This window comes from Lactimicrobium sp. (assembly GCF_036453465.1).
Lineage (GTDB): Bacteria > Bacillota_I > Bacilli_A > Erysipelotrichales > Erysipelotrichaceae > Bulleidia.
This window is the reverse complement of record NZ_JAZHUW010000003.1, coordinates 1-57,671: the sequence shown is the minus strand read 5'-3', so window position 1 is coordinate 57,671 and position 57,671 is coordinate 1. Positions and strand designations below refer to the sequence as shown.

Annotated in this window: 55 protein-coding genes, 1 riboswitch and 1 other annotated feature (1 of these 57 running past the window's edge); of the genes, 8 read left to right on the top strand and 47 right to left on the bottom strand. The window is 48.8% G+C overall.

What is annotated here, in order from left to right:
• From rplT to truB, 8 genes are all read right to left on the bottom strand, one after another.
• Positions 1 to 134, bottom strand: the start of a protein-coding gene (rplT, locus tag SOI44_RS01530) for a 50S ribosomal protein L20 (RefSeq protein ID WP_108775732.1). It extends 223 nt beyond the left edge of the window; 134 of the gene's 357 nt are visible here — the first part of the coding sequence; it begins with the start codon at positions 132 to 134; the stop codon falls past the left edge of the window.
• Between the two features lie 17 nt (positions 135 to 151).
• Positions 152 to 373, bottom strand: coding sequence for a bL35 family ribosomal protein (locus SOI44_RS01525; RefSeq protein WP_331347491.1), 222 nt, complete (start codon positions 371 to 373; stop codon positions 152 to 154).
• Positions 374 to 391: 18 nt separating this feature from the next.
• The gene (infC, locus tag SOI44_RS01520) at positions 392 to 940 is read right to left on the bottom strand and encodes a translation initiation factor IF-3 (RefSeq protein ID WP_331347490.1); all 549 of its coding nucleotides are present in this window, start codon (positions 938 to 940) and stop codon (positions 392 to 394) included.
• Between the two features lie 181 nt (positions 941 to 1,121).
• Entirely contained in the window at positions 1,122 to 1,448 is a 327-nt protein-coding gene (locus tag SOI44_RS01515) for an Asp23/Gls24 family envelope stress response protein (protein WP_108775729.1), read from the bottom strand.
• A 50-nt stretch (positions 1,449 to 1,498) separates the two neighbouring features.
• Positions 1,499 to 2,869, bottom strand: coding sequence for a hypothetical protein (locus SOI44_RS01510; RefSeq protein WP_331347489.1), 1,371 nt, complete (start codon positions 2,867 to 2,869; stop codon positions 1,499 to 1,501).
• 8 nt (positions 2,870 to 2,877) lie between these two features.
• Positions 2,878 to 4,200: an NOL1/NOP2/sun family putative RNA methylase gene (locus tag SOI44_RS01505; protein WP_331347488.1), complete on the bottom strand. Its 1,323-nt coding sequence runs from the start codon at positions 4,198 to 4,200 to the stop codon at positions 2,878 to 2,880.
• Complete coding sequence (locus tag SOI44_RS01500; protein WP_331347487.1) at positions 4,193 to 5,116, bottom strand: bifunctional riboflavin kinase/FAD synthetase; 924 nt, start codon at positions 5,114 to 5,116, stop codon at positions 4,193 to 4,195. The genes SOI44_RS01505 and SOI44_RS01500 overlap by 8 nt, the downstream gene beginning before the upstream one ends.
• Entirely contained in the window at positions 5,116 to 5,955 is an 840-nt protein-coding gene (gene truB / locus SOI44_RS01495; RefSeq protein ID WP_331347486.1) for a tRNA pseudouridine(55) synthase TruB, read from the bottom strand. Before truB ends, SOI44_RS01500 begins: the two co-directional genes overlap by 1 nt.
• Before the next feature lie 141 nt (positions 5,956 to 6,096).
• A riboswitch (Lysine riboswitch) is annotated at positions 6,097 to 6,261 on the top strand.
• 62 nt (positions 6,262 to 6,323) lie between these two features.
• On the opposite strand from truB, the gene SOI44_RS01490 reads away from it, so the two are divergent.
• From SOI44_RS01490 to SOI44_RS01475, 4 genes are read left to right on the top strand one after another with little or no spacing between them, the layout of a single operon-like run.
• Positions 6,324 to 7,175 carry a transporter substrate-binding domain-containing protein gene (locus tag SOI44_RS01490; protein WP_331347485.1) on the top strand — a complete coding sequence of 284 codons (852 nt, stop codon included), beginning with the start codon at positions 6,324 to 6,326 and terminating at the stop codon, positions 7,173 to 7,175.
• 19 nt (positions 7,176 to 7,194) lie between these two features.
• Positions 7,195 to 7,971, top strand: a complete 777-nt coding sequence (locus SOI44_RS01485) for an amino acid ABC transporter permease (protein ID WP_331347484.1) — start codon at positions 7,195 to 7,197, stop codon at positions 7,969 to 7,971.
• Complete coding sequence (locus tag SOI44_RS01480; RefSeq protein ID WP_331347483.1) at positions 7,971 to 8,708, top strand: amino acid ABC transporter ATP-binding protein; 738 nt, start codon at positions 7,971 to 7,973, stop codon at positions 8,706 to 8,708. The genes SOI44_RS01485 and SOI44_RS01480 overlap by 1 nt, the downstream gene beginning before the upstream one ends.
• 57 nt (positions 8,709 to 8,765) lie before the next feature.
• The gene (locus SOI44_RS01475; RefSeq protein ID WP_331347482.1) at positions 8,766 to 9,596 is read left to right on the top strand and encodes a radical SAM/SPASM domain-containing protein; all 831 of its coding nucleotides are present in this window, start codon (positions 8,766 to 8,768) and stop codon (positions 9,594 to 9,596) included.
• Here the strand turns inward: SOI44_RS01475 and SOI44_RS01470 are convergent.
• The 13 genes from SOI44_RS01470 to SOI44_RS01410 all read right to left on the bottom strand — a co-directional run bounded on the left by SOI44_RS01470 (position 9,593) and on the right by SOI44_RS01410 (position 26,746).
• Positions 9,593 to 9,847 (bottom strand): hypothetical protein, encoded by a 255-nt coding sequence (locus SOI44_RS01470; protein WP_331347481.1) that lies wholly within the window; start codon positions 9,845 to 9,847, stop codon positions 9,593 to 9,595. The two genes, SOI44_RS01475 and SOI44_RS01470, sit on opposite strands and share 4 nt — an antisense overlap.
• A gap of 4 nt (positions 9,848 to 9,851) precedes the next feature.
• Positions 9,852 to 13,625 (bottom strand): FtsK/SpoIIIE domain-containing protein, encoded by a 3,774-nt coding sequence (locus SOI44_RS01465; protein WP_331347480.1) that lies wholly within the window; start codon positions 13,623 to 13,625, stop codon positions 9,852 to 9,854.
• Entirely contained in the window at positions 13,622 to 15,715 is a 2,094-nt protein-coding gene (locus tag SOI44_RS01460; RefSeq protein WP_331347479.1) for an Ig-like domain-containing protein, read from the bottom strand. Before SOI44_RS01460 ends, SOI44_RS01465 begins: the two co-directional genes overlap by 4 nt.
• Complete coding sequence (locus SOI44_RS01455; RefSeq protein WP_331347478.1) at positions 15,693 to 15,992, bottom strand: pore-forming ESAT-6 family protein; 300 nt, start codon at positions 15,990 to 15,992, stop codon at positions 15,693 to 15,695. Before SOI44_RS01455 ends, SOI44_RS01460 begins: the two co-directional genes overlap by 23 nt.
• A 16-nt stretch (positions 15,993 to 16,008) precedes the next feature.
• Positions 16,009 to 16,308: a WXG100 family type VII secretion target gene (locus tag SOI44_RS01450; protein WP_331347477.1), complete on the bottom strand. Its 300-nt coding sequence runs from the start codon at positions 16,306 to 16,308 to the stop codon at positions 16,009 to 16,011.
• 83 nt (positions 16,309 to 16,391) lie between these two features.
• Positions 16,392 to 16,757, bottom strand: a complete 366-nt coding sequence (gene rbfA, locus SOI44_RS01445) for a 30S ribosome-binding factor RbfA (protein ID WP_331347476.1) — start codon at positions 16,755 to 16,757, stop codon at positions 16,392 to 16,394.
• 3 nt (positions 16,758 to 16,760) lie between these two features.
• A complete protein-coding gene (gene infB / locus SOI44_RS01440; protein ID WP_331347475.1) occupies positions 16,761 to 18,632 on the bottom strand; it encodes a translation initiation factor IF-2 in 1,872 nt (623 codons plus the stop codon).
• A gap of 68 nt (positions 18,633 to 18,700) precedes the next feature.
• Entirely contained in the window at positions 18,701 to 18,955 is a 255-nt protein-coding gene (rnpM, locus tag SOI44_RS01435) for an RNase P modulator RnpM (protein ID WP_331347474.1), read from the bottom strand.
• Entirely contained in the window at positions 18,955 to 20,775 is a 1,821-nt protein-coding gene (gene nusA / locus SOI44_RS01430) for a transcription termination factor NusA (RefSeq protein WP_331347473.1), read from the bottom strand. Before nusA ends, rnpM begins: the two co-directional genes overlap by 1 nt.
• Before the next feature lie 14 nt (positions 20,776 to 20,789).
• A complete protein-coding gene (gene rimP, locus SOI44_RS01425; RefSeq protein ID WP_331347472.1) occupies positions 20,790 to 21,254 on the bottom strand; it encodes a ribosome maturation factor RimP in 465 nt (154 codons plus the stop codon).
• A gap of 107 nt (positions 21,255 to 21,361) precedes the next feature.
• Positions 21,362 to 22,852: a glycerol kinase GlpK gene (gene glpK, locus SOI44_RS01420; RefSeq protein ID WP_331347471.1), complete on the bottom strand. Its 1,491-nt coding sequence runs from the start codon at positions 22,850 to 22,852 to the stop codon at positions 21,362 to 21,364.
• A 133-nt stretch (positions 22,853 to 22,985) separates the two neighbouring features.
• Positions 22,986 to 25,697: a pyruvate, phosphate dikinase gene (gene ppdK, locus SOI44_RS01415; RefSeq protein WP_331347470.1), complete on the bottom strand. Its 2,712-nt coding sequence runs from the start codon at positions 25,695 to 25,697 to the stop codon at positions 22,986 to 22,988.
• 128 nt (positions 25,698 to 25,825) lie between these two features.
• Positions 25,826 to 26,746, bottom strand: coding sequence for an alpha/beta hydrolase (locus SOI44_RS01410; protein WP_331347469.1), 921 nt, complete (start codon positions 26,744 to 26,746; stop codon positions 25,826 to 25,828).
• Between the two features lie 124 nt (positions 26,747 to 26,870).
• Between SOI44_RS01410 and SOI44_RS01405 the strand changes: the two genes are divergently transcribed.
• Entirely contained in the window at positions 26,871 to 27,914 is a 1,044-nt protein-coding gene (locus tag SOI44_RS01405; protein WP_331347468.1) for a YdcF family protein, read from the top strand.
• 48 nt (positions 27,915 to 27,962) lie between these two features.
• Here SOI44_RS01405 and SOI44_RS01400 read toward each other — a convergent pair whose 3' ends face one another.
• Positions 27,963 to 30,575 carry a valine--tRNA ligase gene (locus SOI44_RS01400; protein WP_331347467.1) on the bottom strand — a complete coding sequence of 871 codons (2,613 nt, stop codon included), beginning with the start codon at positions 30,573 to 30,575 and terminating at the stop codon, positions 27,963 to 27,965.
• Positions 30,576 to 30,609: 34 nt separating this feature from the next.
• Positions 30,610 to 30,809, bottom strand: a binding site (T-box leader).
• A 28-nt stretch (positions 30,810 to 30,837) separates the two neighbouring features.
• A complete protein-coding gene (locus SOI44_RS01395) occupies positions 30,838 to 31,089 on the bottom strand; it encodes a hypothetical protein (protein ID WP_331347466.1) in 252 nt (83 codons plus the stop codon).
• 30 nt (positions 31,090 to 31,119) lie between these two features.
• On the opposite strand from SOI44_RS01395, the gene SOI44_RS01390 reads away from it, so the two are divergent.
• Positions 31,120 to 31,683: an SOS response-associated peptidase family protein gene (locus SOI44_RS01390; RefSeq protein ID WP_331347465.1), complete on the top strand. Its 564-nt coding sequence runs from the start codon at positions 31,120 to 31,122 to the stop codon at positions 31,681 to 31,683.
• Here the strand turns inward: SOI44_RS01390 and ruvB are convergent.
• From ruvB to SOI44_RS01340, 10 genes are all read right to left on the bottom strand, one after another.
• On the bottom strand, positions 31,680 to 32,687 hold the full coding sequence (gene ruvB, locus SOI44_RS01385; RefSeq protein WP_331347464.1) for a Holliday junction branch migration DNA helicase RuvB: 1,008 nt from the start codon (positions 32,685 to 32,687) through the stop codon (positions 31,680 to 31,682). The two genes, SOI44_RS01390 and ruvB, sit on opposite strands and share 4 nt — an antisense overlap.
• 3 nt (positions 32,688 to 32,690) lie before the next feature.
• Positions 32,691 to 33,287: a Holliday junction branch migration protein RuvA gene (ruvA, locus tag SOI44_RS01380; protein WP_331347463.1), complete on the bottom strand. Its 597-nt coding sequence runs from the start codon at positions 33,285 to 33,287 to the stop codon at positions 32,691 to 32,693.
• Positions 33,284 to 34,558, bottom strand: coding sequence for a GTPase ObgE (gene obgE / locus SOI44_RS01375; RefSeq protein ID WP_331347462.1), 1,275 nt, complete (start codon positions 34,556 to 34,558; stop codon positions 33,284 to 33,286). Before obgE ends, ruvA begins: the two co-directional genes overlap by 4 nt.
• A 75-nt stretch (positions 34,559 to 34,633) precedes the next feature.
• On the bottom strand, positions 34,634 to 34,921 hold the full coding sequence (rpmA, locus tag SOI44_RS01370) for a 50S ribosomal protein L27 (protein ID WP_277007067.1): 288 nt from the start codon (positions 34,919 to 34,921) through the stop codon (positions 34,634 to 34,636).
• Complete coding sequence (locus SOI44_RS01365; RefSeq protein ID WP_331347461.1) at positions 34,918 to 35,232, bottom strand: ribosomal-processing cysteine protease Prp; 315 nt, start codon at positions 35,230 to 35,232, stop codon at positions 34,918 to 34,920. The genes rpmA and SOI44_RS01365 overlap by 4 nt, the downstream gene beginning before the upstream one ends.
• A gap of 2 nt (positions 35,233 to 35,234) precedes the next feature.
• Positions 35,235 to 35,546: a 50S ribosomal protein L21 gene (gene rplU / locus SOI44_RS01360; RefSeq protein ID WP_331347460.1), complete on the bottom strand. Its 312-nt coding sequence runs from the start codon at positions 35,544 to 35,546 to the stop codon at positions 35,235 to 35,237.
• A gap of 142 nt (positions 35,547 to 35,688) precedes the next feature.
• Positions 35,689 to 35,922, bottom strand: coding sequence for a hypothetical protein (locus SOI44_RS01355; protein ID WP_331347459.1), 234 nt, complete (start codon positions 35,920 to 35,922; stop codon positions 35,689 to 35,691).
• A gap of 14 nt (positions 35,923 to 35,936) precedes the next feature.
• On the bottom strand, positions 35,937 to 37,121 hold the full coding sequence (gene thiI / locus SOI44_RS01350) for a tRNA uracil 4-sulfurtransferase ThiI (RefSeq protein WP_331347458.1): 1,185 nt from the start codon (positions 37,119 to 37,121) through the stop codon (positions 35,937 to 35,939).
• Complete coding sequence (locus SOI44_RS01345; RefSeq protein WP_331347457.1) at positions 37,108 to 38,250, bottom strand: cysteine desulfurase family protein; 1,143 nt, start codon at positions 38,248 to 38,250, stop codon at positions 37,108 to 37,110. Before SOI44_RS01345 ends, thiI begins: the two co-directional genes overlap by 14 nt.
• Complete coding sequence (locus SOI44_RS01340; protein WP_331347456.1) at positions 38,234 to 39,961, bottom strand: septation ring formation regulator EzrA; 1,728 nt, start codon at positions 39,959 to 39,961, stop codon at positions 38,234 to 38,236. The genes SOI44_RS01345 and SOI44_RS01340 overlap by 17 nt, the downstream gene beginning before the upstream one ends.
• A gap of 396 nt (positions 39,962 to 40,357) precedes the next feature.
• Between SOI44_RS01340 and rpsD the strand changes: the two genes are divergently transcribed.
• Positions 40,358 to 40,960 carry a 30S ribosomal protein S4 gene (gene rpsD / locus SOI44_RS01335; protein ID WP_331347455.1) on the top strand — a complete coding sequence of 201 codons (603 nt, stop codon included), beginning with the start codon at positions 40,358 to 40,360 and terminating at the stop codon, positions 40,958 to 40,960.
• A 174-nt stretch (positions 40,961 to 41,134) separates the two neighbouring features.
• Here the strand turns inward: rpsD and SOI44_RS01330 are convergent, their stop codons facing one another.
• The 14 genes from SOI44_RS01330 to SOI44_RS01265 form a co-directional block, all read right to left on the bottom strand.
• Positions 41,135 to 41,995: a PASTA domain-containing protein gene (locus tag SOI44_RS01330; RefSeq protein WP_331347454.1), complete on the bottom strand. Its 861-nt coding sequence runs from the start codon at positions 41,993 to 41,995 to the stop codon at positions 41,135 to 41,137.
• 227 nt (positions 41,996 to 42,222) lie between these two features.
• Positions 42,223 to 43,311, bottom strand: a complete 1,089-nt coding sequence (locus tag SOI44_RS01325) for a DUF871 domain-containing protein (RefSeq protein ID WP_331347453.1) — start codon at positions 43,309 to 43,311, stop codon at positions 42,223 to 42,225.
• Positions 43,311 to 44,801, bottom strand: a complete 1,491-nt coding sequence (locus SOI44_RS01320) for a glycoside hydrolase family 1 protein (protein ID WP_331347452.1) — start codon at positions 44,799 to 44,801, stop codon at positions 43,311 to 43,313. The genes SOI44_RS01325 and SOI44_RS01320 overlap by 1 nt, the downstream gene beginning before the upstream one ends.
• Positions 44,802 to 44,821: 20 nt before the next feature.
• Complete coding sequence (locus SOI44_RS01315; RefSeq protein WP_331347451.1) at positions 44,822 to 45,289, bottom strand: zinc ribbon domain-containing protein; 468 nt, start codon at positions 45,287 to 45,289, stop codon at positions 44,822 to 44,824.
• Entirely contained in the window at positions 45,286 to 45,825 is a 540-nt protein-coding gene (locus SOI44_RS01310; RefSeq protein ID WP_331347450.1) for a zinc ribbon domain-containing protein, read from the bottom strand. The genes SOI44_RS01315 and SOI44_RS01310 overlap by 4 nt, the downstream gene beginning before the upstream one ends.
• Positions 45,826 to 45,917: 92 nt before the next feature.
• The gene (locus SOI44_RS01305) at positions 45,918 to 47,528 is read right to left on the bottom strand and encodes a DAK2 domain-containing protein (RefSeq protein WP_331347449.1); all 1,611 of its coding nucleotides are present in this window, start codon (positions 47,526 to 47,528) and stop codon (positions 45,918 to 45,920) included.
• A 13-nt stretch (positions 47,529 to 47,541) separates the two neighbouring features.
• Positions 47,542 to 47,901 carry an Asp23/Gls24 family envelope stress response protein gene (locus SOI44_RS01300; RefSeq protein ID WP_331347448.1) on the bottom strand — a complete coding sequence of 120 codons (360 nt, stop codon included), beginning with the start codon at positions 47,899 to 47,901 and terminating at the stop codon, positions 47,542 to 47,544.
• A gap of 60 nt (positions 47,902 to 47,961) precedes the next feature.
• The gene (locus SOI44_RS01295) at positions 47,962 to 49,020 is read right to left on the bottom strand and encodes a cell division protein FtsQ/DivIB (protein ID WP_331347447.1); all 1,059 of its coding nucleotides are present in this window, start codon (positions 49,018 to 49,020) and stop codon (positions 47,962 to 47,964) included.
• Positions 49,017 to 49,916, bottom strand: a complete 900-nt coding sequence (gene murB, locus SOI44_RS01290) for a UDP-N-acetylmuramate dehydrogenase (RefSeq protein ID WP_331347446.1) — start codon at positions 49,914 to 49,916, stop codon at positions 49,017 to 49,019. Before murB ends, SOI44_RS01295 begins: the two co-directional genes overlap by 4 nt.
• A complete protein-coding gene (gene murG, locus SOI44_RS01285) occupies positions 49,916 to 50,992 on the bottom strand; it encodes an undecaprenyldiphospho-muramoylpentapeptide beta-N-acetylglucosaminyltransferase (RefSeq protein ID WP_331347445.1) in 1,077 nt (358 codons plus the stop codon). The genes murB and murG overlap by 1 nt, the downstream gene beginning before the upstream one ends.
• A gap of 130 nt (positions 50,993 to 51,122) precedes the next feature.
• Positions 51,123 to 51,716 carry a ribosome biogenesis GTP-binding protein YihA/YsxC gene (yihA, locus tag SOI44_RS01280; RefSeq protein WP_331347444.1) on the bottom strand — a complete coding sequence of 198 codons (594 nt, stop codon included), beginning with the start codon at positions 51,714 to 51,716 and terminating at the stop codon, positions 51,123 to 51,125.
• Positions 51,716 to 54,040, bottom strand: a complete 2,325-nt coding sequence (gene lon, locus SOI44_RS01275; protein ID WP_331347443.1) for an endopeptidase La — start codon at positions 54,038 to 54,040, stop codon at positions 51,716 to 51,718. Before lon ends, yihA begins: the two co-directional genes overlap by 1 nt.
• Positions 54,041 to 54,144: 104 nt before the next feature.
• Complete coding sequence (tig, locus tag SOI44_RS01270) at positions 54,145 to 55,449, bottom strand: trigger factor (protein WP_331347442.1); 1,305 nt, start codon at positions 55,447 to 55,449, stop codon at positions 54,145 to 54,147.
• A 158-nt stretch (positions 55,450 to 55,607) separates the two neighbouring features.
• A complete protein-coding gene (locus SOI44_RS01265) occupies positions 55,608 to 56,297 on the bottom strand; it encodes a DUF3196 domain-containing protein (protein WP_331347441.1) in 690 nt (229 codons plus the stop codon).
• Between the two features lie 1,133 nt (positions 56,298 to 57,430).
• On the opposite strand from SOI44_RS01265, the gene SOI44_RS01260 reads away from it, so the two are divergent.
• The coding region (locus SOI44_RS01260) for a hypothetical protein (protein ID WP_331347440.1) at positions 57,431 to 57,671 on the top strand (241 nt) is incomplete at its 3' end.

Below are 57,671 nucleotides of genomic sequence, written 5' to 3'. Positions count from 1 at the left end.
GCATAGCGCTGGGAACGCATGACCTGCTCATTGGCTGTCCTGTAGAGCAGATGTTTGCTGCCAAAATAACCCTTGGCAAGCTTTAAAACCTTCTTACGTCTATTACGTGTAGGTGTTGATCCTTTAACTCTCATCTTTGCCTATCCTCCAATTAACCCTGCAGCAGCTGCTTGTCACGCTTGAAATCTGTCTTGTCTGCAGTTGTGCGCTTTCTCAGATGCATCTTCTGCTTGTGAGTCTTGTTAGCTGCAAAATGCGAAATGTAGTTGTGGCTTGTAGCGAGCTTGCCGCTGCCGGTAATCTTAGAACGCTTAGCGAAGGTCTTCTTTGTCTTCATTCTGATCTTCTTGGGCTTTCTTGCTTTTGCTTTCATAGTGACTTCTCCTTTTCCTTATTTCTTCTTCGGAGCAAACACAACAGACATTGTGTTTCCCTCCATGCTGGGGGCTTTCTCAACATTCGCAATATCAGAAATACCGTCCATGAACTTATGCATAATTTCACGTCCGACTTCCTGACGGGTAATCATTCTTCCCCTGAACTTCATATCGATGCGGACTTTCTGTCCATCTTCGATCCACGCACGGGAACGTTCCAGTTTGGTATCAAAATCATGCTGGTCGATTACCGGTGAGACACGCAGTGCCTTCACTTCCGTAACATGCTGGTTCTTCTTCGCTTCTCTGGCTTTCTTCTGTGCTTCAAAGTGATACTTGCCATAGTCGAGGGTCTTGCAGACCGGGACTTTGGCATTCGGCGCAACACAAAGAAGATCCAGATTCATGTCATATGCTTTATCGAGTGCCTCGCGACGCGTCATTGTGCCAAGCTGTTCACCATCTGGTCCAATGACGAGAACTTCCCGGAAACGAATTGCTTCGTTAACCAGGTCTTCCGGTCCTTTTCTACCGTTACTGCTGCTTCTTCTGTACTTTGCCAAGCAAACCTCCTCATATAACTGAAAAACAGGTACGGATACACGCACCTGCCTTGGATTCCTAAATCGTTTCTTCGGCATTTCTACCCAGATCCCATGGGATACTCGGGTGAGAAGCGGTGCTTCTTCTTTCCGTCTTTCAGATTACCTGTCTATTAAACTCTGTTACTGTCTCTTTGTCAAGTTAAATCTCAAATCCTGTGACATTCACCGTAACATCTGATGCCTTGTATCCGGTCATGAACAGAATATTCTCATAGATCTTATTCTGCAGCAGTTCCGCCGTTGCATTGACATTGGCACCATACTTCACCTTGATGTCTGCTGTCACAAGCAGCTCACCCTTGTCAATTCTGACAGATACTGGTTTGGAAAAACGTGTTTCCTTCACTGCCACAGCGTTTTCAATATCACCAATGCTGATCTCAGCAATCGACTCAAAGACCGATTTATTGATGGCAATCATTCCATTCTCATTTTTCTTGTCAAGAATTACATAATCCTGCGCCATATTACTGCTCCTTTTTCTGTTGTTTATTATAGCATCTTCCTTCAAGGCACCTATTGGAAAATGATACCGATCTGATGCAAAAGTGTTGTCCGCACTGCTTTCTCACTGCTGGCAAAACTGTCATAGTCCGGATACCGCTCCTCACAGAAATTCACAAACTTCCGGAAGATTTCCATAACTTTATGCAGATTGTCTTCATGAACAATATCTACCCTGCCGCAGCTGATCAGTCCTTCCGCAAGGACAGAAAGCAAGGCATCATGGGCCTGTTTTTTCTCTCGTTCTGAATACTTCGGGAAGGTTCCGGCAAACCAGCCTGGCTGTACAAGCAGCCGTTCAATGACATGGACAAAGTCATCCAGGTCTTCAAAGTTATTGCCAGGCTGAATGGAAAACAGCATGGCAAAGAAGATATGCCACTGGAAGTCCGTATTCATGATGGACTGCCAGTATGTACCGAGCTTGCTGCAGAAGACATCGTCACTCATGTATGGCTTTTCCAGAAAGATTTCCTGTTTAAAGTCAATCTCACTCTGGGCAAGATAGTTGAGATGTTCCAGGTAGTCAACCATCATCTCGCGGTTATGGGTGCCGTTTACAAAGTCACGGATATAAATGTATTGGGCGAGAATGGCGCTGCACTTCTTGAAATCCGTGGTGAAGCCGACCGACTCAATCATCTTGCGGTTGACAAGTTCGTTGATACTCTGCGCGGTAAATACCTTGAATCCCTTTTCATCCATGCCGATCTGCTTACGGCTTGATTCATCAGAGATTTCGTTGTACATGATCTCCAGCTGACGGTCGACAACATCCAGATTGTCCCGGATGGCACCCAGCATGGATTTATTGAAACGGTCATACACAACAAAGTCAGGATTCTTGTAAACAACCTGATGTTCGATATCACTCCAGAAATTATGGACCATGGACTTGATCTGCAGTTCATAGTTTACTTTCGTGCCATTAAACAGATAATATCCGTCCAGCCGGTAAATGGTAAAGCCATTGCGCTGGTACTGGGGCTGGGGCATGCGCAGGTTCAGCCAGCAGTTTTCATTTTCCTTTGCATGGGCATAGCCGGTTTCCGGCTGATCAAAATGGCGGAACAGATGCTGGTAGATCTCGTTCTCATTGCGGATGAAACGGCACTGTATTGTAATGCCAATCAGATCAGACAGATGGGCAATGGCATCCTCACCATCTTTGCACTGCAGATAGAACTGGTTGCGGATCAGCTTTTCCTTGAGAGAATCCTCAGCCTTGATGCGGCTGGTCAGTGCGACAACGGCATCTTTATCATCCTGGCAGAGGATCTGACAGAACTGTTTCAGCTGTCCCATGACATACTCATAGCCTGCTTTATGCAGGTTATAGTAATTGATCGTATCATCAATGAATTCAAATAATTTCATTTCCATGTTTTGCATTACCTCAGGCGCAGCGCCTTTGGATACTTATTCTTCAGCATCTTCCCATCACTGTGGGCACCGCCCAGCACATAGCCTTTGAAGCAGACGGCATACCAGCCCCTGTCCATGGCTCTTGGAATGACCTCTCCGCGCAGGTAGTGGCATACTTCATCATCACTGAGATCCACTTTGTGCACAAAGCTGCCCCAGGCAGAAGTAAACAGGTTATGGGAAGGTTCAAAGCGGCCATAGCGCTCTTCCCCGAGGAAGACCTGATGGCGCATCAGCCGGCATCCGGCAGCCTGATAAAATGGCGAAGTACCGCCATAGATTCTGCCCCGTACAGAAAGCATATAGGGGTACGGCTTTGTGAGATTTTCTTTGAAAAATTTAGAGGCACAGGCAGGAATCTGCTCAGACTTGATCAGTCCTACGGATGGAACAATTTCTTTTCTGTCATCTTTTTCCATCAGGCAGATGAAGTGGCCTTCGCCGCCATCCATTGGATAGATGCGCCTTGCATATTCCGTATGGCCGGGATACGCAAGTGCTTCCCTGCCAAAGGGAACATCGATACGGACGGTATGCATGTCAGGATGGCGCTGCAGGAAGGATGAAATCTGCAGTTCATTCTCTTCCGGGGCAAAGGTACAGGTGGAATACACCATCTTCCCGCCGCTTTTCAGGCATGCATAGGCATTGTCCAGTATTTCTTTCTGCAGGGCTGCACACTCGGCCACAAGCTTTTCACTCCACTGGCGGCGTGCCTCTTCATTTTTGCGCATCATTCCTTCTCCGGAGCATGGCGCATCACAAAGCACGGCATCAAAAAAGGAAGGAAAAGCATCCGCCACATGTTTGGTATCACTGTTTAATACCATCGCATTGGCGGTGCCGCAGCGCTCAATATTCTCCAGCAGCACGCCTGCCCGTTTTGTATTGATCTCATTGGTGACAAGCATGCCGGTATGATCCAGCATCTCAGCAATCTGGGTGCTCTTGGAGCCCGGGGCTGCACAAAGATCCAGTACCTTCATGCCTTTTTCCGGGTGCAGGATGGTAACAGCAGCAGATGCACTTGGCTCCTGCATATAGAAAAGACCGGCAACACCAGCTGGGGTAGCACCAAGGCCGGTTTCCCCATGCAGATAGTAGCCGTTGACTGCAAACGGTGTCTTCTCCCTTTCAAGGTGTGTCAAAGCAAACAGGCTGTCATCGTCGATTTTCAGAGTATTGACACGGAAACCACGTCTGGGCTCGGTGTCAAGCAGATCAAAATACTGCTGGCACTGTTCAGCGCCAAGCAGTGTCTGCATACGTTTTCTATAAGTATCATTCATGATCAAAATAGTCTTTGATATCCCGTAAATCCTGTTCCATCTGCATGATCAGGTTGTCCTTGTTCTGAAAGCGGATCTCCGGACGGATATATTTCAGAAAAGCCAGGCTGATGTGGCGGTCATACAGATCGCCGGAGAAATCAATCAGGTATGCCTCCAGAGAAAGATGGTCAATGTCATTGAACGTAGGATTGCGGCCCAGGTTGATCATCGCCTGGTAGGATCTGCGGCCAACGGTTGCCATACCGGCATAGACACCGGTCTTGGGCAGCAGGTATTCATCATCAAATTCCACGTTGGCAGTCGGGAAGCCCATGCCCGTGCCGCGGTGGCGTCCATGGACAACCTTTCCTTCTATGGCAAACGGATAGCCAAGCATTTCCTGTGCTTCTTCCATTCTGCCTTCTACAATGCACTGGGAAATGCGGGTGGAAGAGATCTTGCCATGTTCGTCTTCAACCGGTGGAACAACTTCTACCTCATAAGGAACGTGTGTCTTAAGGAATTCTATATCGCCGCTTCCTTTGTAGGCAAAGTGGAAATCAAAGCCGCATACAAGTCCCTTCAGATTCAAAGAGCCGAGCACCTTGTCAATGAAATCCTGGGGTGAAAGTTCACTCATTTCACGGGTGAATTCCAGCAGGATGATGTTGTCCATGCCAAGCTTGACCGCCAGGTTCATGCGCTGGCGCATCGTGGAGATGTGGCGCACATGCTGCATGCCTTTGATGACAACCCAGGGATCCGGGTCAAAAGTGATCATGCCGGTTTCACAATTGTGGCGCTTTGCCATGGCAGTGGTTTCTGCCAGCAGTTTCTGATGGCCTCTGTGCAGGCCGTCAAAATAGCCGATACAGGCACACATTGGTGTCTTGCTTTTCTTCAGATTTGATAGACTCACGCGGATAATGCGCATCAGAACAACCCCCTTTGGCAGTGGTACAGGCCATCTTCTTTTTTCTCATAGGCAGCCAGGACATCATCGTGGCTGCACAGCATGATTCGGGATGAAGATACATCCAGCTGCAGCGGCTTGCCGCAGCGGATTTCTTTTTCATAAGGACTCCCATCCACCTGCAGCCAGGCTGGATCAATGACCTGTAATGGTGAAACAATGCCCTTTTCCAGGCAGTCAAAATCAGCTGCCTGGTCCAGGTTGATATTCTCAATGGATACCCGGCGCAGGGATGTCATTGTTCCGATCTGTCCCAGAGCATGGCAGTAATCCTGAATCAGGGTGCGGATATAAGTGCCGGAAGAGACAACCGCATCCATCTGATAGAGATTGTCTTTTACTTTTGTGACAGAAAGAGAGCTGATGTGCACAGGTCTTGGCGCCCGTTCTACTTCCCTGCCCCTGCGGGCAAGATCCACCAGTTTCTGGCCATTGATTTTAATGGCAGAATACATAGGCGGCACCTGCAGGATATCACCGGTAAATGGAATGCATGCTTCATCGAGCTGGGCCTGTGAGACCGGCCGGGGCGCGCTTTCCTGCAGAATGTTTCCCCAGATATCCTGGGTATCGGTTTGCTTGCCAAACACAAATTCAGCAATGTAATGCTTATGATTGCATATGCAGTACGGGGCAAGTTTTGTATAGCGGCCAAGCAGTACGATCATCAGTCCCTGGGCATTGGGATCAAGGGTTCCGGTATGTCCTGCCTTTTTTTCCTGCATCAGACTGCGGCACTTGCGGACTGCGGCAAAGCTGGTCATGCCAGCGGGTTTATTGAGCAATAATACAGCGTCCATAGCGGGCTCATTATAACATATCCATGCGTAATCATCCGGTCTCTGCTGCAATTGTATGAATGTCATGGTAGCCAATCTGGCTGAAATTTATTACAAATGGCAGTTGACAATATTTTTCATAGTGCTACATTTTACACAAGAAAACTGAATAGAGGTTGCGGTGCAGATGAGTACCTCCTGGAGCCGGCGGGCTGTGAACGGAGAGAAAGGCAATCACCGCCGAACGTGTATGCCGGCAGGCATGCAGCGTGGGGGTTGGGAAAACATCTCAGCCACTCCTTCGCAAGAAGAGGCGCTATTACTTACCGGATGTAAATAAACCGTGTGTGTAATAGCATACGGTTTTCTTATTTCGGGAGGAAAAGAAAATGAAAAACGCAATTCGCTCTGTTTCTGTTTCTGCATTATGTGCTGTTCTGCTGGCAGGCTGTGGTTCTGGCTCCGCTGCTGCCGCATCTGCTTCGGCAACTGCGGATGCCAATACCCTTCGGGTTGGCATGGAATGCAACTATGCACCGTATAACTGGACAACTACGGAGAAGACCGATACTTCCCAGCAGATTACCAGTGTTGATTATTGTGACGGCTATGATGTCATGATGGCAGAAAAGCTGGCTGAAAAGACAAACAAGCAGGTCAAGATCGTAAAGCTTGACTGGGACAACCTGATTCTGTCTCTGCAGAACAATCAGATTGATGCCATCATCGCTGGTATGACCGATACGGAAGAGCGTGAAAAGGAAGTTGCCTTCACAACACCGTATTATGTATCTACAGAAGTCATCATCGTTGAAAAGAATTCTGATCTTGCCAATGCGACATCACTTGAGGATTTCTCCGGCAAGAAGGTCGTTGGTCAGCTGAACACACTGTATGATACGATCATTGATCAGATTCCGAATGTACAGCACCAGCCTGGCGCCGAAACATTCCCGGCTGCCATTCAGGCACTGCAGTCCGGTGCGGTGGATGCAGTCACATCTGAGCTGCCGGTTGCCAAGGGTGTTGTCGAAGCAAATCCGGATCTGACTTACATTACATTTGAAGATGGCAAGGGCTTCACAGGTGCTGACAAGGACGCGTCTGTATCTGTGGCAGTACGCAAGGATGACAAGGATCTGCTGGATTCTCTGCAGAGTGCTCTTGATACCATTTCTGATGATGAGCGTGAACAGATGATGGAGACGGCTGTCAAGAACCAGCCGGCATCTCAGGATTAAGGGCTGACAGGAAGTATTCATGTTTATTCAGAACGTCATTGATATTCTCAGGACTTACTGGTCCAGCCTGCTTCTTGGCATCCGCACAACTCTGCTGGTTGCTATCGTTGGTACAGTATGCGGTTATCTGATTGGTCTGCTGGTTGGCGGACTGCGGGCAGTGAAACCGGATTACACAACACCAAAGCCTGCCCGTTTCGTCAAAAAATTCTTCGATATTCTGGCCAATATCTACATCACCATCTTCCGTGGAACACCAATGATGGTTCAGGCTCTGTTCTTCTATTATGCACTGCTGCATGTATTCAACTGGACAGCGCTGCAGGCTGCATTAACAGTTATTTCCATCAATACCGGTGCCTATATGGCAGAGATTATCCGCTCTGGCATTCAGGCAGTGGATCCCGGACAGACAGAAGCAGCCAGATCTCTTGGCATGTCCAATGCCCAGACGATGATCTCAGTTGTCCTGCCGCAGGCTGTGCGCAATGCCTTCCCTGCCATCGGCAATGAGCTGATTGTCAATATCAAGGATTCCTCGGTACTGATGATCATCTCCATCACCGAACTGATGTTCCAGGCAAAGTCCATTGCTGGTACAACCTTCCACTTCACAGAGACTTACTTCATTGAGGCAATGATTTATCTCATCCTCAACCTGATTGCGACCGTGATTCTCAATGCGATTGAAAAGCGTATGAACAAAGGCAGCAAAGTCACCCTGCCGATGAGCGATACTTCGCCTGAAAGCATCAAACTTGCCAGACGTAAGAACACAACAAAAGGAGCCCTGTAATGAGTGAACCGTTAGTACAAATTGAAGATATTCATAAGAGCTTCGGCAGTCTGGAAGTATTGAAAGGCATCGATTTCAATGTCAATGAAGGCGAAGTTGTCTGCCTGATCGGCCGTTCCGGTTCAGGTAAGTCTACCCTGCTGCGCTGCATCAACCTGCTGGAAAAGCCGGACAGCGGCACAATCAAGGTTTTTGGTCAGGACATCCTCAAAACAAAGAATGTCAATGCCTATCGTGCGAAGGTTGGCATGTGCTTCCAGCAGTTCAATCTGTTCAATAACATGAATGTGCTGGAAAACTGTGTCAAGCCGCAGATGAAGGTACTCCACAGATCCCGCAAAGAAGCGGAGGAAAAAGCAATGGCGCTGCTGGATAAGGTCGGTATGGCTGACTTTGCACAGGCAGATGTCAGACAGATCTCCGGCGGCCAGAAACAGCGTGTTGCTATTGCCAGAGCATTGTGCCAGGATCCCAAGCTGATGCTGTTTGATGAGCCGACAAGTGCCCTGGATCCGGAGATGGTTGGTGAAGTTCTTAATGTCATGAAAGATCTTGCCAAAGAAGGATTGACCATGATTGTTGTTACCCATGAGATGTCCTTTGCCAGAGATGTTTCTGACCGGGTTGTCTTCATGAACAATGGCATTATTGAGGAACAGGGAACGCCCCAGAAGCTGTTTCAGTCACCTGACAGTGAAATTACCAAAGCGTTCCTGCGCAGTTTCATTCAGCATTAATCTCAAAAGAGGCAGTGCCTCTTTTTTTATGCCTGATTCCGCTGTATTATCATCCTCATGATCAAACGCGTTTATCTGGAAATTACCAACAAGTGCAATCTGAAATGTGCCTTCTGTGCCCGCCATCACCGCGCACCGGAAAACATGTCTCCTGCTTTTTTTGAGTCTTTGCTGCCACAGGTGAAAAACTATACAGATTATATCTATCTGCATGTACAGGGAGAACCATTGCTGCATCCGGATTTTGAAACAATCATGAATCTCTGCGATCAGTACGGCATGAAGGTTCAGCTTGTCACCAATGGCTCTCTGCTCTATCTGCATCCATCTCTTCTGGATCATTCTTCCCTGCGCAAACTGTCTGTTTCTCTGCAGTCAGCACCATTTCAGAATGGTGATATGAATCAATTGAAAGATGTTCTGACACAGATGATGAAACAGGCAAGTGCAGCTGAACATCCTACAGTAGAAATCCGTTTCTGGCGGGATGATGTGCTTGCCCGTGATCATGCGCAGAAGATCCTGCAGTATCTGCAGGATCACTATACCTTTGTGCCATCAGTGCGCAAAGCCAATTATCAGATTATGCCGCATGTCTTTGTGGACTTTGACAATGCCTTTTCCTGGCCCGGACAGGAAGAAACTGTTCCCTGCTGCAAAGGCCGCTGCCATGGCGCCGTAGATCAGATTGCCATTCTTTCTGATGGCACACTGGTGCCCTGCTGTCTTGACTATGATGGCCATATTGCCTTTGGTAATCTGCATGAGGCATCGCTTGCCGCTCTGCTTTCTTCAAGGCGCTATCTCGATATGGTTAAGGGAATCCGGTCCCATATGCTTGTGGAGCCATATTGTCAGCAGTGTACCTTTCATCACCGCTTTGATTAGAACAACAGAAAGGACATGCCATCCACAACACCGCAGGCCGACAGAGAGATATCTGTATCACACTGTCTGCCGCTGGCATATTCAAAGACAGCTGGCTCTCTGCTTTCCTGAAGCTGCCAGCCATCCTGGACTGCATTCATTTCAATCAAAGCTGCATATACACTTTGAAAGTTCATGGCGCAATTCACTCTGCATTCATACCATTTCTGCATGACTGCCACAAAAAGAAACACGGTAATCTGCTGTGACATTTCATCACTCCTTCTCTGTTTCCTCTTCCCGGTCCGCCTCAATCAGGCGGATTTTTTCATAACCGCCATCTGCAAACAGCATGCCTTCCTCAGGGGAAAGATCTTCTTCCAGTTTTGCATGCAGTGTGTACTGATGCTTCAGGCCATTGCCAGCAAACAGGATGCTGTATTCTTCCATCAGACATTTTGCAATCTCATGCAATGGCACAAAGACAACACCTTTGACCATGCCGCCAAGCTGCTTGAAGCCAATCGCAGACGGTACGTTCTGCTGCTGCAGAGCAAGCAGAAAATTCTCTGCTTTCTGCAAGGACAGACCGGTAACGATCAACAGTTTGTCATGCGGTATGGTTTTCCATCTGAAATCCTGACAGGAAATGCCAATGACTATGCCGTCATCGGAGCATGCATTCGCTTTGATGGATGGCGGCATCACCGGCAGTATCCATGGTGCCTTTCTTTCACAAATCAGATGTTCATCCACCTTTGGCCAGCTGATCTGCAGCAGATGCTCATGATCCTTCACCCATGCCTTTCCTTCTTTTTCAGGCAGCTCACCAGATGGCATTTCAAAAATCATGCCGGCTTCCTGGCGGTTGGAACAGCCAAGTACAATCCGCTGCTGGAAGCAGAGCAGGTCCTGATACTGAACCAATGATGCATTGGCCGCAAAGATGCAGACAGACAGGTGCATTTCCTGATGGTGCTGAATCCACCTGTGCAGCATCTGCCCTTTTTTCTGGCTGTCACAGGCAAGCGTGCGGTAATCCTTGATGAAAAGAACGGCTTTTGTTCTGCTTTGTTCAAGATGGCGGTTCAGCAGGAGCAGTCTGTCTTCATCCTGATGGTCAATGACACCGGAAATACCGGTCATAGAAGCATAACGGTCAGTATCCTGCTTTGGGGCAATGACATAGATTTCTTCTTTGTCTGCATCGATCACGCATTTGTGCACAAGCAGATCAAAGAAGGCATCTTTACTTTTGGCATGTTCACCAAAGAGGGCTGTCATTTCTTTACGGAGATAAGGACGGTGGACATGGTGCCAGTAATCATCCAGAATGCCGATGACATTTCTGCCTCTGATATCACAGCCATTCAGCTTTCCAGGCTCATCCAGCCACAGCTTTTCAGCCTGCAGGCCGGTTTCTTTCTGCGCTTTTGACAGTGCATTGAGGACCAGCATGCGCTCGGTAACGATGGGATGATGCCTGCTTTCAGCGATGACTTCGCCAAAGACAGAGAGCTGCTGGATACCGTCTTTTGTATTGGCACATGGTCCGTTGACATAGCCGGCCTGTCCCATCAGCAGCTGCTGATCACGCTTGAGATAAAAGCTGCCTGGTGCCTGCAGGCTGATGGCACAGGGATCCTTGATAACTTCACGGGAATCCTGTTCATCCTGTACGCGCAGACAGATTTTAAAACGGGTATTTGCCCAGATCTGATCATTGATAACACCAGCTGGTTTCTGGGTTGCCAGGATCAGATGAATGCCAAGTGACCTGCCGATTCTTGCCATGGCAATCAGATCATCCATGAAAACGAGCATCTCCTGCTTCAACTGGGCAAATTCATCAATGACTACAACCAGGTGGCCAAGATATGGAAGGCCTGTTTCCGGTTTCCATGATGCCCGGTATGCATCCAGATCATTGATGTTTTCACCTGTTTTTTCATGCAGGCGGACAAACAGTTTCTGTCTGTTACGGCATTCATTCTGCAGTGAGACGATCGCACGGTCTGCATGGTGGGCTTCCAGGTTGGACAGCACACCTGCCACATGCGGGATCAATCTGCCATTCGGCATGGTCAAAGCCTGGGCAAGCGTATTGCCTTTGAAATCGATCACGGCTATCTGTACATCCTGAGGAGAATAGGTGACAGCCAGTGACAGCAGCATTGTCAGGATCAGCTCACTCTTGCCGGATCCGGTTGTGCCGGCAATCAGGCCATGGGGACCATCCTGGTGTTCATGCAGATCCAGACTGATCAGCCGCTGTCCTTTTGCGCCAATCAGTGCTTTCAGATTTCTTCTGGCATGGTTTTTCTGCCAGCGGGCACAGATGTCAGCTTCCCGTGGCTCTTCCATGCCATGCATCTGTAGGAAGGTCCGTTTTTTCTGGAAGTCATCCGCAAGGTTTCCCCAGGCCATAGCACTGCTTATTTTCAAAAGATCCAGCCCATTCCATGCAGGTGAGACAAACGGAATCACCTTCTGGCTATGGCGTTCAACCAGCTGGCCGCGGCAGTTGTCATACTGCAGCACACGGTCTGCATGCGGCTGAAAGACATTCGAAAAAACAAGCATGCGTTTCCCCTGCATCGAAACTTCACACCGGGCAAAGCAGACCGTCAAAGCATGCCTTCCTTCTTCCATCTGGATGCCTTTGCTTTCATAGGTTTCCAGAGACATGATCAGCCGTCTGCCTTTATAACGCGCATGTGGAATCATCATGGCTGATGGGAAATCATCAGGATGTTCCAGGACAAAAATGAGGGAAAGGTCCCTGGGACTGTGGCGGCACAGCAGCTGCAGCAGAATACTGTTCTGGATTGTTTTTTCCGGGCTGTCATCCTGAATCTGTGTCATGCCTTCTGCAATGGAAAAAACAAACGGAATCGTGGGAACCTTCTGAAGCAGAGTATCCTGAATGTTTGTTTCACTGCATTGGACAGGGTTGTCACGCATGCCGCAGTGTACCTGATAGAACCTTGAATCCAATGGGTCCAGGCAGGAAAGATGCCGCATCTGATCAATGTCTTTGCGCAGATAGCATGGTGAAGGCCACAGTTCCTCACACTGTTTCTGATAATTTCCGGCTGTCTTTTCCCATTGCGAAATGAGCTGCAGGCAGGCATCCTTGTATGCTTCTTCATTTGTTTTTTGTTGTTTATTTCTGCGGCTTTTCTCATACAGCCGGTTCAATGGTGTAAACAGAAGCGTACTGACTGCCATCAGTCCCGGCAGCAGAACCATTGGCAATACCTGCAGTATTGTTCTGCCATCAAGATAGCTGTTCCATGCACTCAAAGATCCCATTGTCAAAGCCCCAATGGCCATCATCAGCGGCGGTCCCATCATCAGAAACAATGGTCTGCCTTCTTCCGGGATCATTTCCTGCTTCTTGGGTGCTTCAATCCTTTCCGGCATCATGGTCACTTCTGGAAATACGCTGCGCGCAAAATGCAGCGGCTGCAGATCACGGATCATGTGCACCTGGCAGTCCGGATGGTATGCATCCAGAGAGCAGAAGATATTCGCTCCCTGATTGATCATCAGGAAGGAAGATGAAAGAATGATGCGCAGATTCAGAATCTGCAGCACCATTCCATCTGTAAAAGATTCTTCCCGTTCCAATGCTCTGCCATTGAGATAGCCTTTCTGGCTGCCTTCTGCCGAATAGATTTTGTGGGACATCATATGAATCTGAAACTGCGAAGGAAGAACATGTTCATCCTGCAGGTAGATATCATTTTCCAAAGCGGAGCCAATTGTCACAATGCTGTTATCCAGGACATATTTGATATAGCGGCCATAGCCTGTTTCCTCCAGCAGAGAAAGTGCAGATGTCTGCTCGTTGTGCTGAAAGACCAGATGTCTTCTGTGCAGCAGCTTTTCATGGGTGATTTCCTGGATATCTGCGGGCAGCCGCAGGGCCTCCTCATCCTGCAGCTGCCAGAGCAGAACCCATCTGCCAAACAGCTGCAGCGGGTGGCTGTGTCCTTCACTGTGCATCGTCTGCAGGCAGCCGTTTTCTTCCTGCAGAATAATCATAGCGCCCCGGAAGATGGCACCAGCACCGAAAGCTTTACGCTGTATTTGCCATCCTTTGTAGCAATTGTGATTTCTGTACTGCCGGGCTGGATGCCAGTAACCGTACCATCTGAAGAAACCGAGACAATTGCCGTATCTGCACATGTATACACAAGATCTTTGCGGGAATACCCCTGGGGAAGTCCTGTGATCTCAATGGAAACTGATTGGCCCGCCCCAACTGTCCTGGCATAGGAAGAAAGCTGAATGCGCTGGCGCACCGCAATCTTTTCTTCACTCTTGATCGCTTTGTGGCGGCTGGTACGTGTACATTCATCCACAAACTGCCAGTTTTCCATGTGCTTTGCACCATGGGGAAAAATGGAGGCATTGTCACCATCGAGAATGGACAGATCTTTGCCAAAACCAAGTCTGCCAAGCAGTGAAGAAGACGAATTCAGATGCAGTTTCAGCAGCCAGTATGCATTGATATCCGTGCATACAAGAACATCGGGATTACCCTGGGCCAGCTCATCCGTCACATCCGCATCAAAGACGGATGGTACACTGGTCATTTCTCCTTCTTCATCAAACAGATGCATCGTTGCACTGACCGCTGCTTTTGCACCGGCTTCCATGCCGATATCCATCAGCTGCTGTTTCAGAAAGTCCAAGGAAAAGCGCAGATTGCCGGTAAGACCCGCATCGGCTTTGATCAAAGCATTCTGGTCATGATCAAAATCGCGGATCACCCGGACACTGCCATTGCGTGCTTCCATTCCCATGACATGATCCTGGCTTAATGTCAGCTGTACTTTTCCGCTGGTAAAAAGACGCAGAAACAGCCTTGCTTTCACCGTTACCGTCGAGGAGCCATTGACCGGCACCCGGATCGTGCAGATGGGTATTTCTGTTTCTGCCATTTCCTTCTTTTCTTTCAGAAAGCCGGCAAGGGTATCCGGAAAATCCTTTGCTTTCAAAGCCGAAAAATCACCATACAGTGTTTTATAGCTGCCTGCTTTGACCTGCAGGGATTCTTCACTATGGGCAGACAGACGGAAGAAGGCATTGTTAACATCATCCTTCCTGCTGTACCACTTGTATTTGACTTTGATGCCATTCAGCCGCAGCCTGGCACTTGCCTCTGATCCCGCGCCTAGATTTTTAGAGACAGAGGCAGTGATACCGCTGGAAGTGGCAGACCATACTACGGTATAGCCGTTGATGGTTTTCTGCCGCTGCAGTTTATGAATCGAAGCAGGAGACAGAAAAGGATCCTGGATGGATGCAGTATCATCATCCGGATCCTCCAGTATTTCTGCCTTGGAAAAATCAATGGTATCTTCCCCTTCCAGCTGCAGCTCATCACTGTAACTGGATAGATCAGCTGGTACCACATGCAATACTGACTTTGATCCATCTTCGGAAAGATCATTGACTTCGTACACGTATTCCCTGCCATCCTCATCCATCCATGACACCAGACTGCCTGCAGAAATATCATCCTTTGGCTCAAGCAGAATGATGCCCTTGCTTTCATCAAAGGAAAGCGGCTGGATTCTGACAATGTCAGCATCCTGGGAAATCACCGCTTTTTCCTTTGTGGCAATTGAGGGATCATTAATCTGTTTCACCACATCATCCAGCAGATGAAGCGCTTCTTCTTTTGACATGACACGTTCCGGAAAGAAGCGCTGCTGCCCATCTGCCTGCATCAGGCCAAGCTGTACTGCTGTTTCACAATGGGACGCAAATGGCGATGTGGATACATCTTTTAACTGTGAGGCATCTGTAAGAGATGCGCCAAGCAGGTTCACCATGGTATAGGCAGCCCACTGCCGGGACAGCTCAGCTTCGGGATCAATGGCATATTGGGTTTCAAGAATGCCGAAATCTACGGCTGACTGAACCGGGACAAAATAAGGGGAGTCTGCGGTAACATTGGCAAAGTACGGGGTTTCTGTTACCTCTTTGGAAAGACCTGCGCGCTGGGCAGCTTCATTCATCCATTCTCCGATGGTCATGGTCTGCACTGGTGCACGCTGGCATCCTGCTGCCAGCAGTGTGACGCAAAGGACAGCTGTCAGTTTACTGCTGCATGTTCTGTGCATTTGCAGCAATGGCAGATTCCAGGGATTCATAGCTTGCGACCGTAAGATGCAGGAATCTTACGTATGAATCAATCACCTGTTTCTGCTGTTCAAAGCGGGCGGAAAAGCCGTTGAAGCGGCTGCGGATTGCCATGCCTGCATCAGAGATCCAGTTGCCATCCAGACTGTTCATATCCCGTTTCATAGCACCAAGATTGTCCTGCATCGCTGCATTGAGTGATGCAATCTGGGCAGCGGCTTCATTGACTTCATCCAGTGAAATACGAATTCCGTTCATGTTTTTTTCTCCTCCTTTATACAACAATGCGGTTTGCCTGTACTGTCAGCTCATCCTGGGTATCCTGATACGCTCTGCTGCTGGAGCGCAGAAAGTCTACATAGTACGAACAGAGCAGCGACATCTGCCTGAAATCTCCTTCAAATTTCTGAATATCAGCCGTAAAGGCAAGATTGTCTTTCCCTGACCATGCCCTCTGCATCATATCCACCGTGGCAAACAGCTTTGTCACACACTGCAGATACTCCTGATTGCTCGCTTCCATGCGTGCTGCACAGGCATCGATCTGTGCAGGATCAACCTGAATGGTTCTCATAACCAATCACCTCCTGCCTCTCTATGCCCCTGCAATTGCCGGATTCCCCTGAGAAAATAAAAAAAAGTGAAGTTTCTTACGCTTCACTCTTTATGATTCTGGGCATCCTGCTCATGGATGCGGGCAATGATCTCGTCGATATGCTTGCCGTTTTCCATGGCTTCATCAATGACGAAGGTCAGCTCCGGTGTGCGCCGGATATCCAGCTGCTGTGCAAGTTCAGAGCGGATATAGCCGCGGGCCCGGTTCAATGCTTTCAGACCGGCCTGTGCCCGTTCCTTTTTGCCAAGGAAGGAAACATATACCGTAGCATAGCTGTGATCATTAGATACTTTGACATCCGTGATCGTGACAAAGCCAACATTGGGATCTTTCAAAGAAAACTGAATGATATCACTGATATCCTTGCGGATGATTCCTTCCAGGCGTTTCTGCTTGACACTGGACATAGCTCAGGCCTCCGGGGCAACTGCCTGTTCTTCAAAGGCCTCGATCGTATCGCCAACCTTGATATCGTTATAATTTTCAATCGTCAGGCCGCATTCATAACCGGATGTGACTTCCTTGGCATCATCCTTGAAACGCTTCAGGGAAGCAATCTTACCGGTATAGACGACAATACCGTCACGGATCAGACGCAGTCCGCAGCTGTTGGTAATCTTGCCATCTGTCACCATGCAGCCGGCAATGGTGCCAACCTTGGATACCTTGTATGTCTGACGTACTTCTGCCTGGCCGATGACAACTTCCTGGTATACCGGTTCCAGCATACCCTTCATGGCATTCTCCATTTCTTCGGTCACCTTATAGATGATCGTATGCAGACGGATCTGTACGCCGGCTTCCTCAGCCTTCTTGCGGATGTTGGCATCCGGTCTGACATTAAAGCCGATAATCATGGCATGGGAGGCATCTGCCAGCATGATATCAGATTCACTGATGGCACCGGCAGTGCTGTGGATGACATTCACCTTGACACCCTTGACATCGAGCTTCTCCAGAGAGCTCTTGACAGCCTCGGCAGAACCCTGCACATCAGCCTTGATGATGATCGGGATTTCCTTGATCTCACCGGAATCAATCTGGCTGGCCAGATCTTCCAGACTCATCGCCGATGTCTTGCGGCGGGCAGCTTCAATCTTTCTTCTGTTTCTGCGGTCAGCAACAGCTCTGGCTTCCTTTTCTTCCTCATAAGAGCGGAACAGGTCGCCGGCCTCCGGTACATCATTGAGACCAATGACCTCAACCGGAGTGCTTGGTCCGGCCTGCTGCAGTTCATGACCGTTTTCATCCGCCATCTTACGGATACGGCCATAGCAGGTGCCGACAACAACCGGCTCGCCATGGTGCAGTGTACCATTCTGTACAAGCAGTGTGGCGACCGGGCCTCTGCCCTTATCCAATCTTGCTTCCAGAACGGTTCCGGATGCGAGCTGATGCGGGTTGGCTTTGAGCTCACGTACATCCGCCATGATCAGGATGGTTTCCAGCAGGTCATCAATGCCTTCACCAGTCTTGGCACTGGTCTTGACAAACGGTGTATCGCCGCCCCATTCTTCCGGCATGACGCCATGATCGCTCATTTCCTGCATGACACGGTCCGGGTTGACATGCGGCTTATCCATCTTGTTTACGGCCACGATAATCGGGCAGTTGGCAGCCTTGGCATGGTCAATGGCTTCCAGTGTCTGCGGCATGACGCCATCATCAGCGGCGACAACGATGACACAGATATCGGTCACACTGGCACCGCGGGCACGCATGGCTGTGAAAGCCTCATGGCCTGGTGTATCCAGGAAAGTGATCTTGCGGCCATTGATGGATACCTGATAGGCACCGATGGCCTGGGTGATGCCGCCGGCCTCACCGGCAGCGACCTTGCTGGAACGGATCTTATCAAGCAGTGTTGTCTTACCATGGTCAACGTGTCCCATGATTGTCACGATCGGAGGACGTGTTTCAAGCTGATCCGGATCGGTATCCATCTCAATCTCAAGTGAATCTTCCTCACGTTCCTTGACCTTGGTTGCTTCGATATCATAACCGATGCAGACAAGCTCAACCGTCTCATCATCCAGCGGAGAGTTGATGGTCACCATCTTGCCTTCCATGAACAGAGACTTGATGATATCCGACGCCTGCCGGCCGATCTTTTCAGCCAGCTCGCCTACCGTAATTCCCTCGGTATAGGTGATGGCATGAATCTCCTGCTTTGGCTTGCGCGGCTGCTGTGTAAAGCTGTTATTTCTGCCATGCTGGCCATTGCGGCGGTTATTGTTGTTTGTCGGTTTTCTCTTTGTATTACTGCGTTTCTTCTGTGGCATTCAGTATCCTCCTTTTTTCATTTAATACGGGTATCCTGGCATCCCCTCTTTCCAATCCTGTACATTCCTCAGAGCATCTTCAGAATCTCATCGTAGAAAGAATCAGGAATATCAACGCCAAGGGCATTTTTCAATGAACCCTTTTTACGGGCAGTCTGCACTGCCGCAGGATCCTTCTTCAAATAGGCGCCATGCCCATTTGCCTTGCCGTTGAGATCAATCTTCAGCTCACCTTCCGGTGTGCGCACAATCCGCAGAAGCTCCTTTTTCGGGAGTGACTCGCCGGTAGCGACACACCTTCTCATCGGGATCTTCTTAGGCATTACTTGTCCTCGTCATCGTAATAATCATCGTACTCGTCATCGTATTCATCATCGATGCCAAGCTCTCTGTCTTCATCAGCCTGCCGCTGTGCCTCAATCTCAGCAAGCTCTTCCTCTGTGTAGATCGGCTTGTTGTCAGCAGCAGAAGAAGCGAGTCTGCTCTTGATCTGCTTCTCGAGCTCCTTGTTATCAACCTTGTAGTTATCCTCGGCATCATTCTTCTTCTTTCTGTGCTTTGGACGCTGCTCATACTTCGGCTTGCTCGGCATATCTGTCAGCTTCTCAAAACGGGAAACATACGTATTCTTCTCTGCCATCTCTTCCAGATCGGCATGCTTTCTTCTGGCCGGTGCCTTGACGGCAGGCTCTGCTTCTTCCTTCACAGGTTCTTCTTCCTTTTCAGCTTCTTCTGCTGGTTCTTCCTTGGCTTCTTCAGCCTGATTCTCTTCCGGTGCTGCTGCCTGTTCAGCTTCCACAGGCTTTTCTTCGGCAGCCTTCTCTTCCGGCTTTTCCTCCGGCTCGAGGATCATATCTGTATTGATCTCTTCCTGCATCTCCTCCGGAATGAAGCCTTCTTCTTCCATCGGTGCAGATTCTTCAGAAGGATTGTTTGCCTTGCGTGCTTCCAGCTCCGCTACCTTGGCAAGACGCTTTTCTTCATCTGCCTTGGCCTGTTCCTTCATTCGTTCTGCCTCACGGCGGGCAGCCTCACGTCTGTATTCTTCCTTCTTTTCTTCGGCCTTGGCCAGCAGTGCTTCATAATCCACACCGGCTTCTTCCAGCTCCGCTCTTGTCTTGATATCGATCTTGCGATCGGTCAGGCGTACAGCCAGTCTGGCATTCTTGCCATGCTTGCCAATGGCCAGGGAAAGCTGATCCTCAGCCACAACTACAATCAGACTGCGGTTGTCATCCCCCGGCAGAACAGCTTCCACTTCAGCCGGTGCCAGCGCATTCTTGACCAGTTCGCTGATATCATCACTCCACTGGAAGATATCAATCTTTTCACCCTTGAGTTCTTCAATGATCTCCTGGACACGCTGACCGCGGGGGCCGATGCAGGCACCGATCGGATCCACTTCCGGATTATGGCTCATGACAGCCATCTTGGTACGCTCGCCGGCATCACGGGCAATGGCCTTGATCTCAACGATGCCATTGTAGATTTCCGGTACTTCCTTTTCAAACAGACGCTTGACCAGCATCGGATCCGCTCTGGAAACAAGCACCTGGGATCCCTTTGTATCTTTGTTGACTTCAGTGATGACAACACGGATCTGCTGTCCTTCCACCAGACGTTCCTGCGGGATTTCCTGGGAGCGCGGCATCATGGCAACCGTCTTGCCGAGGTTGACCAGTGTGAACTTGTCTTTAACAGATTCCACGACGCCAAGCACCATCTCATGGAGCTGATCAATGTATTCGTCATAGACGGCAACCTTTTCTGCCTCACGGATCTTCTGACGCATGACATTGCGGGTCAGGGTAGCCGATGCACGGGAGAAGCCTGTGATCTCAATCGGGCGGGATACCTTGTCACCGATCTGTGCCTGGGGATCAAGCTGTCTGGCATCTTCCAATGAAATTTCCAGCTCATCATCCTCGACATCGTCCGTGACGGTATAGCGCTGAAACAGATCAATGGTCTTTTTCTTCTCATTAATCTGGGCATAGACGTCAATGTCATCCAGGCCGGCTTCTTTCTTGTATGCCTTGGCCATTGCCTCACAGAGGGCATCCTTGATGACATCTTCGGAAATATGCTTTTCTTCCTCAATGACATCAAATGCCTTAATCATATCCTTGTATTTGATTTCCATTTTGTGTTTTCTCCTCAGATTTTTACTGCCAGCCGGATCTTCTCAATATTGTCCAGACTGAACTGTACCCTGCGCAATACAGCCTTGTCGCGATAGGCCAGGGTTACCACATCATTCTCATCGATGCTTTCAATCTCACCTGTCAGTTCCATCATCTTCTTTACCGGTTCCTTCAGATGGACACATACATATGCATGCGGCATATGTCTCAGCTCATCCAGATCTCTGATCTCTCTTTCGGCACCGGGTGAACATACTTCCAGTGTATATTCATACGCGATCGGATCTGCCTGATCCAGTACATTAGATACTTTGGATGAAACATCTGCACAGGTATCCAGATCCATTGTCCCATCTTCTTTCATGATGGAGACCTGCAGGGTGTGCTCATTGGCAAGCCATTTGATTTCATACAGCTTAACGCCGCACTGCTGCAGTACCGGTTCCAGAAGCGATTTCAGTTTTTCGGTATTTTCCATATTCCTCCGCTATCGTGCAACAATAATGAAGGAGTGCTTTCGCACTCCTTGTTTACAGTGAGATGATACACCTGAAAAGCAGGCCTATCAAGCCTTTTTTCATGCACTTAGTCGGAAAACATGCGGGCTGCCGCCACAGCCTGTTTCCACTTTGCATACAGGCCGTCCATACGCTGCCTGTCTGCCTTTGGTGCATATTCCACACAGTTTCTGCCAGCCTGCTCAAAGTCCTCCATACTCCAGTAGTTCAATGCCAGGCCGGCCAGTCTGGCAGCACCAAGAGCGGTTGTTTCCACATCATGCGGACGGATGATGCTGCACTGCAGCAGGTCACTCTGAAACTGCATCAGATAATCATTGGCACTGGCACCGCCATCCACTTTCAGATGTTTGATACAGATGCCGGCATCCTGTTCCATCGCTTCCAGTACATCACGTGTCTGATAGCAAAGAGAATCCAGGGTAGCTTTGGTGATATCCTCACGGGTTGTGCCTCTTGTGATGCCAAATAAAGCACCACGGCAGCGGTCATCCCAGTATGGTGCACCAAGACCGGTAAAGGCCGGTACCAGGAAGATACCATTATCAGGATCTGCCCGCTCAGCAAATTCCTGGCTCATAGAAGCTTTGGGGAAGAATTTCATCTGGTCGCGCAGCCACTGGATGGCAGAGCCTGCTACAAAGACGGATCCTTCCAATGCATAGTAGATTTCACCATGCAGACCCCAGGCAATGGTTGTCAGCAGGCCATTCTTAGATGCATGCGGCATTGTGCCGGTATTCATCAGTAGGAAGCAACCGGTGCCATAGGTATTCTTCGCACTGCCCTGTGTAAAGCATCCCTGGCCGAACATGGCTGCCTGCTGGTCGCCGGCAACACCGGCAATTGGTACGGAACAGCCAAAGAAATGATATGGTGCCGTATAAGCAAAGATCCCGCTGCTTTCTTTGACTTCCGGCAGCATGCTCATGGGGACATGCAGGATGTCACAGAGCTCAGGATCCCACTTTTTCTCATAGATATTATAGAGAAGTGTGCGGGATGCATTGGAATAGTCCGTCACATGGGCTTTCATGCCTGACAGACAGTAAATCAGCCAGGAATCAATGGTCCCGGCATACAGTTTTCCTTCCTCGGCCAGTTTCTGTGCCCCTGGCACAGCATCCAGCATCCAGCGGATCTTGGTGCCTGAAAAGTAAGGATCGATGCGCAGGCCGGTCTTCTTACGGAAGATATCCTCATAGCCGTCTGCCTTCAGTTTGTCGCAGATATCGGCTGTCTGACGGGACTGCCATACGATGGCGTTGCAGATGGGAAGGCCGGTGTCCTTATTCCAGATGACGGTTGTTTCACGCTGATTGGTGATACCGATGCCGGCTACCTGATCCGGCTGAACATGTGCCTGCTGCAGGCAGGTAGCCATGACCGAAAGAACCGAAAGCCAGATCTCATTGGCATCATGCTCTACCCATCCCGGTTTGCGGAAGATCTGGGTAAATTCCTTCTGCGCAGAACTGATGATCTGTCCGCTGTGGTCAAAAAGAATTGCCCGGGAACTTGTCGTTCCCTGATCAATTGCCATGATATATTTTTCCATGTAAATCCTCCAAACGTACTCTTCCGTAATTATGTAACCGGTTTCAATACTGTGCAAGTGACATCAAGACAGATTTGACAAAAAAAAGAAGCTCTGTTTCCAGAACTTCTCTTTCTTGTTTTTGGGATGTAAATCAACCCTGCTTGATCGCAGCCTGGGCAGCAGCCAGACGTGCAATCGGAACACGGTATGGTGAGCAGGAAACGTAATCCAGACCGATCTTGTTGAAGAACTCGATGGAAGCAGGATCGCCGCCATGCTCGCCGCAGACACCAAGATGGAGATCCGGACGTGTGGTTCTGCCCTTCTTGGCAGCCATTTCGATCAGCTGGCCGACACCAGCCTGGTCAACATGGGCAAACGGATCAAAGTCATAGATATGCTTCTCATAGTAGTCGCCAAGGAACTTGCCGGCATCATCACGGGAGAAGCCGAATGTCATCTGGGTCAGGTCGTTTGTACCAAAGCTGAAGAATTCAGCAGTCTTGGCAATCTGATCAGCCAGCAGAGCAGCACGCGGAATCTCGATCATGGTACCGATCTTGTAAGTCATGTCAGACTTGTTGTCAGCGATGAGCTTGTCTGCTGTTGTCTTGATGATATTGGCAACATACTCAAGCTCCTTCGGTTCACCAACCAGCGGGATCATGATTTCCGGAACGATCTTCCAGTCAGGATGCTTTGCATTGACGTGCAGTGCAGCATTGATGATGGCTCTTGTCTGCATGACGCCGATTTCAGGATATGTCACATCCAGACGGCATCCACGGTGGCCCATCATCGGGTTAAATTCCTTCAGGGAAGCAGCTGCTGCTTCAACATCGGCAACCGTAATGCCCAGGGATGCTGCGACATCCTTGGCTTCTTCATCTGTCTTCGGCAGGAATTCATGCAGAGGCGGATCCAGCAGACGTACGGTTACAGGACGGCCGCCCATTGCCTCATAAATGCCTTCGAAGTCTTCTGTCTGATATGGCTCCAGGGTATCCAGAGCAAGCTTTCTCTGCTCAGCGTTCTGGGCAACGCACAGCATTCTGATGGCCTTGATACGCTCAGCACTGTTGAAGAACATATGCTCTGTACGTACCAGTCCGACACCTTCGGCCCCAAACTCAACAGCTCTTCTGGCATCTGCCGGTGTATCCGCATTTGTTCTGACATGGAGTCTGCGGCGCTCATCAGCCCAGCCCATGAACGTTGCAAAGTTGCCGGAAATCTTAGCCGGAATCTGCTTTACTTCGCCTCTGTAGACAGCACCGGTTGTGCCATCAACAGAAATGGTATCCTTCTCTGTGAAGGTTTCACCCTTGACAGTGAATGTCTTATGTTCTTCATCAACTGACAGCTCACCGCATCCGGATACACAGCAGGCACCCATGCCGCGGGCAACAACAGCAGCGTGGGATGTCATGCCGCCGCGAACTGTAACGATGGCCTGAGCAGCAGCCATACCCTTGATATCCTCAGGGGATGTCTCCAGACGGACAAGGACAACCTTCTTACCTGTCTTGGCAGCAGCTTCTGCCTCAGCAGCAGTGAAGACGATGGTACCGGAACCAGCACCAGGAGCAGCAGCCAGACCATGAGTGATGATGTCGTCCTTCTTAGCCTTGAGATCTTCCGGATCAAACTGGTTGTGCAGCAGATTATCAAGCTGCTTTGGTTCAACCATCATCAGAGCCTGGTCCTTTGTAGCAAGACCTTCAGCTACCATATCCACGGCAATCTGCAGAGCAGCATTTGCGGTGCGCTTGCCATTGCGGCACTGCAGCATATACAGCTTGCCATTCTGGATGGTGAACTCCATATCCTGCATATCATGATAGTGCTTTTCAAGGGTATCACGGACGGTTACCAGATCATGGTAAGCTTCTGGCATTGTCTCTTCAAGAGACGGATACTTTTCAAGACGCTCTTGTTCTGTGATGCCTCTTTCCTTGGCCCATTCCTGAGAACCTGCCTTGGAAATCTGCTGTGGTGTACGGGCACCGGAAACGACATCTTCGCCCTGGGCGTTGATCAGATATTCACCATAGAAGTAGCGGTGGTCTCCGGTTGCCGGGTTTCTGGAGAAGCACACACCTGTGCCGCAGTCATTGCCCATGTTGCCAAATACCATCTGGACAACGGAAACTGCTGTGCCCCAGTCATCCGGGATATCATTCATCTTACGGTAATAGATGGCACGCTCATTGTTCCAGGAACGGAAGACAGCTGCCACCGCACGGTTGAGCTGTACATGCGGATCCTGCGGGAAGGCTTCCCCAAGCTTTTCCTGATAATATGCCTTGAACTGACGTGTCAGCTCTTCCATATCATCGGCATCCAGGTCAATATCATTCTTGACGCCCTTCTTTGCTTTCTGGGCATCAATCATCTTTTCAAATTCAGCCTTTTCCAGACCCATGACGACATCGCCGAACATCATGACGAAACGTCTGTAGGAATCATAGGCAAAACGCTTGTTGCCGGACTTCTTTTCAACAACCTTGACAATCTCATCATTCATGCCAAGGTTCAGGATGGTATCCATCATGCCAGGCATGGATGCACGTGCACCGGAGCGGACCGATACAAGCAGCGGATTGACAGGATCGCCCAGCTTCATGCCGGTTTCTTCTTCCAGCCACTTTGTATATTCATCAATCTGTGCCTGTACATCGTCTGAGATCTTCTCGCCGTCATCATAGTACTTGATGCAGGCCTCAGTCGTAATTGTGTAGCCTTCCGGCACCGGAAGGTGCAGCGACTTCATTTCAGCCAGGTTTGCACCTTTGCCGCCAAGAAGTTCACGCATGTTTGCATTTCCCTCAGCAAACTTATAGACATATTTCTTTTCTGTCATACTGCCTCCTTATTCGTTATTTTGATTATATGACAACGCTTTCATGAAAACAATCTTTTCTGGGACAGCCACTTTTGCCTCCCAAGTAAAAAAGATGCAGAGACACACAGCCTCCGCATCTTCGTAAATCATGCATTCAATTTTGATTTCAGATAATCCGTAATCAGTCCTGCCGGATCATCCTTGAGGTCATCTTTTGTCAGCAGCTCACGTTCACTGCCGCAGGCATAATAGTTATCAAACAGCATGCTTTCCGGGACAAACTCTGAGGTATTGCCCTGTACAAACAGCATCGGTACGGATGCCTGCTTGAGCTGACGGACAGTAGAAACATCCTTCAAAGAGAAGTGCAGCAGCTGGCGGGCCAGAACTTCAATGCCCGGCATGACAATTCTGCCATCTGCCTTCATGGCATGGCTGATGCCGCGTACAAGCACTTCATTGACATCGCTGAAACCACCCTGGGCAACACCGCACACAACATTCTTCGGGATGTAATCACCAACGGCATTCATGACGGCATTGGCACCGATCGAAACACCATACAGGGCAATGCGTGCATCTGGATCCAGATTGACAAGATAGTTGACCCAGCTGATCAGATCATAGTGTTCTGCCCAGCCAAGTGTTGTATATTTGCCTTCACTCTTGCCGCAGCCTCTGCTGTCTGCTGCCAGAACGTTAAAGCCGGCCTGATCCAAAGCATACAGGTAATCCAGCAGTGTGCCGGCATAGCTGCCCGGGCCAAAGGCAAGTACGACCCAGTTATGGCTGTCCGGATGATTCTGCAGGCGCAGAGCATGCAGCTTCAGGCCATCAAATGAATTCAGAGTGTCATCTTCACGCACGGAATGATGGAACCATTCTGCCTTTTCTCCGTTTTTAAAGGTCAGAAAGGCTGTACCGCCCTTGCCGGAATATAAATCAGACTGGACAAGGTTGAATACCTGGTGGAAGATATAGGCACTGATGCCTGCATAGGCACCGGCTGCTGCACCTGCTGTGACAGCAGCAGCTTTCAGAAAGGGATGATCGTTCTTTTTGCTCATATATTCGCTCCTTTGTTGCATTTCAATACTAAAGAAATTATAGCATGTCTGAAATAGAAGAAGAACCCTTCTCTTATCTACAGATCCGCTTGTTTGGCGGGAAAAATTATGGTACACAATACCTATGATTCAAAATAACCTGATCTATTCGCAAGCTTCACTCAATGTCATCAAGGATGCCGCTGTTCTGGCGGCCATTTTCTGGGGGATCCTTCTGGTCAGTATGCTGATTGACCGCCGAAGGATGCGCAACTGTTTCTTCCTGCTGGCTGCCCTGCTGATGACCCAGCCATTGATCGCCTCCATGTTTGGAAAGTACAGCGATGTTGCCGCCCTGGTGATTCTGATCCTGATCTGTGCGGTGCTGCTGGCTGTTCCAATCGTATTGATCGGCAATGGCATCATCATGCTGAAACGGGAAGGACGAAGCTTTGCCAATATGCTGTCACTGCTGTTTGGCCTGTTCATCGGGGCTGGTGAAACTGCCACCATCTGTGTCATCTTTCAGACCAGCATCACTTCGATTCCTGTCATGGTCATGATCTCAGTGAGTGTCATTTACTTCTGTCTGATCTTTCTTTCCTTCTTTCTATATTCGCTGTTTATCCAGCATATTCCCCATACCCGTGATTTTGACTTTGTCATTATCCATGGAGCCGGCCTGCTGCATGGCAATCAGGTTTCCAAACTGCTGGCTGACCGTCTGGATAAAGCAATTCTGGTCTATCAAAAGGACAAGACACATCCCATCATGATTCCCAGCGGCGGCCAGGGATCTGATGAAACTGTATCTGAGGCAAGAGCCATGGCAGATTATCTGCTTGTCCACGGGGTGGATCCCAAGGATATTGAACTGGAGGACAAATCACTGAACACGTGGCAGAATCTGCAGAATTCCTTTGCCATTATCAATGCACATGAAGGCAGAAAGCGGACTGCGCTTGTCACTTCCAATTATCATGTCTACCGCTGTCTGCAGTACTGCCGTCAGCTTGGATACAAATGCACCGGTATTGGTGCCCATACGGCTGCCTACTATTATCCCAGTGCCTTAATCCGTGAATTTGCGGCAGTGATGAAAAACAAGCGGCATCTCAAGCTGATTCTGGGCGGCTGGCTCATTCTGCTGTTACCGTTTATTCTGATGGCAATCAATGTAATCGCATAAGAAAATGCCCTGTTTCGGGATTTCCCGAAGCAGAGCATTTTTTATTGGTTACTTTTTCAGCTGGGCAAGACGGCTGGTAATGACTTCATACTGTTTCTGATAGGCTTCCTGTTTCTGCTTCTCAGAATCCACCTTGGCCTGCGGTGCCTTGGCAAGGAAGCCCGGATTGGACAGAATGTGGCTGCTTCTTGACAGTTCCTGTTCCAGACGCTTCTTTTCTGCTTCCAGCTTCTTGAGCTCTTCCACCGGATCCTGCAGCTGGCTGCTTGGCAGATAAAGTGAACCCTGATAGATGGTTTCAACCGTCAGATCGCCATCGAGATCTTCTTTCCATTCTGCCTTTGCCATCTTGGCAAGAATGGCAGACAGGTACGGCTTTGGTGCAATGACATTGCCATCGAGATCTTTTACCATGACGCTGAGCACCGTGCTTGGCTTGAGATCATTGGCTGCCTTGATTTCACGGATCTTCTGGATCATGGAAACAAGACGGTCCATGCCTTCCATGTCAGCTTCCGGAATATTGTCGATATGCTTCGGCCAGGTCTCTTTGCAGATAGATTCCTGGGTATGCGGCATCGTCAGATAGATTTCCTCGGTCACAAATGGCATGAATGGATGCAGCAGACGGACGATGTTGTTCAGCACAACCAGCAGTGTGCTCTGGGCGGCCTTCTTGATTGCAGGATCCTCATCATTGAGTGAGCTCTTGCACATTTCAAGATACCAGCTGCAGAAATCATTCCAGACAAAGGAGTACAGCTCATTGCCAACCAGGGCAAATTCATACTTCTCCATGTTTTCGCTGACATGGTCAATAGTCTGGTTCAGTTTATTGAGGATCCAGGCATCGGCGGCTGACAGGTTGGAAAGATCTACATCCTCCATCGTCATGCCTTCATCCAGGTTCATCAGCACAAATCTGGACGCATTCCAAAGCTTGTTGATGAAGTTCCAGGCTGCCTCTACCTTGGCAGGAATATAGCGCATATCCTGGCCAGGGGTGCTGTTGGTCGTCAGGAAGAAACGCAGGGCATCAACGCCATAGTCATCAATGACTTTCATCGGATCAATGCCGTTGCCAAGTGATTTGGACATCTTTCTGCCCTGCTCATCACGGATCAAGCCATGAATCAATACATCACGGAATGGTCTGTTCTTGGTGAAGTGGCGGGCCTGGAATGCCATTCTGGCAACCCAGAAGAAGATGATGTCATAGCCGGTTACCAGCACATCGGTTGGATAGTAACGCTTGTAGTCCTCGGTTTCCTCAGGCCAGCCAAGTGTTGCAAACGGCCACAATGCACTGGAGAACCAGGTATCCAGAACATCTTCATCCTGCACCCAGTTTTCCGGATCCTTTGGATCGGTTTCTCCAACATAGGTTTCACCGGTCTTCTTGTTGTACCAGGCCGGAATGCGGTGTCCCCACCACAGCTGACGGGAAATGCACCAGTCTTCAATGTTCTCCAGCCACTGGTTGAAGGTCTTTTCAAAGCGCTCCGGATAGAAGTTGATCTTCTGATCAGGATCTTTCTGATGGGCAAGTACATCATCGGCCAGCGGCTTCATGCGTACAAACCACTGCTGGGAAAGATATGGCTCCACGACGCAGTGGGTTCTTTCGGAATGGCCGACATTGTGGGTGATATTTTCAATCTTGACCAGATTTCCGTCTTCCTTGATCTGCTCGACAACGGCATCACGGGCTGCGTAGCGGTCCATGCCTTCATATTTTCCGCACAGCTTGTTCATGGTGCCATCCGGATTCATGCAGATCGGCTTGGGCAGATGGTGACGCTCGGCAATGGCAAAGTCGTTAGGATCATGGCCCGGCGTGCACTTCATGATGGCCGTACCGAAATCCATATCGATGTAGTCATCGCCGATGATCGGCAGTTCCTCGCCATTAGCAGGGTTGGTTGTATGCAGGCCGATCAGATGCTTCCAGCGCTCATCGTTCGGGTTAACGACGATGCACACATCACCAAACATTGTCTCCGGACGGGTTGTGGCAACATGGATCTCTTCGCCTGTCTCTTTGACGATGTAGCGGAAATAGTACATCTTGCCGGGATCATCCTGGTAATAGACTTCGATGTTGGAAAGAGCTGTACGGGCCTCCGGATCCCAGTTGATGATACGCCAGCCGCGGTAGATCAGACCTTCGTTATACAGCGTGACAAAGACATGGCGGACTGCTTTGTTGAAGCCTTCATCCATGGTGAAACGCTCACGGCTGTAGTCCAGGGAGTTGCCAAGCTTGGCCCACTGTTTGCGGATTGTGGAGGCATATTCTCCCTTCCACTCCCAGGCACGTTCCATGAACTTTTCACGGCCGATGTCATAGCGGGAAATACCTTCGCTCTTGAGTCTGGCATCGACTCTTGCCTGGGTGGCAATGCCGGCATGGTCCATGCCCGGCAGATACAGCATGTCATATCCCTGCATCCGTTTGTAGCGGGCAATAATATCCTGCAGGGTATTGTCCCAGGCATGGCCGATATGCAGAATACCGGTGACATTCGGGGGCGGGATCACAATGGTAAAGGGATCCTTGGCCTTATCGCCGGCTGTGAAGTATCCCTTCTTGACCCATTCATCATAGCGGCCGTCTTCGACAGCCTTATGATCATACTTTGCATCAAGATTTTTCTTCATTCTTCCTCCTGTAACAAACAAAAAGCGTCTGCATTGCAAGGACGCAGACGCTGGCGTGGTACCACCTTAGCTTACTTCTCAATATGCATAACGCGCATCCCACGGTATAGCTTACTGCCATTTCAGCCATACAGCTGCCGGAGGACTTCATGAAGCGCGGCTGTCTGCTTGCACCAGCCGCAGACTCTCTTTTAAACCGTTGATTTCATTACTCATTCCGGCAATTGCCTTGCCAAGATTGTAACACAGCATACTGGAAAAATCAGCGGTGAATTGCATCGACAAAGCGGCGCAGCAGGCCGGTATTGCCCACTTTGCGGGTGATGATATCAGCCAGGATGAAATTCAGAATATACAAAGCGAGGCGCAACCATGGGTTCAGCTCAAACAGGACATCAAAGGCCGTAATGATCAGGGCACCAATAGCAAAAATGATGATGCACGTGATCATCATTGACAGGAAATAGCGGTGTCTGGTCCTGGCGAGTTCTCTGCTTGGCTTAGGCTGTTTCATGCCCTCATTGTAACATGGTATAATGGTGGCATGTGTGGAAGATACCAGTTTTACGATAACAAATCCATTTCAATCCGCCATCTGATTGCGATGGCAAAGTCGAAAATGCCGCCGGCAGAATTTGGGCAGCTGTCCCTTTTTGAAGTGTTCCCAAATCAAAAAGTTCTGATCGGTGCCTATGATGAAAAAACACAGCGGTTTGGTTCTGCGATTATGAAATGGGGTTATACACGGGGAAAAGGCATTGTCATCAATGCCCGTTATGAGACTTTTCTTTCCTCACCTTTTTTTGCAGATTCTTTTCCCTGCGCCGTACAGTGCAGCGGCTATTATGAATGGTCAAAACAGCCTCGGCGCAAATACTATTTCACCAGTGAAACAGAGCCTGTGTATCTGGCTGGAATCTGCCATCAGGAAGCTGATGGGCTGCATTTTGTCATCCTGACCGAAGATGCCAGAGATGCTCAGAAGAAGATTCATGACCGTCAGCCGATCATGCTGGATAAAGAAAAGGCAAAGGCATGGTGCAAGGATATCACCATGCCTCTGTCACAGTTTTCTCTGCAGAACAGAATCATTCAGATTGCAGCTTAGAACAGCCTGTCATTGTGGCTGATTCTGAGATGTTCATATGCCTTTTCGGTTGCCACCCTGCCTCTGCTGGTGCGGTTGACAAAGCCGATCTGAATCAGATATGGCTCATAGACATCTTCCAGGGTTGTGGCTTCTTCGGAGATGGAATTGGCCAGCGACTCAAGGCCGACCGGCCCGCCGTCAAAGCGTTCAATGATACCGCGCAGATAGCGGATATCCACTTCATCCAGTCCAAGGGCATCCACATGCAGGCGGTTGAGTGATTCATCCGCAATTTCTTTTGTAATCACGCCATCATTCAATACCTGGGCGAAATCCCGGATACGCCGCAGCAGACGGTTGGCAATACGCGGCGTGCCGCGGGATCTTTTGGCAATCTCAATGGCAGCTTCTTCATCCATCTGTGTATTCAATACCCTTGCCGTTCTTTTCACAATGCTTTCCAGCTGATCCTGGGTATAGTAGTTCAGCTTGGAAACAATACCGAAGCGGTCCCGCAAAGGTGCGGACAGATCACCGGCTCTGGTGGTAGCACCAACCAGTGTAAACGGCGGCAGATCCAGACGGATGGACCTTGCTTCGGTATCCTTGCCGACCATGACATCGATGCAGAAGTCTTCCATGGCCGGATACAGCACTTCCTCAACGATCTTGGGCAGGCGGTGAATTTCATCAATGAAAAGAATATCGCCTGGTTCAAGAACAGACAGAACGGCAGCCAGATCACCCGGCTTATCAATGCTTGGTCCGGATACTGTACGCACATGGGTATGCATCTCATTGGCAAGGATATAAGCCAGAGTTGTTTTGCCAAGTCCCGGTGGACCATACAGCAGTACATGATCAAGGGATTCATGGCGCTGCAGGGCAGCCTGAATGAAGATGCGCAGATTGCTCTTCAGATCATCCTGGCCCACATATTCATCCAGGGTCTGAGGACGGATATTTTCCTCGTCATCCCCCTTTTCCGGCATTGCACTCAGCAGATCATTTTCATCCCTCATGACTTATCCTCCCAGACGGCTGTTCATCAGGGCGCGCAGACCGATCTTGAGATACTCTTCGGTGCGCAGGCCCGGACTCTTCTTCATGATGGTAACAGCTTTTTCGATTTCATTGGGGCGATAGCCGAAATTCTTTAATCCTTCCGCCGCTTCCGCCATTTCCTTCGGCAGCTCTTCCTTTGAGGAGGAAGTATTCTTTGACGCAACCGGCACAAGCTTGCCTTTCAGATCCAGCACAATCTGACTGGCTGCTTTAGGACCGATGCCTGGCATTGCCTTCAGGTACTTGACATCGCCTTCTTCAATGGCGGCGATGGTCTTTTCATACTTGTCGCGTGACAGAATATTCATGGCTGTCTTAGGGCCAAGGCCTTTGACAGAGATCAGCCGCAGAAACAGCTGTTTTTCCTCCTGTGCAGAAAAGCCAAACAGCCGCATGTCATTTTCACTGATATGCAGATACGTATATACCTTGACCCGCTGGCCGACATGTACGTCGGAAACATGGGGATAAAAGATTTCCCAGCCCATGCCGTCATGATCAATGGTGATGCTGTCAGTGGAGACAGCATCAATGGTTCCACTGATAAAAGCGATCATTCCTTATACCCCATGATATAGCGGCCGACAATGACCTGATCACCATCTCTGGCACCAGCCTGATACAATGCCTTGTCGACACCCATCTGGTTAAGCTTCAAAGCAAACTGATAGGATTCATTCTCATCATCAAAGTCGATGGTTTCAGCCATTCGGTCAATCTTTTCAGATTCCACCTTGAAGCGGTGCGGTCCCTGCTTGGTAATGTAGAAATCAGGACGTTTCGGCTGGTACTGATACACGACTGTTTCTTCCTGTGGTTCAGGATTTTCAGCTTCGGCTTTCTTTGCGGCATCAATGGCATCCATGGCCGCATACAGAACTTCATTGACACCTTTATGCTGCAGAGCACTCATTTCAAACACATGCAGATCCGGATATGCCTTCTTGAACTCTTCCAGATAAACCGGTGCATATTCATCATCCATCTTACCGGCTACCACGATCTGCTTCTTTTCTGCAAGGTCATGGCCATAGCTGGCCAGTTCATGATTGATGACTTTGTAGCATTCCACCGGATCTCCCTGCTGGCCTGACATATCAACGAGATGGATCAGGACACGGCAGCGGCGGATATGGCGCAGAAATTCATCGCCAAGTCCTTTGCCTTCAGCAGCACCTTCAATCAGACCAGGCATATCGGCCAGTACAAAGCTGCGGCCGTCCGGCAGATCCACAACACCGATATTGGGTTCCAGGGTTGTAAACTGATAGGGTGCAATGGCAGGTTTGGCATTGGTCACGATGGACAGGAATGTGGACTTGCCTACAGATGGATAGCCGACCAGGCCGCAGTCTGCCAGCAGCCGCAGTTCCAGCTGCAGATCCAGGCTCTGGCCGATTTCACCAGGCTGGGCATATTCCGGAGCATCGTTCCTGGCTGTGGCAAAGTGCCAGTTGCCAAGTCCGCCTTTGCCGCCATGGGCAATCAGAACCTTCTGGCCTGGCTGGGTCAGATCAGCCAGCAGATCATTGTTAGCCGCGTTGCGGATCATGGTTCCGGGTGGAACCGGGACAACAATATCATCCCCGCTCTTGCCGTGCATCTTCTTGATCAGGCCTGGTGCTCCATTGCCTGCTTTGATAGTTTTGGTATAGCGCAGCTTGGTCAGGGTTGTTTCGTTTGTATCGACACAGAAATAGATGTCGCCGCCCTTGCCGCCGTCACCGCCAAAAGGACCGCCATTGGGATAGAACTTTTCTCTGCGCCAGGCAACACAGCCTCTGCCGCCGTCACCTGCTTTGACATGCAGTTTAATATAATCGATCATGCGGCACCTCCTTTTCTTTCATAATTAATAAAATGCTCCTGACAGCAGTCAGGAGCGTTGGATTCATTCTTCAGTTTAAGCTTCCTGCGGATAAACAGAAACCTGTTTCTTATCCTTGCCAAGGCGCTCATACTTGACGATACCAGATGCTGTCGCAAACAGTGTATCATCACCGGCACGCTTTACATTCTTGCCCGGCATGATCCGTGTGCCTCTCTGACGGTAGATAATAGAACCGCAGTTGGCAAACTCACCGTCTGCCTTCTTGGCACCAAGACGTCTGCCAGCAGAGTCACGGCCGTTCTTTGTGGAAGATACACCTTTTTTACTGGCGAAGAACTGAATATCTAATGTGAACTTCATGGTTTTGCCTCCATTTTTACTTTAACAAATTGCTTTTCCGTTTCAGCAACGGTCTGCAGCTGAATGAGACCGGTACGCATCACCGGTTCACTCAGAGAATCCGGCCTGGAAATATGAATCGAAATACAGTTATCTGTTACCTGACATTCACCGTCCGGTACAAGCTGATCCACTGCATTCAGCAGGCCAAATCCAATCGCGCTCACAGCTGCACAGACAAGATCTTTTCCATAGACATCAGAACCAGCATGGCCCGTGATGCGCAGATCACAGATCTTTCCATCTTTTTCAGCTGCGGTGATACGAATCATAATCAGCCTTCAATTGATACAACTGTAAGCTTTGTATACGGCTGACGATGACCCTGACGGGCACGGGTGGAACCCTTCTTCGCCTTATACTTGAATACACGGACCTTCTTGTCCTTGCCCTGCTTCTCAACCTTGCAGGTTACCTTGGCACCCTCAACATAAGGAGTACCAATCTTGGTGCCTTCATTGCTGAGAAGGCAAACCTTGTCAAATACTACTTCATCACCAGCTTCAACGTTGAGCTTTTCAACGAAGATCGACTGGCCAGCTTCAACCTTAAGCTGCTTTCCGCCTGTTTCGATAACTGCGTACATTTCTACACCTCCTGACACTTATCATAAGACGCGCCATTAAGGGGACAAATTGTCTTAACCCTGTTCTGAGCGGTTACAGACCTCATCAAGAGGGCTGATAACGGAGATATTCTAGCATAAACAAAAGCAATGTCAATCCGTGTTATTTCAGCAGACGGGCAATCTTTTTGGCATACTTTACACGTTCTCTTGCATCGCAGTTGGAAATGCGTGTAAACAGATCAAAGATCTTCAGTTTGCGGTCTGTCTTATAGGACTCATCCAGCTCAACCTTGACGATCATCGGATTCAAGGCGTCCACAAACTCCTGATCACTCTTGTCTTTGCTGTTTCTGGCCAGATCAATCAGCTGCTGGCCCAATTCACTCTTTGCCATATTTACTCCTGTAATTAAAGGAAATCATCCTTTGTTTCGGGTTTTACGGTAACAGTCTCTTCTTCTGCCACGCATTTTTCCAGCATCGGCTGCCAGTCAAACTTTGATTCATAATATTCTGATTTATGAATCGTAGGATTGGTTACCGGATTCTTAGGATCAAAGATTGTGCAGCAGTCTTCATATGGAAGAATAGACGTTTCATAGGTGCCGATGCGGCGGGCAAGATCAATGATCTCAACCTTGTCGAAGCATACCAGCGGCCGCAGCACCGGAATGCGGATCACATCATTGATGACAGCCATAGAAGCCAGTGTCTGGGATGCGACCTGCCCTACGCTTTCACCTGTGCCAAGGGCAAGGCAGTTATTCTGCTTTGCGACCATCTCAGCCAGGCGGAACATCATTCTTCTCATCAGAGTGACAGCATATGGATCACCGGCTGCTTTATAAATTGCAAGCTGGATATCCGTGAAGTTAAGATAATGGATCTTCATGCGGCCCTGATAGATAGAAACAAGTCTGGCCAGTTCGGCTACTTTATCCCTTGCAGCCTGGCTAGTATAAGGCGGTGAAGCAAAGTGCACCGCCTCTACTTCAATGCCCCTCTTCATCAATTCATAGGCTGCCACCGGTGAATCAATGCCGCCGGATAATAACAGCAGCACTTTGCCATTGATACCGGCAGGATAGCCGCCGGCACCGGGAATCTTATCACTGGTGATATATGTATCATTTTCATGAATTTCAACCCGGATCAGCAGCTCAGGATTGTGTACATCCACTTTCAGATCCGTATTGTCCAGAATGACACCGGCAATGTGGCGGTTGACCGCATCAGAGACCATCGGGAATGTCTTGTCATGCCGCTTTGTCAGCATCTTGAATGTCTTCTTATCTGTTTCTTTTGCTATCTGAAGACAGCGGGCTGTAATGGCATCAATATCACTGTCTACTCTTTCTGTAAAAGAGAAAGAGGAAATGCCAAATACCTTTTTCAGACGGTCGGCAATTTCAGCAGGATCCTCATCCTGCAGTTTGATATAGATGCGGTCATACGTCCGTTTGTACTGCAGATCCTTGTAGTCTCTGAGCATATAGCGGATATTGCGGTCAAGCCGGCGGATGAAATCCTTTCGGTTCTTGCCCTTGGTACTGAGTTCGCCATAGCGAATCAAAACGGTATCATACTTTACCATACTGTTTCGTAATCTCCTTTAATGCAGAAAGAAATGCATCGATTTCCTCCGGTGTATTATGCCGTGACAAAGATACACGGATACAGCTGCTTGCCCTTCTGCGGGAATATCCCATGGCAAGCAGCACATAGCTTGGATTGTCACTGCGGGAATCACATGTACTGCGGGCACTGACCATAAACCCCTTCTCATTCAGGGCATTCTGCATCACTTCACTGGGGATATCCTCATATGAGAAATTCACGGTTGAAACAACGCCATCTTCAGGACTGTTGATTTCAATGCCGGGAATCTGTTTCAGGCCTATCAGAAGCTGATCATGCATGTCTTTGATATATGCATGATATCGTTTCCCGTTTTCAAGTGCCAGCCGAAGTGTCTTGGCAAAAACCATATCCGCAACCGCATTGGCAGTACCGCCGCGGATGCCGAATTCCTGCTCACCGCCATTGATCAATGGTTCAAACGGGACATAGCTCTTTTTGACAAGGATACCGCTGCCCTTCAGGCCTTCCAGCTTATGGGCACTGATGGAAGCCAGATCAATATTGCTCAGATCAAGGTCAACCTTGCTAACTGCCTGGGTCAGATCCACATGCATGAAGGCATGGGTATGATGGCGGACATAATCGGCAATCTCATTGATGGGATTGATGGCGCCAGATTCATTGTTGACATACATGATGGAGACAATGGCAGTATCCTCTTCCACTGCCTTTTTCACATCTTCAACAGAAACCCTGCCATCAGGGCCAACCGGAAGATAATCAACCTTTGTTCCAAACAGACGTTCCATCTGCCGGCAGGCATTCAGAATGGAAGAATGCTCCACGCAGGAAGTAACGATGTGGTTCTTTCCTTTCTGGGCAAGTGTGACACCCTTGATGGCACTGCTGTTGGCTTCTGAGGAACCAGATGTGAAGATGATCTCATCACTTTTGACGCCCAAAAGCCCGGCAGCGGCTGCCCGGGCTTTTTCAAGCTTATGATGAATGGTAATGCCTTCATCATATAAAGATTCACTGTTGCAGTAATCCTGTGCAAGCAGCTTCTCATAGGTAGAAAGAACATCCGGATTGATATTCGTTGTGCTTGCACTGTCAAAATATACTCTATGCACCTTTTGCATTCTCCTTGATCATGTGTTCATAGTTGCCCGGATGAATCTTTTCAATCGTGGCAATTGCCATGGTCAGAGCCTGCGTATATTCACCATTGCGGAAAGCCAGCTCCGCCCGGGTCAGTTCAGAATCAATATCGGCATAGGTAGAACGGTACCGGTTGCCAAAGACAATCGTATTTTCCACCATCACAACCGTACCCACAACATTATTGACATCATTGTAAAGCTTATAGATGAAGTCCAGTGCTTCCTGCAGGGCGCTGTTTACAGTCTGAATATTCAGCGGCACCTGCGCCATCATCTGTTTCAGATGTTCAATGTAGCTTTCTGCCTTCTTCATATCGCTGTCATACTGACGGGAGATATTGGGAAGCTTGTATTTGCGGATCTTCACCTGAATCTGGTTCATGATGATCTGCAGTTTGATCAGCTGCTTGCGGGCACGCTCCTCATCACCGGATGCCGCCTCAATCTTCGTGCGCATCTTAGCAAGCGAGTCTCCAACTTCATGAACACCGTCATTGAGCTCCTTTAATGCAACCAGAACAGTTGTGCTTGGAATCATGTGATTCTTCACACTCTCCATGATCCGCGGCCTTTCTGCCTGCAGGCGCTGGAATTCCTCCTTGCGCTTGGTCAGATCATGGTCCATGCCTTCTAAGCCAAAGCGGACATTGGTATGGTCATAGTGATCCGTCACATACTGGAATGTCTTCTCTACCTGAGCAAACTGTGCTTCGGTATCCTGGGCAAGTGCATTCACTTCATCAAAGGCTTTGCCCTCTTTATTAACGGCATCATCCAGCTGCTGGATCCGCTGCTTGTAATCATCCAGATGAGCACGCACGCCATCGATATGACCGTTCTTGAGATTCTTGAGATCATCCTTCAACGCAACGGTCAGCGTGCTGAGATTGTTTTCAACCTCAATATGTTTGAGATACACGCCGCGGTTGCGTTCACGGGCATAATCCTTATGCAGATTCTCAGCCATGTTGGGAATTACGCCGCGGGCATCTGTCAGAAGTGCCGGCATCTGTTCTACATTGGTCTGGATCTCATCCAGAGAATTCTTGATATTGACAAGCTCCTGGTTTGCTTTTTCAAAGTCGGAGGAGAACATCCATTCTTCAAACGTTGAGAACATCTGCTCCGTGGAGCTGATCTTTTCTTCCAGGTACTGCCAGCAGTAGGAAAGCTCAGCGCTGTGCTCCTGTGCTTCACTCTTGAGGGCACGGAAACGGTTCTTGTAAGAAGTGACCAGCTGTCTCTGGGTTGTCTCTTTGGCAAGGATCAGATCCAGCATATCATTCAGGGTTGTGGCACCGGTCTTGGCAGCAGCCAGTTCTTCATCGAGCTGGTCCAGCAGGCCGTCCGCTTTCTTTAATTTGCCGACAGAGATGGCATCCTCTGCATCCGAAAGATGCTCGGCAGCAGCAGCGACATTGCCTTCATACTTGTCAAAGACTTCCTGTGCTTCCTTGACCTTCTTGGTTGTTTCCTCATCAATGCGTCCGATTGTATTCGCCTTGTTCATCTTGAACTGCAGCGGGAAATTCTTGAGCTCATCATAACGATCCTGATACCCCTTCAGATCCTTCTGGTAGCTCTTGGTACGGACTCTTGTAACGATCATCCAGATCAGTAATATCAAAACAACCACGGCTATGGCTGCAAGTACGCGTATATCGCTTAAAATGTTCAGAACTTGATTCATTGTGCCTTCCTCCCATTTTGATCACTTCTCAAAGCTTATTTATTCTATCATAAAACCTCTGACTTTTTACGGGTGAGTGTACAAGGTTTAGCCCGCCGGCGAGGAATTTGATTGATCAAGCATACGGCATAGAACATCCTGTGACAACAAAAATCAGCGGAAACAGGCATGAAACCGTATGATTTCATTGACTTGTGAAAGTCTGTAATGATATCATAGACCAGCGACTAATGATAGCAGCATGCAGAGTCATGGTCCAGGCGTTGCGAACATCCCGTTGGGATACGCTCCCAGTAGCCGGCTGCAAACGGTGAACAGCCCTGTTGCAACACCCGCCAGAAGATAATCTGCACCTGTTGTTGTTTCTCAGCCATTATTATAGGAGGAAACAAAAACATGGCACGTTACACAGGTCCGGTATGGAAGAAGTCCAGACGTCTGAGCTTCTCCGTTCTTGAAACCGGCGAAGAACTCAAGAAGAGAACTTATGCACCTGGCCAGCATGGCCCGACAAAGCGCATCAAGCTGAGCAACTATGGTACTCAGCTGCGTGAGAAGCAGAGAGTCCGCAACATGTATGGTCTGAACGAGCGTCAGTTCGTTAACCTGTTTGAAAAGGCATCCCGTATGGATGGCATGGCTGGTGTCAACTTCCTTGTCCTGCTCGAGAGCAGACTGGACAATGTTGTCTACCGTATGGGCTTTGCCAGAACAAGAAAGGCTGCCAGACAGCTTGTCAGCCACGGCCATATCGCCGTCAATGGCAAGAAGGTAGATATCCCTTCTGCACAGGTATTCCCTGGTGATGTTGTCTCCGTTCGTGACAACGCCAAGAATATGAAGTGCATCAGCGAGTCCCTCGAATCCAACATTGCAAAGCCTGCATTTGTTGAAGTCGACAAGGACAACCTGAAGGGAACATTCGTCAGAGTTCCTGAGCGTTCTGAACTGAACCAGGAAGTCAACGAGTCCCTGATCGTTGAATACTATAACAGGTAAGTTCACCAGAATCACGAAAAAGCCGCTTGCAGAGCGGCTTTTTTCATGCTTTTCAGAGACCTTTTGGGAGCAGCCATAGCAGCTTCACGTCTGCAGAAAGAAAAGGACAAGTCATGTATTTCACGATAACCTGTCCTGAATCATTTATTACTTTGTGAATCTGCGATTCTCTTGTTACTGCACTTCTGATATCTGCGCCTGTGGATCAACTGTTGGTTCAGGCAATGATGATGGCTGGGCTGTTGGCAGTACAGGTGCTGAGGTTGGCTCAGCGGTTGGCGTAACTGGTTCAGCAGGTGTATTGTTATTCTCATTGCCATTATCACCAGTATCAGAATCATCAGTTGGACTCTGTCCATTGTCATTTTCCGTATTCGTTGTATCAGAACGGTAATAGTAATTGCCGCCGGTGCCAGACCTTGAACGATTTGAATAACTGCTGTTTGTATTGGACTGGGTGGTATCTGCTCCCTGTGAATTGCTGTCTTCGGTATTTGTCTGAGGTGAAGCCGTGCTTTCTGCATGTTTTGCCAGTGTTACGGTAACAGCTGCAGAGCGTTTCGTCTTTGTTCCTGCAGCAGGATCCATACTGACAAACACATCATCTGCGAGGTCTTTGCTGTCAGTGTAGGAATATGTAACCTTAGAGAAGTCATTATCTGCAAACCAGGCTTCGATCTCATCCTTCTTCTTGCCTGAGAAATCAGGCAGCTGTACTTCAAGATCGGGGTCTGGTCCCTGTGAAAGTGTAAAGGTCAGTGTACCATTGGAAGACAGCTTTCTTGACGACTGGCTGATGACACAATCCGTCAGGACATCATCGCTGTATTCTTCCTGGAATTTAATCTGATCTGTTAGATTATTTTTCTTTGCCCAGATTTCAACAATACGCTGTGCCTTGCCGCTGAAATCCGGTACGATAACTGCCTGATTATCTGCATTCACTGCATAAACCGCATATGCCGCAGTACCAGCCCCTGCTGTGATCACCGCTGCCAGGGCAATTTTCAAGCCCGGTTTTAATGTAAAAGACATATTGTGATCCCCCTCCCCATATTCTCAATCTGTCAGTACAGAAATTCCCATCAGAAATGAAACCTAAGCAAATATAAATGAGAACAGACTGATAGTCAAATGGCTCTTGCCATGTCCCGGTCTGCCTGCAGGCTTTTGAGATGTGGTTATTTACGCTCATCCAGCAAAAAAAGCTGCAGCCTGAATGCAGTGCTGCAGCCTGATGCTGTGTTATTGAGTTACTGATATCAGCCAATAAAGCCAAAAGCGAAGCGCGGCTTGATCCAGTCGAGCAGAATCTGTTCCTGTTCAGGGATTCTGCCTACCAGATTGTATTCATCGGAAAGTTCAAGATCCTTCAGGACAATCCAGATTTCACCACGATAGTGCTCAAGGTTATCATTCACGATGACCACATCACCTCTGTGTGCCATCTTGTCAGCTCTCTTTCTGACCGGTATCGGCTGACCGGCAAATTCAACCCGCGGCCAGGAAGAACGGATGATCAGATCATTGCAGTCATCACGTGACTGGTGCTTATCCCACAGAGCAATCTTCTTCTCAGTATCCGTGGCGCCTTCATCCCAGTCGATCCGCATATTGATCTTGGTCAGATCTGTATCGGCCATAGCCTTGAGTTCTTCATCCGAAGCATAGCAGTTGCCAACCAGGATATCCTGGCACAGATTGATGGCATTGAGATGGCGCACCTGCAGATCAATCGGCAGATCACGGTCCATTTCCAGAGTCGGCAGACCATCATAGACAGGCCACGGGCCAAAGGTATTCTTCTGCTGAGAAGAAACAAAGCTGGCAATACGCAGACCAGTCCTGTTGTAGGCAGAAGTCAGCTCAATATATCTGGCCAGGCCCATGCCGGTATGGCGCTGCGGGAAGAAATTGGAGCACATGCACATGTTCTCTTTGTCTGCACCGCACTTGATCAGGTTGTCGATATCGACGGTACCGGATGCGTTGTATTCAATTTTGATGCCATAGGGATTATGCGTGATGGCAATATCCTCCACTTCACCAAAGTGTCCGTCAAGACGGATGATATCAAGTCCAATCTGATGGAACACAGACAGATCATACGGAGTTGCGCCAAGCCGCTTGAACACTTCTGGGTTTGTATCAGCAGAAATGATCATGCCTGCCTCATGTGCCACAGCACAAAGCTTTGAGAAATTGGCAACCACTTCATCCTTGTTTTCCTTAACGCTCAGAAAACATGTAAATACACGTTTGAAGCCAAGCTTACCTGCCTTGCGGATATAGGCATACGTCCCTTCATTTGTTGTATGTTCCGGAAATACGGAAATACCAAGCTGTTTCATTACTGTTTTTCCTCCTTCAATACACTTTCACCATTGCTTTCGATGATTTCCTTATAAGCATCAAAAGATTTCTTCTTATATCGGGCCAATGTGCCGGTGCCGTCATTGTTGCGGTCAACATAGACAAAACCGTAGCGCTTCTTCATCTCACCGGTGCCGGCTGAGACAAGATCAATCGGGCCCCACCAGAGATAGCCCATGCAGTCAACGCCATCTTCAATGGCTTCATTGACCTGTACGACATGTTCTTTCAGATAATGCACACGGAAAGGATCATCCACGGTCTTGTCTGCATTGAGCTGCTCATCCAGGCCGATGCCGTTTTCAACGATAAACAGCGGCAGATGATAGCGGTCATACAGAACATTCATCGTATAGCGAAGACCCAGCGGATCAACCGGCCATGACCATGGCTTTGGTGAGCATTCCTTCAGATACGGATTGGTTCTGCCGGTGATGCCGCCGGTATCCAGACCATTCTTTGCGCCAACATCATAGGTAGAAGAACGGTAATAGCTGAAGGAGAAGAAATCAACCGGATAGTCATGGATGAGCTTTTCCCCTTCTGCACTCAGGTTCTTCGGTGTCAGATGCTTTTCACGCCAGATGCGTTTGACATAGCCCGGGATGATGCCAAGGCAGAATGGATCGCCAAAGTAGAAGACACCCATCTGCTGTGTCTGGTAAGCACCAAAGACGTTTTCCGGTCTGCAGTCATACGGATAGACGGCAGTGCCCGAGCATGTCAGCATGCAGCCGACCTGGCAGTCTGGATCAATTTCATGGGCCAGTTTTACTGTATCGGCATTGGCAACCAGGATGTTGTAATAGGCATCCCACTTGTCCTGCTCGGTAATGGAACCACAGGGATCATTTTTATCTTTCGGATGCAGATCAAGAATGCCGCCGGCAACCAGCGGATTGCGCAGCAGTGCATTGACTTCATTGAATGTCAGCCAGTACTTCACTTTGCCCTTGAAAGCAGTAAACAGCGTTTTCGCGTAGTTATGCCAGAAGCCGATCAGCTTTTCATTGGACCAGCCGCCGTATTCTGTTAACAGGTACAGCGGTGTTTCATAATGGCTCATGGTAATGACCGGTTCCATGCCATAGCCTCTGATTGTATCAATCAGATCTTTGTAGAAATCAATGCCGGCCTGATTGGGTGTTTCTTCATCGCCATTGGGGAAAATTCTGCTCCAGGCAATGGATGTACGGAAACATTTGAAGCCCATATCTGCCATTAGTTTCAGATCTTCATGATAGCGGTGATAGAAATCAATGCCTTCATGGGACAGATAGACTTTTTTAGGATCAAGGCACATTTCCCACTTGCCTGTTTCTTCGTTCCACTTCAGACCGGGATCATGGCTGGAAATACCAACCATGACATCAGTGATGTCAGGCTTCTTGCCATCACTCAGCCAGGCACCTTCCAGCTGATTGGCAGCGACTGCGCCGCCCCACAGAAAATTCTTTGGAAAACTCATACAATGCATGTCCTTTCTTTCTATGAACTTTTCATCAGCACATAACGCTGTGCTGTCCAGGAATCATTACTTGCAAATAAGATCATGCGGTTATCTGCCATGGCAAAAGTCAGATGCACCGTACTGCCGCTGCCATCTTCTGCATCACACTGCCACACATCTTCTTCTGTTTCTTTTGACCAGGTGCCGGAATAGGTATCACTGCCTGCTGTATAAGACAGTGTGTGATCTGCATTGAGGATCAATGTCACCTGTGCATCTGTATCTGTAAAAGTACCGGATATGGAGGCTTTCTTTGGCATCAGGGATACTGCAAAGCCAATCACCAGCATCAATGCCCCGGCAATCACAATCGCAGTCCATGCCGGCATCTGCTTTTTTCGTTCTGTCTTGGTTTCTGCCGATAAGTCAGCACCGCAATGCATGCAGTAGCGGCTGGATCCAGATACTGGCTGATGGCAGTGTGGACATACTTTCATCTGTTTCATGATGGCTTCACCAACCTGTAGATCTTTTCACTGCTGCCTTCCCCTTCATACAGGTATATTTCATCTCCGGCCACAAATACCGTTCCATCTTCTGTCTTTGTAAACAGACCGCCAAACAGATTCTTCAGACGGTAGGTATGCGCATCCTGTGTCCGATAAACTTTACCGCTGGACGTATCAGGCCACTGCAGTCCGTCACTGGTGACTTTATAGTCATGGGAAAAAATGATTTGGGGAACGGTGCCGCTGGCATAGCTGCTGTAATCCTGATGATCCTGCAACTGATAGCTGCCGGCAGATGTCAGGGTCAGCTCAGCCAGGATATTGCCTTTGCCATCATATAAAAGCCAGGTTCCTTTGGGCATCGGCCCGCTCGTGCTGAAATAGAAAAACAAAGCCGTAACAAGCAGCACTGCCACAATGGCAAGGATGCCATACTGTCTGGATTTCTTCTGTACCACAGGCAGACGATGTCCACACCATGTGCAGAAAGTATCATGATCATCAACGGGTTTGCCGCAATATGGACAGGTCATATATTCCCTCTCTGTGTTTCATTCTAGCAGAAAAAAACAGGTCCTGCATCTTCTGCATGAAACCTGTTACATTCATCCACAATATGAAATTTTTACTCAACACCGATGATGAAGCAGTATACCGGCTGGCCGCCGTCTTCCACATCAACATCCACGTCATAGTGGCCGCTGATGTAATCCGCAACTTCCTTGCATTCCTGCTCTGTAGCATCCTGGCCCTTGATCAATGTCACAATTTCACTGTCCTCATCGCACAGCTGATCAACCAGCTGCTGGGCAGCCGTGACTTTATTCTTGACTGTCACTTTGATCTCTTTGTCAAAGATGCCCATGTAATCACCGGCATGGATGGTCTGCCCATTCATCGTTGTATCCTTAATTGCATAGGTAACCTGGCCGGTCTTGACATTGGCAATGGCATCTTCCATCGCCTGCCGGTTGGCATCTACAGTCTCATCCGGATTGAAGCTGATGCAGGCACTGAGTCCCTGCGGCACGCTCTTTGTCTCCAGGACAATGATATCCTTGTCGGATGTCACATCGGCTGCTTGTCTGGCCGCCATGATGATATTGGAGTTATTCGGCAGAACAAAGATATGCTTTGCATGAATTCTGGCAATAGCAGCACAGAAATCTTCTGTACTTGGATTCATGGTCTGACCGCCGGACACAACCACATCTGTGCGGTATTCCTTGAACAGCTTGGCAAGACCTTCTCCTGCTGCTACGGCAATGATGCCGTATTCCTTCTCCGGCGTATTGTCTTCTTCCTTTTCATCAAGAATGGAAGGAGACTGCGGCTGTTTGAAGTTTTCAATCTGAATACGGGTGAATTCACCATAGCGCTCACCAAGAGACAGAACGGCACCAGGTGTCATCGTATTGATGTGTACCTTGACGACATTGTCATCCACAATCAGAGTGATATGGTTGCCCATCTGTTCCATCTGCCGGCGGAAATCTTCCCTGCGGAAGAATGCCTTGTTCTGATCGCTCAGCTGCAGAATGAACTCAGTGGCATAGCCGGAAGCTTTCTCATTCTTCTCTTCTTCCAGAATTTCTGCTTCGGACAGTTCCTTGATCGGTGCTCCTTCCAGATAGGCACGGAAACCATCAAAGATGACAACCAGTCCGGAGCCGCCGGAGTCAACCACATGTGCTTCTTTCAATACCGGCAATAGTTCCGGTGTATGGTCCAGAGATACCTTGGCTTCCTTGCAGAGAATATCAATATATTCCTCCAGAGAGCATTCACTGTGGCCATCCACATAAGCCTTTGCCTTGTCTGTGCTTTCTCTGACCACTGTCAGGATTGTGCCTTCAACCGGCCGCATGACAGCTTTGTATGCCATCGCAGAGCCATTGCACATCGCATCGGCGAATTCAGCAACACTGACTTCATTTTTATCTTTGATGGACTTATAGAAGCCGCGGAAAATCTGAGACAGAATAACACCGGAGTTTCCACGTGCTCCCATCAGCAGGCCTCTGCTCAGTGACTTTGCCACAACCGGAAGTAAATCACTGCCGGATTTGTTCACCTCAGCCATGCCATTGGTAAATGTCAGCGACATGTTCGTACCGGTATCACCATCCGGTACCGGGAACACGTTGCGTGCATCAATCTCTTTTTTCTGGTTGCTGAGATTGTTGCACCCGCTGGCCAGCATTTCTTTAAATATCTTACCGTTTACTGTATTCATCGTTTGTCCCTCATCAGCCTACTACGCGTACACCCTGCACAAAAACATTCACTGCCGCAATGTTCACTGACAGCGACTTTTCAAGGACATATTTGACCTTCTTCTGTGCTTCTCTGACAGCTTCTGAGATCTTGACACCGAAGCTTACAATAATATACAAATCAATTTCCAGACCACAGTCTGTTTTGCGCACAACAACGCCTCTGGCATAATTCTCATTCTTCAGCAGCTCAGCCCAGCCATCCCGCAGCAGCTGTCTGCTGGCCATGCCAACAACACCATAGCATTCGGTAATGACACCGCCTGCAAGCGAGGCAACGGCCTCTTCTGAAACAGAGATGTTGCCATAATTTGTCTGTTTTTCTACAGTCATAAAGGTTTTTCTCCTTCAATCATGGGTTATTTTAACAATAACGCACCTATTTTACAATGCTCATCCCGCCGTGTCTGTATCCTGCTGGCTGCCTTCAGAAGGCACATAGGTACCTGTGCTGTATTCCCCGGCCGCATAGTGGGCAAGGAAATCCCCATCCACGACTTCATCGCCGTTTTCATCAATTGGAATCGGAATCTTATTGCCATTGGCATCCAGAGCATCATTGCCGTTTTCATCTGTGTAATAATGCTTGATGGCCTTATCGCCGGAACTGTTGGTAATCACATTGCCATTGCTGTCCGTCCAGTAATCATCGCTTGTCTGATTCCACGGGCACACCTGCGTATTGACGATATTGCCCCAGTCTGTGCCAACCACACACAAGGAGCGGTCTGACATGTTGGCATAGACATCAAAGTAGTAATTCACTTTATAAAAGCTGTCATATGAAGCGTAGAAATAGCCTCCGGTGCGCATCAGCACACGCACGGTGCTGGCATCATAAGACAGGCTGTACTTGTCAATTTCAGCCATCTGACTGATGATTTCCGGTTTGACATCCTGCATTGCCCTGGCAAGCTTCTGGGTATCTTCATCCGCATCAAAGCCGATGATCAGTGGCACATTGGCAATCAGATCCAGATACTGGCTCATCAGCGGCGCGGTACTGCCGTCTGCCAGCACAACCTGGGCCGAATCGGTATAACGGTAGCCCAGCACTTTCTTCTCCGTAACTGCCACTTTGACAACGTTGCCGGAAAGCAGAGAAACTTTACAGTCACTGACAATCGGATTCTGTCTGACCTTGTAGCTGATCAATGACGGGAAACTTGTATAGAACAGTTTCTTTGTACTGAGGCCGCCAAGCTCTTCAATATAGCTGGCTGGCAGTACAGAATTGCCTGTTACCTGAATAGCAGCAATCTTTGATGCCGGCAGTAAGGCATACACAGCAAGAATGATCACAAAGGCACAGACGATGGCAGCACGCAGCAGCCGGGGCTGGTCTTTGCGGAAACGCTGGGTATCCTGCTTGATGCGCTGGTGGTTCAGTATCCGCTGCACATGTTCATAGCCAAGTGATTCAAGATCCTTATCACCAAGATTCTCGCTCATTCCCAGTTAAATTTCTCCACTTCTGTCTGCAGGTCAATGCCGTATTTTTCCTTGACCTTCTGCTGGATTTCCGTCACAAGCTGCAGGTAGTCACAGGCCGAAGCATTGCCGTTGTTCACAATAAAGTTGCAGTGTTTCGGAGATACCTGTGCCCCGCCGCAGACATGGCCGCGGTAGCCGATCCCATCAATCAATGCCCAGGCATTGCCGTTTTCAGGATTGCGGAAGACAGATCCGCAGCTCGGCTTGTTCAACGGCTGCGACTGTACTCTGCGGGTGCGCCGGTTATCCATCAGCGCCGCAATTTCATCCTTGTCGCGCGGTGTCAGAGCAAACCGGGCAGCCAGAATGATCCAGTCAGGATGTTTCTGGAAAATGGATGTACGATAGCTGAAGCTGCATTCATCCGCACTGAGCCATTCAAAGCGTCCATCCCGCATCACCAGCACTTCCTGCAGGATATCAGAGATGGAAGAACGGTAGGCACCGGCATTCATGAAGATCGTGCCGCCGACCGTACCAGGGATGCCGGAGGCAAATTCAAGTCCGGACAGGCCGCGCTTCATCGCTTCTACAGAGCAGGCGATAATCGAACAGCCAGCCTGTGCTGTCATTACATTTCCATCATAGTATGTATCATCAAAGAAACGGTCGAGCTTGATGATCGCGCCATCATAGTCACGGTCGCTGCACAGCAGATCGCTTCCCTTACCAATCATTTTATAATGCACGCCGCTGCGTTCCAGTACCCGCATGACCCCATCCAGGGACACAATGTTATGCGGATAGACAACAAAGCGGGCATGGCCGCCAATGCGCAGTGTCGTCAGTTCACGCAGTGATCTGCCGCACTCCACCTCGGCCAGTTCTTTCAATGTTTCTTCCAGCTTATCCATCAATGTACCAACTCCTTCATCCAGGCAATCATCTGATCGGCGGCATCACGGCGGCCGGTGGCAAGAGCATTCTGTGCCATTGCATGCAGACGGTCATCATCCTTCATCAGATCATTGACCATGTCCGCAAGCCGCTCTGCACTCAGATCCTTTTCCTCCAGCATGACAGCCGCATCCTTTTTCACCAGTTCCATCGCATTAAAGACCTGATGATTGTTGGGAACATTGGGGCTTGGAATCAGAATGGCAGGTGTACCGATGGCACTGAGTTCTGCCATCGTTGTTGCCCCTGCCCGCACCACGGCAAGGCGGCATGCCTTCAGCATCTTTTTGCCATCGATGTACGGCACAATGTGAATATGTGCATCCGATTTTGTCTGATAGACATAGTCATTGGCTTTGCCAGCCGCAATCAATACCTGATAGCTGTCATCAAGCTTTCCGCAGGCTTCATCAATCACCTTTGATACAGATTCAGAGCCAAGCGATCCCATCATAAAGACGACAAAAGGAATATCCGGATTCAAACCAGTCTGGATCAGGTCTTCTTTTGTACAGATGGTGCCGGCGGCAAGCTGTGCCTCCGGATTGCCGGTCAGCCGCATTTTGTCTGCACAGGATGGCATCTGCTCACGGTTGGCATCATAGCAGATGGCAATGGCATCTGCTTTTTTCGCAAGGAAACGGTTGGCTTTGCCCATGAAGGAATTCTGTTCATGCAGCATGACCGGAATATGGCAGGCACTGGCTGCTTCTACAACCGGTACACTGATATAATTGCCAAACGCCACAACAATATCCGGCTTTTCTTTTCTGATTACCGTACGGGCAAGCTTCTTTGCTTTCAGCAGAGAAACAGCTGATTTCACCTTTGCAGAAATCCCGCTGTTCATGCCCGACATTTTTGCGCCATAGAATGGATAGCCCTTTTCGGGGATCAGCCTGCTTTCCATGCGGTTGCTGGATCCCCAGAAGACAATCTGACAGTCGGGCTCTTTCCTCTTTAAGATTTCAGCCAGAGCAAGGGCTGGATATATATGACCGCCGGTTCCTCCGGCAGCTATCAATACTTTCATCGAAAATCCTCCGGTACCAGTTGATTTTATCACAGGCATACCCATGACAAAAGGGCAATTGCCTTCCCATCCCTTCTCAGCGGATACAGAAAAAGCTGCCGGGATCATTCCGGCAGCTAGTTTCATGATGTTATTGTGCTTTTGGCAGCAGTACCTGTTCAATGCGGCCAAACAGTTCTTCTGTCCCCTGCTTCTTCAAGGAATCAACCGGGAAGATCTGGCTTTCACTGATGCTTAGATCACTGGCAATGACTCTTTTGTTTGTCAGCATGGCAGAACGGGAAAGCTTATCTGTTTTGGTCATGGCCACGATGATGGCCAGATGGCTGTGGCGGCCATACTCACACATCAGGATATCATCCTGGTTTGGTTTGCGCCGGCCATCCACCACCAGCACCATTGCCTTGAGGTTTGGGCGGTAACGAAAGTAGGGATCCATCAGCTTTGCAAAGGTCTCAGCACTGGAACGGTTGTCTCTGGCATAACCATAGCCCGGGGCATCTGTGAAGATCATCTTTTGATCAATCAGATAGAAGTTCAGCAGTCTTGTCTTACCCGGCGTACTGCCTGCATAGGCAAGATTCTTCCGGTTGACCAGGGCATTGATCAGGCTGCTTTTGCCGGCATTGGAACGGCCGGCAAAGACGGCTTCCGGCAGATCAGAAGCAGGCCACTGGCTCTGCTGTGCTCCCGAAAGCAGAAACTCTGCTTCATGGTACTGCATTACTTGACCAGGGCTTCCTTGAGCACCTGTGACATATTCTCGACCGGTACAAATTCCACGCTGTCACGCACTGCCTTAGGAACATCATCCAGATCTCTGACATTGTTCTTCGGTATCAGGATCTTGGAGATGCCGACTCTGTGGGCAGCCAGGCTCTTTTCACGCAGTCCGCCGATCGGCAGAACATTGCCGCGCAGGGTCACCTCACCTGTCATGGCAAGATCGGCATGGACAGGCGTGTTGCTCAATGCCGAGACAAGGGCAGTGGTCAAAGTGACACCGGCACTTGGTCCATCCTTTGGCACAGCACCTTCCGGTACATGGATATGGATATCATGCTTTTCAAAGAAAGCAGGATCAATGTTGAACTCTTTGGCATGGGCTTTGACATAGTCCAGGGCAATCTCGGCAGATTCCTTCATGACATCGCCAAGCTTGCCGGTTAATACCAGCCTGCCCTTGCCTTCAAACGTATTTACCTCAATGGACAGCACATCACCGCCGAAGGATGTATAGGCAAGGCCCGTGACAACACCGACCTGATCCTTCTTTTCCTTGGCACCGTATTCAAAGATTTCCTTGCCAAGCCACTTGTTGATAAGTTTCTTGGTAATGGTGACACTCTTTTTGCCATCGTTGAGAATGGCAAGAACCGTCTTACGGCACAGGGATGCAATCACTCTCTCGAGCTGTCTGACACCGGCTTCCCGTGTATAGTGGCGGATCAGATACAGCACTTCATTGTCCTTCAGATGGAACTGTTCCGGCTTGAGGCCATTGGCCTTGAGCTGCTTTGGAATCAGATACTGGTGGGCAATGTGCTGCTTGTCAATTTCTGTATAGGAAGGCAGTTCGATGATTTCCAGACGGTCAGCCAGCGGTGCCGGAATGTTTTCCAGATAGTTGGCGGTGGCAATGAACATGACCTTGGAAAGATCATATGGTTCTTCCAGATAGTGATCGCTGAACACAGCATTCTGTTCCGGATCAAGCACTTCGAGCAGCGCATCGGAAGGATCTCCCTTGTAGTCAGCACCCATCTTATCGATTTCATCGATCAGGAAGACAGGATTGATGACACCGGCTCTCTTCATGCCCTGGATGACACGGCCAGGCAGTGCACCGAGGTAAGTGCGTCTGTGGCCTCTGATCTCAGCCTCATCGCGTACACCGCCAAGGGACATCTTGACAAACTTGCGGTCCAGCGCTCTGGCAATGGACTTTGCCAGAGATGTCTTACCAACACCCGGAGGACCTACCAGGCACAGAATCGGGCTGTTCAGATTGCCGGTCATTTCCTTGACTGCCAGGTATTCCATGATTCTATCCTTGACCTTTTCCAGGCCATAGTGATCCTCATCCAGCACTTTGCGCACTGCTTTCAGATCATCAGAATCCTTGGTTTCCTGGTACCACGGCACATTCAGCAGCCAGTCGAGGTAGTTTCTTTCAACGGAGGCTTCCCCGCTGCCTGCCGGCAGCATCTCATAGCGCTTGAGCTCTTCCATGGCCTTGTCCTTGACATGCTGCGGATACGGATTCTTCTCAATCTTTTCACGCAGCTGGTCAGTATCATCGCTCATGCTGGATACATCGCCCAGCTCTTCGCGGATGGCCTTCAGCTTTTCTCGCAGGAAGTACTCTTTCTGCCCTTCATCAATTCTTTCCTTAACCTTGTCATTGATCGTCGCTTCCAGACGGTTGTACTGCTGCTGCTTTTCCAGCTCTTCAATGATGATGTACAGACGTTCATTGACATTGACCGTTTCCAGCAGTTTCTGTCTGGTTGCCTGGTCCAGCATGAAATACTGGGCAAACTGATCGGTCAGGGTAATGGCTGAAACACCGGAGCTCAGCTGGCTCAGGATATCCTGGGGGAAGGCACTGGAAACGTTGGACATCTTTTCAAAGGCACTGATGATACGTTTGACCAGCGCCATTTCTTCCATATGGTCGCCTTCCACATCTTCCACTGGCTCTACTTCGGCCATCATCATATGGCTGCCATTGTCAAGACGGACAAGCTTTGCCCGCTTCATACCGGTAAAGGTCACCCGCAGGAAACCTTCCTTGCGGCGGACAATCTTGATCTTGGCGATGGTGCCCATCTTATAAATATTATCAGCCGATGCCTCATCAGCCATAATATCACTCTGGCAAACAATCCATACCATGCTGTCATAGCTCTGCCCTGCCTCATTGACGGCATTGACAGATTTTGGCCGGCCTACTTCAATCATGACATCCTGGCCCGGGAAGACAATGATCCCGCGGGTTGCCACGACTGGCAGGGTGATATGTACATTGCTGTTTGCTTCACTCATTCAAGCTCACCTCCTGGCTGCACTATCTTACCTGCAGCCACTCCTTTTAACAAATAAGACGCTTCTGCTGAGCGTCTTATCCGTTTATTCTTTACTTATTACGCTTACTTGCTTTCAGCCTCAGCCTTTTCAGCTTCGCCCTTGGCTGCATTCTCCTTCAGGAAGTCGAATGCTTTCTGGTTGCGCAGATTTTCCTTGACCATCTCTTCAGAGATCAGGCCCTTGATCTTGTCAGCTTCCATGTTGTACTGCTGGGCAAGATCCTCATATTCCTTGGCAACCTCTTCGTCCGTAGCCTCAAGATTCTCAAGTTCAGCGACCTTCTCAAGACCAAGTCTGATGCGGACCTGCTTCTCAGCACGGTCTGTGTATTCCTTCTTGAAGTCATCGGCCTGCTTGCCCATCATCTGCAGATAGTTGCTCAGGCTCATACCATACTGAGAAAGCTGCTGGGCCAGCTGCTGAATCATGTTCTGCGCTTCATCCTCAATCATGACATCCGGAATGTCTGCCTGCACCTTGTCACGCAGCGCATCCAGCATCTCATTTTCAGCCGCATCCTCAGCCTGGCTTGTACGGGCATCCTGCAGACGCTCTCTGACAGCCTTCTTCAGATCATCCACTGTCTTGACATCCTTCATGTTGACATCAGCAGCGAAGTCATCATTCAGCTCAGGCAGAACCTTGCGCTTGACTTCATTAACCTTGACCTTGAAGACAACATCCTTGCCAGCCAGATCCTCGGCTGTGTAGTCCTTCGGGAATGTCAGGTGAAGTTCTTTCTCTTCGCCTGCCTTCACGCCGATCAGCTGATCCTCAAAGCCCGGGATAAAGGAACCGGAACCCAGCTCCAGGTTATAGCCCTCGGCCTTGCCGCCTTCAAACGGCTCGCCATCCTTGAAACCTTCATAGTCAATATTCACAGTGTCGCCCTTTTCAGCAGCACCATCGACTGTTTCCAGATCTGCATATGTCTTGCGCATACGCTCAATCTCAGCATCCACATCCTCGTCCTTGACTTCGGTATCCTTCAGGTTGTAAGGCAGACCCTTGTATTCGGAAACCGTAACTTCCGGATATACAGCAAATGTGAAGGTCAGCTCAGCCTTTTCAGGAGATACACTGTCGATCTTCAGCTGCGGCTGGGAGATCGGCTTGAGGTTGTTCTCCTCAAGAGCGGCACGCATCCACTCATTGGCGTTGTCTTCAACAGCCTGATATTCTCTTTCTTCCGGAGAAACTCTTCTTTCCAGCAGTGCCTTCGGTGCCTGGCCCTTGCGGAAGCCATCAATCGTTACCTTGCGGCAGATCTTATCGAAGGCCTTGTTGACTGCCTTGGTCCATTCCTCACCATCGATGGTGACCTGCAGATCACCCGTTGATTTTTCTTTCAGTGTCCAATTTGACATAGTTATATTGACTCCTTTTTCCAAATCGCTTGCTAATTATAGCAAAGTTATCGCTGTCAAGCTACAAAATTGCAGGCTGGGTGCCAGGATATGGCACTGTTAGTATGGTACATCACGCATTTAGCACTGTCAATATGAGAGTGCCAATTCTTTTCACACTACGATAACCTTCTTCTCTTTGCATCAATCGCAGCAATCGTACTGCCGCCATCCATCATCTCTGACACTTGTTTTGCGCAAAGATGTGCCACATCATATGCCTCATCCTCTTCATACATCAGCGGCAGAAAGATATAGAGCTCGTGGATGAGCAGGGTTCTTGCCATGTTGTAATAGGCAGGATTTTTTGCAAACCACCCTTTCAGCAAAGCATCTGCCTTTTTAAAAGCCGGCTGCTTTGCGATGGGGATGATATCGCCGGACCAGAAATCATATTCACAGCCATCCTTGTTCAATGTGAATTCCTCATTGATCCCCTGTTCTGCCATGCCTTCCATCAGCAGTGCTGCTGCCTCCGGCAGAGGATTTCCGGCAAGATATGACTGGATTTCACGTAGATATTCCCGCAGGCTGCGTGAACATAATGCACTGGCAGCAGAAAGTGCCAGAGCAGGTTTATCGGATAGCAGCTGCTGGATCAATGTATCTGCGCTTTCCTCACTGACTGGCTTTGCATCGCTCATTGCATAGGCCAGATCTTTTGCAAGTGCATGCAGTTTTTTCTCAGCATCCTCAGGAATGTACGGCATCTTAAGCTCCCGCTGCAGCAGGTATTCTGCTTCCTCGTATTTTTTGTCATCAATTGCCTTTTGGATCTCGGCAATGATCTCATCATAGTAGTTTTCCATGGATTTCACTTTATCACAATTGCTAATGGCAAACAAAGAATCAGAAAGAAATGCTTTCGCTCATTACAACTGTGCTTTGATGCAATATGATACGTTAGTACAAGAAAACTTATACATTTTCAAATCAGTTCAAAAAATTGATTCAAACTAGTTAAGCTGAATTAATCAGCATAAGTTTTACAAATTTATTGCAGCACATTGTGAATCTTTGCCATATGTAAATAGATATTTAAACACTTCTAGAAGAGTTAGCAAAAAACAGTTTACAATATTAGATTCGCATTAGATTCGCATAAATATTTTAGATATTGACAGCATGTTTAATATTCATTATTATGCTTTTGTAATTGAATATTTCATACTAGTAGCATGCGAAATCACTAAATAGCAAGGAGGTTCACATGCTGGCTCACAATATCATGCGGTATAAAAATGGAGATTCACTTCATTGATGTAACTCTTTACATCATAATGAGTAATACAATTCCATCAGTTCCCATGAAACAATATTTTATATCCTGACACCTGGGATCATGCTAACTGAAAACCTAGTACGAAGTATAACAGCCGTTATTCAATCGTTTAATAATATTACGTAGCTTTACTTTTTTGCTGTATCAATCTGATTGCAATTTCAAAAGAAAAAATTCAAATAGAGACTAACCGTTTCACTTGAAGCATTTCTTACTGCATAATTTTCATTAATTCTACATCCAAAATGGTTACAGGTTCAAAATGGGTTACACGCTTTTATTCTAATTCAAATAGAACAGACTATCTTGGAACTACTACAGAAGTGGTAGACCAAAGTTAATATGAAGAATAAAATTAAAGTTTACGCAATCGTAAACGTAATATATTTTGTAATAAAGTTACTATATAACCATTTCTTTGTTAAGTCTGATTTGTTGGAGCTAGGTTTAACCAATACTGACATTTTATATTTTGCCCCTGCCGCTCTCATATTGATCATATTAATGTTTGTTTACTATATTGACAAAAAAATTAACCATTTAAAATAAAGTTGCAAATATAATAGCTGTATTCATCCCATTGAGTAATTGTACCAGTTCACGCACAGCAACAATCATGATGTCGATTATCCTTCTCTGTGTAAAGGATGGTAATCAAACATGAGACAGAGTGCAGTACTGAAAGAATTTTCTAAACTGACTGATAATCAGAAAGACACAATCCGTAAGACGATTGAGGAGATGGTCCGGGTAAATGAGAATCTGAGCTCCAGCAAACCGGATGTATGCCCTGTGTGCGGCAAAGTGCATCCAAAGCTTTATCGCCGTGATATTCATGACAAAAAGATCAGATGGTATTGCGGCAGCTGCGGTCATAAGTTTACATATGATTCGCATACAA

Coding starts and splice junctions, on each gene's coding strand:
- SOI44_RS01450 (WP_331347477.1), bottom strand. CDS start 16,308: ATGAGAACCATTCAGGTTGATCCTGCACAGATCGATGCCTGTGCAGCA.
- SOI44_RS01505 (WP_331347488.1), bottom strand. CDS start 4,200: ATGAATGATACTTATAGAAAACGTATGCAGACACTGCTTGGCGCTGAA.
- SOI44_RS01485 (WP_331347484.1), top strand. CDS start 7,195: ATGTTTATTCAGAACGTCATTGATATTCTCAGGACTTACTGGTCCAGC.
- SOI44_RS01365 (WP_331347461.1), bottom strand. CDS start 35,232: ATGATTCGTATCACCGCAGCTGAAAAAGATGGAAAGATCTGTGATCTG.
- rbfA (WP_331347476.1), bottom strand. CDS start 16,757: ATGTCCAGTGTCAAGCAGAAACGCCTGGAAGGAATCATCCGCAAGGAT.
- SOI44_RS01340 (WP_331347456.1), bottom strand. CDS start 39,961: ATGAATCAAGTTCTGAACATTTTAAGCGATATACGCGTACTTGCAGCC.
- SOI44_RS01325 (WP_331347453.1), bottom strand. CDS start 43,311: ATGAAACAGCTTGGTATTTCCGTATTTCCGGAACATACAACAAATGAA.
- thiI (WP_331347458.1), bottom strand. CDS start 37,121: ATGGTAAAGTATGATACCGTTTTGATTCGCTATGGCGAACTCAGTACC.
- SOI44_RS01320 (WP_331347452.1), bottom strand. CDS start 44,801: ATGAGTTTTCCAAAGAATTTTCTGTGGGGCGGCGCAGTCGCTGCCAAT.
- rimP (WP_331347472.1), bottom strand. CDS start 21,254: ATGGAAAATACCGAAAAACTGAAATCGCTTCTGGAACCGGTACTGCAG.
- lon (WP_331347443.1), bottom strand. CDS start 54,040: ATGAGTGAAGCAAACAGCAATGTACATATCACCCTGCCAGTCGTGGCA.
- SOI44_RS01295 (WP_331347447.1), bottom strand. CDS start 49,020: ATGAGCGAGAATCTTGGTGATAAGGATCTTGAATCACTTGGCTATGAA.
- SOI44_RS01510 (WP_331347489.1), bottom strand. CDS start 2,869: ATGGAAATGAAATTATTTGAATTCATTGATGATACGATCAATTACTAT.
- murG (WP_331347445.1), bottom strand. CDS start 50,992: ATGAAAGTATTGATAGCTGCCGGAGGAACCGGCGGTCATATATATCCA.
- rnpM (WP_331347474.1), bottom strand. CDS start 18,955: ATGCCTAAGAAGATCCCGATGAGAAGGTGTGTCGCTACCGGCGAGTCA.
- SOI44_RS01265 (WP_331347441.1), bottom strand. CDS start 56,297: ATGGAAAACTACTATGATGAGATCATTGCCGAGATCCAAAAGGCAATT.
- SOI44_RS01490 (WP_331347485.1), top strand. CDS start 6,324: ATGAAAAACGCAATTCGCTCTGTTTCTGTTTCTGCATTATGTGCTGTT.
- infB (WP_331347475.1), bottom strand. CDS start 18,632: ATGCCACAGAAGAAACGCAGTAATACAAAGAGAAAACCGACAAACAAC.
- SOI44_RS01330 (WP_331347454.1), bottom strand. CDS start 41,995: ATGTCTTTTACATTAAAACCGGGCTTGAAAATTGCCCTGGCAGCGGTG.
- truB (WP_331347486.1), bottom strand. CDS start 5,955: ATGGACGCTGTATTATTGCTCAATAAACCCGCTGGCATGACCAGCTTT.
- SOI44_RS01500 (WP_331347487.1), bottom strand. CDS start 5,116: ATGCGCATTATCCGCGTGAGTCTATCAAATCTGAAGAAAAGCAAGACA.
- rpsD (WP_331347455.1), top strand. CDS start 40,358: ATGGCACGTTACACAGGTCCGGTATGGAAGAAGTCCAGACGTCTGAGC.
- SOI44_RS01470 (WP_331347481.1), bottom strand. CDS start 9,847: ATGTCACAGCAGATTACCGTGTTTCTTTTTGTGGCAGTCATGCAGAAA.
- SOI44_RS01305 (WP_331347449.1), bottom strand. CDS start 47,528: ATGAATACAGTAAACGGTAAGATATTTAAAGAAATGCTGGCCAGCGGG.
- SOI44_RS01400 (WP_331347467.1), bottom strand. CDS start 30,575: ATGAAGAAAAATCTTGATGCAAAGTATGATCATAAGGCTGTCGAAGAC.
- nusA (WP_331347473.1), bottom strand. CDS start 20,775: ATGGAAATCAAATACAAGGATATGATTAAGGCATTTGATGTCATTGAG.
- SOI44_RS01405 (WP_331347468.1), top strand. CDS start 26,871: ATGATTCAAAATAACCTGATCTATTCGCAAGCTTCACTCAATGTCATC.
- SOI44_RS01525 (WP_331347491.1), bottom strand. CDS start 373: ATGAAAGCAAAAGCAAGAAAGCCCAAGAAGATCAGAATGAAGACAAAG.
- SOI44_RS01310 (WP_331347450.1), bottom strand. CDS start 45,825: ATGACCTGTCCATATTGCGGCAAACCCGTTGATGATCATGATACTTTC.
- obgE (WP_331347462.1), bottom strand. CDS start 34,558: ATGATCGATTATATTAAACTGCATGTCAAAGCAGGTGACGGCGGCAGA.
- murB (WP_331347446.1), bottom strand. CDS start 49,916: ATGGATAAGCTGGAAGAAACATTGAAAGAACTGGCCGAGGTGGAGTGC.
- ruvA (WP_331347463.1), bottom strand. CDS start 33,287: ATGATCGCTTTTATCAGTGGAACCATTGATGCTGTCTCCACTGACAGC.
- ruvB (WP_331347464.1), bottom strand. CDS start 32,687: ATGAGGGATGAAAATGATCTGCTGAGTGCAATGCCGGAAAAGGGGGAT.
- SOI44_RS01300 (WP_331347448.1), bottom strand. CDS start 47,901: ATGACTGTAGAAAAACAGACAAATTATGGCAACATCTCTGTTTCAGAA.
- rpmA (WP_277007067.1), bottom strand. CDS start 34,921: ATGAAGTTCACATTAGATATTCAGTTCTTCGCCAGTAAAAAAGGTGTA.
- SOI44_RS01395 (WP_331347466.1), bottom strand. CDS start 31,089: ATGAAACAGCCTAAGCCAAGCAGAGAACTCGCCAGGACCAGACACCGC.
- SOI44_RS01460 (WP_331347479.1), bottom strand. CDS start 15,715: ATGCACAGAACATGCAGCAGTAAACTGACAGCTGTCCTTTGCGTCACA.
- SOI44_RS01515 (WP_108775729.1), bottom strand. CDS start 1,448: ATGGCGCAGGATTATGTAATTCTTGACAAGAAAAATGAGAATGGAATG.
- yihA (WP_331347444.1), bottom strand. CDS start 51,716: ATGCAGTACCATGAAGCAGAGTTTCTGCTTTCGGGAGCACAGCAGAGC.
- SOI44_RS01480 (WP_331347483.1), top strand. CDS start 7,971: ATGAGTGAACCGTTAGTACAAATTGAAGATATTCATAAGAGCTTCGGC.
- SOI44_RS01455 (WP_331347478.1), bottom strand. CDS start 15,992: ATGAACGGAATTCGTATTTCACTGGATGAAGTCAATGAAGCCGCTGCC.
- tig (WP_331347442.1), bottom strand. CDS start 55,449: ATGTCAAATTGGACACTGAAAGAAAAATCAACGGGTGATCTGCAGGTC.
- ppdK (WP_331347470.1), bottom strand. CDS start 25,697: ATGACAGAAAAGAAATATGTCTATAAGTTTGCTGAGGGAAATGCAAAC.
- SOI44_RS01355 (WP_331347459.1), bottom strand. CDS start 35,922: ATGGCAAAGAGTGAATTGGGCCAGCAGCTGATTGATCTGGCCAGAAAC.
- SOI44_RS01410 (WP_331347469.1), bottom strand. CDS start 26,746: ATGAGCAAAAAGAACGATCATCCCTTTCTGAAAGCTGCTGCTGTCACA.
- SOI44_RS01475 (WP_331347482.1), top strand. CDS start 8,766: ATGATCAAACGCGTTTATCTGGAAATTACCAACAAGTGCAATCTGAAA.
- rplU (WP_331347460.1), bottom strand. CDS start 35,546: ATGTACGCAGTTATCGAAACAGGCGGAAAGCAGCTTAAGGTTGAAGCT.
- SOI44_RS01390 (WP_331347465.1), top strand. CDS start 31,120: ATGTGTGGAAGATACCAGTTTTACGATAACAAATCCATTTCAATCCGC.
- glpK (WP_331347471.1), bottom strand. CDS start 22,852: ATGGAAAAATATATCATGGCAATTGATCAGGGAACGACAAGTTCCCGG.
- SOI44_RS01345 (WP_331347457.1), bottom strand. CDS start 38,250: ATGCAAAAGGTGCATAGAGTATATTTTGACAGTGCAAGCACAACGAAT.
- SOI44_RS01465 (WP_331347480.1), bottom strand. CDS start 13,625: ATGATTATTCTGCAGGAAGAAAACGGCTGCCTGCAGACGATGCACAGT.
- SOI44_RS01315 (WP_331347451.1), bottom strand. CDS start 45,289: ATGAAACAGATGAAAGTATGTCCACACTGCCATCAGCCAGTATCTGGA.